General features: G+C 72.3%; 50 protein-coding genes, 1 other RNA gene and 4 pseudogenes (1 of these 55 running past the window's edge). 22 read left to right on the top strand and 33 right to left on the bottom strand.

All coding sequences use genetic code 11. The features are described from left to right. Positions 1–46: the 3' end of a 3-oxoacyl-ACP reductase gene (locus tag DY218_RS13475; RefSeq protein WP_128556228.1), read on the top strand. 905 nt of this gene lie to the left of the window's left edge; only the last 46 of its 951 coding nucleotides appear in the window; its start codon lies off the left edge, out of view; its stop codon occupies positions 44–46. Positions 47–196: 150 nt separating this feature from the next. Here the strand turns inward: DY218_RS13475 and DY218_RS34535 are convergent, their stop codons facing one another. Both DY218_RS34535 and DY218_RS13470 read right to left on the bottom strand, forming a co-directional pair. After that, positions 197–370, bottom strand: a complete 174-nt coding sequence (locus tag DY218_RS34535) for a hypothetical protein (protein WP_199566717.1) — start codon at positions 368–370, stop codon at positions 197–199. A 47-nt stretch (positions 371–417) separates the two neighbouring features. Then, on the bottom strand, positions 418–1,722 hold the full coding sequence (locus tag DY218_RS13470) for a hypothetical protein (protein WP_128556227.1): 1,305 nt from the start codon (positions 1,720–1,722) through the stop codon (positions 418–420). A gap of 286 nt (positions 1,723–2,008) precedes the next feature. On the opposite strand from DY218_RS13470, the gene DY218_RS13465 reads away from it, so the two are divergent. The 3 genes from DY218_RS13465 to DY218_RS13455 are packed head-to-tail and all read left to right on the top strand — an operon-like array spanning position 2,009 to position 4,912. Next, complete coding sequence (locus DY218_RS13465; protein WP_128556226.1) at positions 2,009–2,923, top strand: Nif3-like dinuclear metal center hexameric protein; 915 nt, start codon at positions 2,009–2,011, stop codon at positions 2,921–2,923. Continuing rightward, entirely contained in the window at positions 2,920–3,663 is a 744-nt protein-coding gene (locus DY218_RS34215) for a zinc ribbon domain-containing protein (RefSeq protein WP_199566722.1), read from the top strand. Before DY218_RS13465 ends, DY218_RS34215 begins: the two co-directional genes overlap by 4 nt. Before the next feature lie 16 nt (positions 3,664–3,679). After that, positions 3,680–4,912 (top strand): bifunctional RNase H/acid phosphatase, encoded by a 1,233-nt coding sequence (locus tag DY218_RS13455; RefSeq protein ID WP_128556224.1) that lies wholly within the window; start codon positions 3,680–3,682, stop codon positions 4,910–4,912. A gap of 50 nt (positions 4,913–4,962) precedes the next feature. Here the strand turns inward: DY218_RS13455 and eda are convergent, their stop codons facing one another. The 3 genes and pseudogenes from eda to yaaA all read right to left on the bottom strand — a co-directional run bounded on the left by eda (position 4,963) and on the right by yaaA (position 7,595). Next, a complete protein-coding gene (gene eda, locus DY218_RS13450) occupies positions 4,963–5,586 on the bottom strand; it encodes a bifunctional 4-hydroxy-2-oxoglutarate aldolase/2-dehydro-3-deoxy-phosphogluconate aldolase (RefSeq protein ID WP_128556223.1) in 624 nt (207 codons plus the stop codon). Between the two features lie 72 nt (positions 5,587–5,658). After that, positions 5,659–6,683 (bottom strand): annotated as a pseudogene (locus DY218_RS13445) (alpha/beta fold hydrolase). A 111-nt stretch (positions 6,684–6,794) separates the two neighbouring features. Next, the gene (yaaA, locus tag DY218_RS13440) at positions 6,795–7,595 is read right to left on the bottom strand and encodes a peroxide stress protein YaaA (protein ID WP_128556222.1); all 801 of its coding nucleotides are present in this window, start codon (positions 7,593–7,595) and stop codon (positions 6,795–6,797) included. Positions 7,596–7,729: 134 nt separating this feature from the next. Here yaaA and DY218_RS13435 point away from each other — a divergent pair, with 134 nt between their 5' ends. Continuing rightward, positions 7,730–9,169, top strand: a complete 1,440-nt coding sequence (locus tag DY218_RS13435; RefSeq protein WP_128556221.1) for an RNB domain-containing ribonuclease — start codon at positions 7,730–7,732, stop codon at positions 9,167–9,169. Here DY218_RS13435 and DY218_RS13430 read toward each other — a convergent pair. Both DY218_RS13430 and DY218_RS13425 read right to left on the bottom strand, forming a co-directional pair. Continuing rightward, complete coding sequence (locus tag DY218_RS13430; protein WP_128556220.1) at positions 9,120–9,806, bottom strand: hypothetical protein; 687 nt, start codon at positions 9,804–9,806, stop codon at positions 9,120–9,122. The genes DY218_RS13435 and DY218_RS13430 overlap by 50 nt on opposite strands. Then, a complete protein-coding gene (locus DY218_RS13425) occupies positions 9,807–10,577 on the bottom strand; it encodes a MerR family transcriptional regulator (protein WP_128556219.1) in 771 nt (256 codons plus the stop codon). 204 nt (positions 10,578–10,781) lie between these two features. On the opposite strand from DY218_RS13425, the gene rnpB reads away from it, so the two are divergent. After that, positions 10,782–11,193, top strand: an RNA gene (gene rnpB, locus DY218_RS13420) — RNase P RNA component class A. Positions 11,194–12,038: 845 nt separating this feature from the next. Here the strand turns inward: rnpB and DY218_RS13415 are convergent. The 3 genes and pseudogenes from DY218_RS13415 to DY218_RS13405 form a co-directional block, all read right to left on the bottom strand. Next, entirely contained in the window at positions 12,039–12,404 is a 366-nt protein-coding gene (locus DY218_RS13415) for a hypothetical protein (RefSeq protein WP_128556218.1), read from the bottom strand. A gap of 34 nt (positions 12,405–12,438) precedes the next feature. Continuing rightward, entirely contained in the window at positions 12,439–12,930 is a 492-nt protein-coding gene (locus DY218_RS13410; RefSeq protein WP_233521577.1) for a hypothetical protein, read from the bottom strand. A 223-nt stretch (positions 12,931–13,153) separates the two neighbouring features. Then, a pseudogene (locus tag DY218_RS13405) lies at positions 13,154–13,270 on the bottom strand (isocitrate lyase/phosphoenolpyruvate mutase family protein); the annotation flags it as partial. A gap of 262 nt (positions 13,271–13,532) precedes the next feature. On the opposite strand from DY218_RS13405, the gene DY218_RS13400 reads away from it, so the two are divergent. Further along, positions 13,533–14,468 carry an SMI1/KNR4 family protein gene (locus tag DY218_RS13400; RefSeq protein WP_233521576.1) on the top strand — a complete coding sequence of 312 codons (936 nt, stop codon included), beginning with the start codon at positions 13,533–13,535 and terminating at the stop codon, positions 14,466–14,468. Positions 14,469–15,032: 564 nt separating this feature from the next. Here the strand turns inward: DY218_RS13400 and DY218_RS13395 are convergent. The 4 genes and pseudogenes from DY218_RS13395 to DY218_RS35085 form a co-directional block, all read right to left on the bottom strand. Next, complete coding sequence (locus DY218_RS13395) at positions 15,033–15,668, bottom strand: class F sortase (RefSeq protein WP_128556216.1); 636 nt, start codon at positions 15,666–15,668, stop codon at positions 15,033–15,035. A gap of 93 nt (positions 15,669–15,761) precedes the next feature. Next, positions 15,762–16,223 (bottom strand): hypothetical protein, encoded by a 462-nt coding sequence (locus DY218_RS13390; protein WP_128556215.1) that lies wholly within the window; start codon positions 16,221–16,223, stop codon positions 15,762–15,764. Positions 16,224–16,382: 159 nt separating this feature from the next. Further along, the gene (locus tag DY218_RS35830; protein ID WP_233521583.1) at positions 16,383–16,772 is read right to left on the bottom strand and encodes a hypothetical protein; all 390 of its coding nucleotides are present in this window, start codon (positions 16,770–16,772) and stop codon (positions 16,383–16,385) included. Between the two features lie 42 nt (positions 16,773–16,814). Continuing rightward, positions 16,815–17,012, bottom strand: a pseudogene (locus DY218_RS35085) (histidine phosphatase family protein); the annotation flags it as partial. Between the two features lie 127 nt (positions 17,013–17,139). Between DY218_RS35085 and DY218_RS34525 the strand changes: the two are divergent. Next, positions 17,140–17,505, top strand: a complete 366-nt coding sequence (locus tag DY218_RS34525) for a DUF4186 domain-containing protein (protein ID WP_199566725.1) — start codon at positions 17,140–17,142, stop codon at positions 17,503–17,505. Positions 17,506–17,683: 178 nt separating this feature from the next. Beyond that, positions 17,684–18,487 carry a class I SAM-dependent methyltransferase gene (locus DY218_RS13375; protein ID WP_128556213.1) on the top strand — a complete coding sequence of 268 codons (804 nt, stop codon included), beginning with the start codon at positions 17,684–17,686 and terminating at the stop codon, positions 18,485–18,487. 57 nt (positions 18,488–18,544) lie between these two features. On the opposite strand, the gene DY218_RS13370 is transcribed toward DY218_RS13375, so the two are convergent. Beyond that, positions 18,545–18,844 carry a hypothetical protein gene (locus tag DY218_RS13370; RefSeq protein WP_128556212.1) on the bottom strand — a complete coding sequence of 100 codons (300 nt, stop codon included), beginning with the start codon at positions 18,842–18,844 and terminating at the stop codon, positions 18,545–18,547. A gap of 31 nt (positions 18,845–18,875) precedes the next feature. Between DY218_RS13370 and DY218_RS13365 the strand changes: the two genes are divergently transcribed. Next, on the top strand, positions 18,876–20,333 hold the full coding sequence (locus tag DY218_RS13365; RefSeq protein WP_325051996.1) for a PP2C family protein-serine/threonine phosphatase: 1,458 nt from the start codon (positions 18,876–18,878) through the stop codon (positions 20,331–20,333). 120 nt (positions 20,334–20,453) lie between these two features. Here the strand turns inward: DY218_RS13365 and DY218_RS13360 are convergent, their stop codons facing one another. Continuing rightward, positions 20,454–21,332 carry an alpha/beta fold hydrolase gene (locus DY218_RS13360; protein ID WP_128556211.1) on the bottom strand — a complete coding sequence of 293 codons (879 nt, stop codon included), beginning with the start codon at positions 21,330–21,332 and terminating at the stop codon, positions 20,454–20,456. A 135-nt stretch (positions 21,333–21,467) separates the two neighbouring features. Between DY218_RS13360 and DY218_RS35710 the strand changes: the two genes are divergently transcribed. Further along, positions 21,468–24,551: a helix-turn-helix transcriptional regulator gene (locus DY218_RS35710; RefSeq protein ID WP_325051995.1), complete on the top strand. Its 3,084-nt coding sequence runs from the start codon at positions 21,468–21,470 to the stop codon at positions 24,549–24,551. 129 nt (positions 24,552–24,680) lie between these two features. After that, positions 24,681–25,934: an MFS transporter gene (locus DY218_RS13350; RefSeq protein WP_233521575.1), complete on the top strand. Its 1,254-nt coding sequence runs from the start codon at positions 24,681–24,683 to the stop codon at positions 25,932–25,934. 27 nt (positions 25,935–25,961) lie between these two features. Here DY218_RS13350 and DY218_RS13345 read toward each other — a convergent pair whose 3' ends face one another. The 6 genes from DY218_RS13345 to DY218_RS13320 all read right to left on the bottom strand — a co-directional run bounded on the left by DY218_RS13345 (position 25,962) and on the right by DY218_RS13320 (position 32,914). Further along, entirely contained in the window at positions 25,962–26,801 is an 840-nt protein-coding gene (locus tag DY218_RS13345; protein WP_128556209.1) for an ABC transporter ATP-binding protein, read from the bottom strand. After that, entirely contained in the window at positions 26,798–27,868 is a 1,071-nt protein-coding gene (locus DY218_RS13340) for a FecCD family ABC transporter permease (protein ID WP_128556208.1), read from the bottom strand. The genes DY218_RS13345 and DY218_RS13340 overlap by 4 nt, the downstream gene beginning before the upstream one ends. Next, complete coding sequence (locus tag DY218_RS13335) at positions 27,865–28,908, bottom strand: FecCD family ABC transporter permease (RefSeq protein ID WP_128556207.1); 1,044 nt, start codon at positions 28,906–28,908, stop codon at positions 27,865–27,867. The genes DY218_RS13340 and DY218_RS13335 overlap by 4 nt, the downstream gene beginning before the upstream one ends. Continuing rightward, positions 28,905–29,942: an iron-siderophore ABC transporter substrate-binding protein gene (locus DY218_RS13330; RefSeq protein WP_128556206.1), complete on the bottom strand. Its 1,038-nt coding sequence runs from the start codon at positions 29,940–29,942 to the stop codon at positions 28,905–28,907. The genes DY218_RS13335 and DY218_RS13330 overlap by 4 nt, the downstream gene beginning before the upstream one ends. Before the next feature lie 238 nt (positions 29,943–30,180). After that, on the bottom strand, positions 30,181–30,951 hold the full coding sequence (locus DY218_RS13325) for a helix-turn-helix transcriptional regulator (protein WP_128556205.1): 771 nt from the start codon (positions 30,949–30,951) through the stop codon (positions 30,181–30,183). 22 nt (positions 30,952–30,973) lie between these two features. Continuing rightward, positions 30,974–32,914 carry a serine hydrolase domain-containing protein gene (locus tag DY218_RS13320; protein WP_128556204.1) on the bottom strand — a complete coding sequence of 647 codons (1,941 nt, stop codon included), beginning with the start codon at positions 32,912–32,914 and terminating at the stop codon, positions 30,974–30,976. 173 nt (positions 32,915–33,087) lie between these two features. Between DY218_RS13320 and DY218_RS13315 the strand changes: the two genes are divergently transcribed. Both DY218_RS13315 and DY218_RS13310 read left to right on the top strand, forming a co-directional pair. After that, positions 33,088–34,416, top strand: coding sequence for a sensor histidine kinase (locus tag DY218_RS13315; protein ID WP_233521574.1), 1,329 nt, complete (start codon positions 33,088–33,090; stop codon positions 34,414–34,416). Then, a complete protein-coding gene (locus tag DY218_RS13310) occupies positions 34,401–35,045 on the top strand; it encodes a response regulator transcription factor (protein WP_128556203.1) in 645 nt (214 codons plus the stop codon). The genes DY218_RS13315 and DY218_RS13310 overlap by 16 nt, the downstream gene beginning before the upstream one ends. Positions 35,046–35,246: 201 nt before the next feature. Here DY218_RS13310 and DY218_RS13305 read toward each other — a convergent pair whose 3' ends face one another. The 3 genes from DY218_RS13305 to DY218_RS13295 all read right to left on the bottom strand — a co-directional run bounded on the left by DY218_RS13305 (position 35,247) and on the right by DY218_RS13295 (position 38,143). Continuing rightward, positions 35,247–36,227 carry a DUF4436 family protein gene (locus tag DY218_RS13305; RefSeq protein ID WP_128556202.1) on the bottom strand — a complete coding sequence of 327 codons (981 nt, stop codon included), beginning with the start codon at positions 36,225–36,227 and terminating at the stop codon, positions 35,247–35,249. A 91-nt stretch (positions 36,228–36,318) separates the two neighbouring features. Then, positions 36,319–37,242 (bottom strand): PhzF family phenazine biosynthesis protein, encoded by a 924-nt coding sequence (locus DY218_RS13300; protein ID WP_128556201.1) that lies wholly within the window; start codon positions 37,240–37,242, stop codon positions 36,319–36,321. 133 nt (positions 37,243–37,375) lie between these two features. Continuing rightward, on the bottom strand, positions 37,376–38,143 hold the full coding sequence (locus DY218_RS13295; RefSeq protein ID WP_128556200.1) for an SDR family oxidoreductase: 768 nt from the start codon (positions 38,141–38,143) through the stop codon (positions 37,376–37,378). A 133-nt stretch (positions 38,144–38,276) separates the two neighbouring features. Here DY218_RS13295 and DY218_RS13290 point away from each other — a divergent pair, with 133 nt between their 5' ends. Continuing rightward, the gene (locus tag DY218_RS13290) at positions 38,277–39,914 is read left to right on the top strand and encodes an alkaline phosphatase D family protein (protein WP_128556199.1); all 1,638 of its coding nucleotides are present in this window, start codon (positions 38,277–38,279) and stop codon (positions 39,912–39,914) included. Positions 39,915–39,929: 15 nt separating this feature from the next. Here the strand turns inward: DY218_RS13290 and DY218_RS13285 are convergent, their stop codons facing one another. Then, positions 39,930–40,946 carry a Gfo/Idh/MocA family protein gene (locus DY218_RS13285; protein ID WP_128556198.1) on the bottom strand — a complete coding sequence of 339 codons (1,017 nt, stop codon included), beginning with the start codon at positions 40,944–40,946 and terminating at the stop codon, positions 39,930–39,932. Between the two features lie 244 nt (positions 40,947–41,190). Here DY218_RS13285 and DY218_RS13280 point away from each other — a divergent pair, with 244 nt between their 5' ends. Together DY218_RS13280 and DY218_RS13275 are read left to right on the top strand one after the other, a co-directional pair. After that, positions 41,191–42,390: a multidrug effflux MFS transporter gene (locus DY218_RS13280; protein WP_233521582.1), complete on the top strand. Its 1,200-nt coding sequence runs from the start codon at positions 41,191–41,193 to the stop codon at positions 42,388–42,390. Beyond that, entirely contained in the window at positions 42,345–43,487 is a 1,143-nt protein-coding gene (locus DY218_RS13275; protein WP_128556196.1) for a serine hydrolase domain-containing protein, read from the top strand. The genes DY218_RS13280 and DY218_RS13275 overlap by 46 nt, the downstream gene beginning before the upstream one ends. Positions 43,488–43,501: 14 nt before the next feature. Here the strand turns inward: DY218_RS13275 and DY218_RS13270 are convergent, their stop codons facing one another. Beyond that, entirely contained in the window at positions 43,502–44,821 is a 1,320-nt protein-coding gene (locus DY218_RS13270; RefSeq protein WP_128556195.1) for a hypothetical protein, read from the bottom strand. Between the two features lie 210 nt (positions 44,822–45,031). Between DY218_RS13270 and DY218_RS13265 the strand changes: the two genes are divergently transcribed. Continuing rightward, positions 45,032–46,024, top strand: a complete 993-nt coding sequence (locus DY218_RS13265) for a small ribosomal subunit Rsm22 family protein (protein WP_128556194.1) — start codon at positions 45,032–45,034, stop codon at positions 46,022–46,024. A 21-nt stretch (positions 46,025–46,045) separates the two neighbouring features. Here DY218_RS13265 and ddaH read toward each other — a convergent pair whose 3' ends face one another. Then, entirely contained in the window at positions 46,046–46,897 is an 852-nt protein-coding gene (gene ddaH, locus DY218_RS13260; protein ID WP_407703613.1) for a dimethylargininase, read from the bottom strand. 194 nt (positions 46,898–47,091) lie between these two features. On the opposite strand from ddaH, the gene DY218_RS13255 reads away from it, so the two are divergent. Continuing rightward, positions 47,092–47,724 carry a TetR/AcrR family transcriptional regulator gene (locus DY218_RS13255; protein ID WP_128556193.1) on the top strand — a complete coding sequence of 211 codons (633 nt, stop codon included), beginning with the start codon at positions 47,092–47,094 and terminating at the stop codon, positions 47,722–47,724. A gap of 15 nt (positions 47,725–47,739) precedes the next feature. On the opposite strand, the gene DY218_RS13250 is transcribed toward DY218_RS13255, so the two are convergent. Continuing rightward, entirely contained in the window at positions 47,740–48,579 is an 840-nt protein-coding gene (locus tag DY218_RS13250) for a glycerophosphodiester phosphodiesterase (RefSeq protein ID WP_128556192.1), read from the bottom strand. A 150-nt stretch (positions 48,580–48,729) separates the two neighbouring features. Between DY218_RS13250 and DY218_RS13245 the strand changes: the two genes are divergently transcribed. Next, positions 48,730–49,464, top strand: a complete 735-nt coding sequence (locus DY218_RS13245; protein ID WP_128556191.1) for a bifunctional DNA primase/polymerase — start codon at positions 48,730–48,732, stop codon at positions 49,462–49,464. Positions 49,465–49,511: 47 nt separating this feature from the next. Here the strand turns inward: DY218_RS13245 and DY218_RS13240 are convergent, their stop codons facing one another. The 4 genes and pseudogenes from DY218_RS13240 to DY218_RS13225 form a co-directional block, all read right to left on the bottom strand. Continuing rightward, the gene (locus DY218_RS13240) at positions 49,512–50,501 is read right to left on the bottom strand and encodes a hypothetical protein (RefSeq protein ID WP_128556190.1); all 990 of its coding nucleotides are present in this window, start codon (positions 50,499–50,501) and stop codon (positions 49,512–49,514) included. A gap of 119 nt (positions 50,502–50,620) precedes the next feature. Further along, on the bottom strand, positions 50,621–51,460 hold the full coding sequence (locus DY218_RS13235; protein WP_128556189.1) for a heme ABC transporter ATP-binding protein: 840 nt from the start codon (positions 51,458–51,460) through the stop codon (positions 50,621–50,623). Next, on the bottom strand, positions 51,451–52,581 hold the full coding sequence (locus DY218_RS13230; protein ID WP_128556303.1) for a FecCD family ABC transporter permease: 1,131 nt from the start codon (positions 52,579–52,581) through the stop codon (positions 51,451–51,453). The genes DY218_RS13235 and DY218_RS13230 overlap by 10 nt, the downstream gene beginning before the upstream one ends. A gap of 6 nt (positions 52,582–52,587) precedes the next feature. Beyond that, positions 52,588–53,610: pseudogene (locus tag DY218_RS13225) on the bottom strand (heme/hemin ABC transporter substrate-binding protein); the annotation flags it as partial. 175 nt (positions 53,611–53,785) lie between these two features. On the opposite strand from DY218_RS13225, the gene DY218_RS13220 reads away from it, so the two are divergent. Both DY218_RS13220 and DY218_RS13215 read left to right on the top strand, forming a co-directional pair. Continuing rightward, on the top strand, positions 53,786–55,234 hold the full coding sequence (locus DY218_RS13220; RefSeq protein WP_128556188.1) for an HtaA domain-containing protein: 1,449 nt from the start codon (positions 53,786–53,788) through the stop codon (positions 55,232–55,234). A 104-nt stretch (positions 55,235–55,338) separates the two neighbouring features. Beyond that, the coding region (locus DY218_RS13215; RefSeq protein WP_128556187.1) for an HtaA domain-containing protein at positions 55,339–56,705 on the top strand (1,367 nt) is incomplete at its 3' end.

The following is a 56,705-nucleotide window of genomic DNA, read 5'->3' as shown; positions in this document are numbered from 1 at the left end:
CGCGGCGGCCGAGGTGCTCGGACTGAAGCACGAGCCGCGGGGCTGAAGCCCGCTCCGCGGCTCCGATGCGCGCGACGGCCGGTGGTGGTGCGGCCGTCGCGACCGAGAACGGGCCCGTACCGCCGGTCACGCGGTACGGGCCCGAACTCCGTTCTTCTGTGAGGGAGTTGCCGCGGCGGTGCCGGGGTTCCCGGACTCAGGCGGCCCGGCTCCGACTCTCCTGCTCCTCCGCCCGGTCCTCCTCGGTACGCCGGTGCCGGCCGCGCGGGCCGTCGGCGGGAGCGGCGTCCTGGGCGGCGGCCGGGCCACGGTGTCTGCCCTGCCCGCCGGGTGTGTCCGGCTCGGCCGGTGTGGTGCTGTTCTCGGTCATGGATCGGTCACCCCGTAAGAAGATCGTCTGACAACAGGCCGGTGATTCTAACCGGCCGTCACCCGCTGGGTGAGGGGTGCCTGCTGCAGGGGAACGGGGCGTGTCGCACCGTCCGTCGCGGAGTCCGGGACTTCGTCCGCGACTGCTTCCCCGGACGCCGCGGAGTCCCCTGCCGCGCCCGCCTCACCCGCCGCCCCGGCCTGTCCCGCCGTCTCGCTCGATCCCGCCGCCACGGCCGCCCCCGCCGCAGCGTCTGTCCCGGCCGCACCGTCCGCCCTCGCCGCACCGTCCGCCCCCGGTGCCGTCACCGGCGGCGCCGCGATCGTGGCCACGCCGCAGAGCACCGCATCGGTGGCGTACGGCAGGCACAGCACACCGTCACGGGAGAACAGACCGGTGCCCGACAGCCAGCCCTGCGGGGCGGCGATCTGGTGCAACTGCCGCTGCGCGGGCCGCCACAGACCGATCCAGGCCCCCGCACCGCCGTCGATCCGGAAGGCCACCGCGCAGTTCTCCGGCAGCAGCGGCTGACCGCCCTGCACGGCGAACGGCGTGACCGCACAGTCCGGCAGCCGCAGGCTGTCCGGGAACCGGATCGGCAGGGTGCTGCCGAGCACACCCCAGCCGATGCGGTCGTGCCCCGCCGCGTCCGAACGCACCACGATCAGACCGCTGTCGGGGTCGGCGAGCAGCAGCCGGTCGTTGCTCTCCTCGGTGATCTGGAGCAGCGGCGACACCTCGCCGCCCCGCTCCAGATCGACCGCCACCGTCTTGGTGCGCCCGTCCAGCTCCTGGTCGAGCGCGAGCATCCGGCCGGTACGGTCCAGCCAGACGCCGCCGGTGCACTGCCCCGGGACCTCGGCCACGTACTCGGGCCCGAAGGCGCCGCCCGCCACCAGCCACACGGCCGTGGAGCGGGCGCCCGGCGCGAGTGCGTAGGCGCAGGAACCGCTGGGCGAGGGCGCGAGCAGCGTGAGCGACTCCGCCTCCACACAGCCGAGCTGCACCTCGCCGGTGCCGGGCCCGGTCGGATAGAGCAGCGAGAACTGATGGCGCACGCCCCCCGCGGGCGATGCGCCGGGCGAATCCGGCTCCGCGTCCGGGACGCCCGACGTGCGGTGCACCAGCACCCGCCCGTCGGCCATCGGCAGGACCTCGGTGCCCGGTTCCTCGGGCTGGTCGAGAGGGAGCGGTACGACGTAGGGCTCGGGACCGTCGAGCGTCCAGCGCTCGGGGCGCCAGGCGTCGCCGACCGGCGCGAGCCGCGCGGCGTAGGAGCCGTCCGCAGCGACAGTGAACTCCCGCCGTACGGCGCCGTCCGCCGCGGCACTTTCCATGGCACAGACCGTCATCGGGTGGTCACCTCCGGCGATGAAGCTAGTTTTCGTACGCGCTGCCGTCGCACCCGCTGCCGCGCACTTCACACATAAGGGTGGCGATGCTCCGGTTCGCCTGAGGGCCGTGGGGTGTCTGTGCTGCACCGCATCGGGCGTTTGCGCTGCACCCATCGTTTCTGCAGTCCGTAGGAGCCGGCCGCCGCCCGGCCCGGTGGCGGCACTCCTTCGCTCCCGCTCCAGCCGCTCACCGACCGGTGCATGCGCCTGGGGTGTGTCCGGAGAGCCAGGTAGCCTTTCCCCCGTGCCCAGCCTCAGTGAAGTAACCGCCGCGCTCGACGCCCTGTGGCCCCCGGAGCGGGCCGAGCAGTGGGACGCGGTGGGCACGGTCTGCGGCGATCCCGACGCCCCCGTCGCGCGCGTCCTGTTCGCCGTCGACCCCGTGCAGGAGATCGTCGACGAGGCCGTGTCGCTCGGCGCCGACCTCCTGGTGACCCACCACCCGCTCTATCTGCGCGGTACGACCACGGTCGCCGCATCGCACTTCAAGGGCCGCGCGGTGCACACCCTGATCAGGAACGACATCGCCCTGCACGTCGCCCACACCAATGCGGACACCGCCGACCCGGGAGTCTCCGACGCCCTCGCCGGCGCCCTCGACCTGCGCGTCGTCGGCCCCCTTGTGCCGGACCCCACCGACCCGGCGGGACGCCGCGGCCTCGGCCGGATCTGCGAGCTCGACCACCCGGTGCCGCTGCGCGAACTGGCCGCGCACGCCGCGAAGCGGCTGCCCGCCACCGCGCAGGGCATCCGCGCGGCCGGCGACCCGGACGCGAGCGTGCGCAGGATCGCGGTCAGCGGCGGCTCCGGCGACAGCCTCTTCGACGCCGTGCGGGCAGCGGGCGTGGACGCCTTCCTCACCGCCGATCTGCGCCACCACCCCGTCTCCGAGGCGACACAGCAGACTCCGCTCGGGCTGCTCGACGCGGCCCACTGGGCCACCGAATGGCCCTGGTGCGAGCTGGCCGCAGCCCAGCTCGACGAGATCTCCGACCGGCACGGCTGGGACCTCAGGGTCCATGTGTCGACGACGGTCACCGACCCCTGGACCGCCCACGCGGCGTCCGCCCACTCCGAGCCAGGCGCCGCGGACCACGCGGGCCCCTCGGGGGACCTGCACCCTTCCGCCATACACGATTCATCTGGAGCCCCCAACTGAACGCCGCGCCCGCCGACCAGATCCGACTTCTCGACGTCCAGGCCCTCGACGTACGGCTGCAGCAGCTGGCGCACCGGCGCAGCGCGCTGCCGGAGCACGCCGAGATCGACTCGCTCACCAAGGACCTCACCCAGCTGCGCGACCTGCTCGTCGCCGCCGGCACCGAGGAGAGCGACTGCGCCCGCGAGCAGACCAAGGCCGAGCAGGACGTCGACCAGGTGCGCCGGCGCGCGGCCCGCGACCAGCAGCGCCTGGACTCCGGCGCCATCACCTCGCCGAAGGACCTGGAGAACCTGCAGCGCGAGATCGCCTCCCTCGCCAAGCGCCAGGGCGACCTGGAGGACGTGGTGCTCGAGGTCATGGAGCGCCGCGAGTCCGCGCAGGAGCGCGTCGGCGAGCTCACCGAGCGGGTGTCCTCGGTCGAGGCGAAGATCGCGGACGCCACCGCCCGCCGTGACGCCGCCTTCGGCGAGATCGACGAGGAGGCCGGCTCGGTCACCAAGGAGCGCTCCGTGGTGGCCGGTTCGGTCCCCGCCGACCTCCTGAAGCTCTACGACAAGCTGCGCGAGCAGCAGGGCGGCATCGGCGCCGCCCGCCTCTTCCAGCGCCGCTGCGAGGGCTGCCGCCTGGAGCTCAACATCACCGAGCTGAACGAGGTCCGCGCGGCCGCCGCCGATACGGTTCTGCGCTGCGAGAACTGCCGCCGGATCCTGGTACGCACCTCCGAGTCCGGTCTCTAGTACCGGCCGGGCCGTCATGCGGACCTTCATCGTCGAGGCGGACGGCGGCTCCCGGGGCAATCCGGGGCCCGCCGGCTACGGTGCGGTGGTCCTCGACGCGGAGAGCGGCGAGACCCTGGCGGAGGTCGCCGAATACCTCGGCGTCGTGACCAACAACGTCGCGGAGTACCGCGGCCTGCTCGCCGGTCTGCGGGCCGCCCGTGACCTGGACCCGACCGCGTCGGTGACGGTCCGGATGGACTCCAAGCTGGTCGTCGAGCAGATGTCGGGCCGCTGGCGGATCAAGCACCCGGATCTGCAGCCGCTCGCCGCCGAGGCCGCCCGTGTGCTGCCGCCGGCGCAGGTGTCGTACGCCTGGATCCCGCGCGCCGAGAACAAGCACGCCGACCGGCTGGCCAACGAGGCGATGGACGCGGGCAGCCGCGGCGAGCAGTGGTCGCCGTCCGCGTCGACGGCGGATCTGGACGCACGGGCCGCGCGGAACGTCGCTCAGCAGGACGTCGCTCAGCGGAACGTCGCCGACACGGGACAAGCGCCGGGCGCGGCAGCATCCGTCCCGTCGCCCGAGTCCCGCGTACCCGCCGCCGTGAAGGCCCCCGTACCGGCCGCCGCGCCGCCGGATCTGGGGACGCCCACCACCTTCGTACTCCTGCGGCACGGCGAGACCGCGCTCACCCCGCAGAAGCGGTTCTCCGGCAGCGGCGGCGACGATCCCGCCCTCTCGGACGCGGGCCGCGAGCAGGCCGAGCGGGTCGCCGAAGCGCTGGCCGCCCGCGGCACCATCGAGGCGGTGGTCAGCTCACCGCTGGCCCGCTGCCGGCAGACCGCGGCCGCCGTCGCGGCCCGCACCGGACTCGACGTGGCGATCGAACAGGGCCTGCGCGAAACGGACTTCGGCGCCTGGGAGGGCCTCACCTTCGGGCAGGTCTCCGAGCTGTACGCCGACGACCTGTCCGCCTGGCTCGCCTCCCAGGACGCGGCGCCCACCGGTGGCGGGGAGTCCTTCGCGACCGTGGCGGGGCGGGTGGCCGAGGCCAGGGACCGGATCATCGAGCGGTACGCGGGCCGCACGGTGCTCGTCGTCTCGCACGTCACACCGGTCAAGACACTGGTACGGCTCGCCCTCGGAGCGCCGCCGGACGCGATGTTCCGGATGGACCTCTCGGCCGCGTCCCTGTCGGCGGTCGCGTACTACGCCGACGGGAACGCCGCGGTCCGCCTGCTCAACGACACCTCGCACCTGCGCTGAGCCCCGCCCGGAGATCGTCCCGCCCGGGCATCCCCGCCCTGGCCGCCGCCTCAGGGCCGCAGCGCGGCCGCCGCACGGGCCAGCGACTCGACCCGCGCCCAGTCGCGGTCCGCGACCGCCTGCGCCGGGAGCATCCAACTGCCGCCCACACAGCCGACGTTGGGCAGCGCAAGGTAGGAGGGCGCCGAGTCCGGGCCGATCCCGCCGGTCGGACAGAACCGGGCTGCGGGCAGCGGGCCGGCAAGGGACTTGAGGTACGCGGTGCCGCCCGCGGCCTCGGCGGGGAAGAACTTCATCTCCCGCACTCCGCGCTCGAGCAGGGCCACCACCTCGGAGGTGGTGGAGACGCCCGGCAGGAACGGCACCCCGGACGCCTTCATCGCGTCGAGCAGCCGGTCCGTCCAGCCGGGGCTGACCAGGAACCGGGCGCCGGCCGCGACGGAGTCCGTGACGTTCTCCGGGGAGATCACGGTGCCCGCGCCGACCACGGCGTCCGGCACCTCGGCGGCGACGGCGCGGATCGCGTCGAGCGCGGCGGGGGTGCGCAGGGTGACCTCGATCGCGGGCAGGCCGCCGGCGACCAGGGCGCGGGCGAGCGGGACGGCGTCGGACGCGTCCGCCACGACGACGACGGGGACGACGGGGGCCAGTTCGAGGACCGAGGGCGAAGTCATGGGAATCATCCTGCCGTGACCGCAGCATTATGCGCAAAGCGCGTTGCGCATAATGCAACCCACTGGCGCTACCTAGGTCGGCAGTGCGTCCAGCCACCCCGTCAGGAGCGCGTTCACCTCGTCGGGGCGTTCCTGCTGGATCCAGTGTCCGCAGCCGTCCAGGAGGTGCGACGAGACAAGGCCGGGCAGCGTCTTCGGATAGGCCTCGATCGCCTCCGAGAGCCATGTCGTGGAGGCGTCGAGGGAGCCGCCCGCGAAGAACGAAGGCTGGGTCGGCACCGCGCCGTCGAGCTCGGCGAGATCGCTCCAGTCGCGGTCCATCGAGCGATAGCGGTTCAGCGCCCCGGTCAGGCCGGTGCGCTCGAACTCGGCGGCGTAGACGTCCAGTTCGGCCTCGGTGAGCCAGCCGGCCGTACCCCGGACGGGAACCGTTCGCGCAGCGTCGCGCCCGCGGTGACGAAATGCGGATCGGGCGCCTGTGGCCCGGGCATGGTGTCCGCCGAGAGGGCCGCATAGAAGCCGGCCAGCCAGCCCCGCACATCGGGCTCGATCTCCCGCTCGGCCCGGCCCGGCTCCTGGAAGTACGAGACGTAGAACTCCTCCGGCCCGCCCATCCCGGCGAAGATCTCACCGGGACGCGGCCCGCCGTGCGGGCTGAACGGCACGCTGAGCAGCCCCACGGCACGGAACACATCGGGCCTCAGCAGCGCCGAGTCGGCCGCGATCGTCGACCCCCAGTCGTGCCCGACGACCACGGCCGTCCGCTCGCCGAGCGCGCACACCACGGCGACGTTGTCCTCCACCAGCTCCCGCATCCGGTACGCGGCCGGGTCCGCGGGCCGCGACGAACGGCCGTACCCGCGCACATCGACGGCGACCGCCCGATAGCCGGCCGCGGCGAGCGCGGGCAGCTGGCGGCGCCAGGAGTACCAGAACTCCGGGAAGCCGTGCAGGAGCAGCACCAGCGGTCCCGAGCCCTGCTCGACCAGGTGGATCCGGCCCGCAGGGGACGGGATCAGGCGGTGCCGCGCCCTGCCCGCAGCGGACGCGCCGGGGGCGCCGGATGTGGTGTCGTACGGCCGGTCCTGCTGCGTCATCGCATCTCCCTCGCTGCGTGCGTCCGTGCTCCGGAGCATGCGGCAGGTGCGGCGCGGCCCGCGAGAGATGTTGCCGGACCGGCAAACGGCGTCCGGCCGGCGGCCCGGGACTCAGTGGATCTCGGTCACCACGATGTCGAGCTGCCACGGGCGGCCCGCCTTGGCCGGCGGCTCGGCCTCCACCACATGACCGAGGTCGCGCAGCGCCGCCACGAGCTCCGCGGGCCCTGCGGGGCGCACGCCGCGCTGCAGCAGATCGCGTACCAGGCGGCCCTTCGTCGCCTTGTTGAAGTGGCTGACCACGGAACGCTTCTCGACCCCGTCGACCATCTGCGAGTGCAGCACCCGGACCGTCGCCGTCCGCTCGGCCGTCCGCCCCTTCGGCTTCCAGGCCGAGGCGTACGACGACGAACGCAGATCGAGGACGAGGCCGTCACCCGCCGCCTCGGGCAGCGCCTCGGCCATCGGGCCGCGCCAGTACGCGCCGAGCGCCCCGAGCCCGGGCAGCTTCACGCCCATCGAGCAGCGGTACGACGGGATCCGGTCGCCGATGCGCACGGCGCCCCACAGCCCGGAGAAGATCAACAGCGACTTGCCCGCCCGGCGCTTCGCGGCGCTGTCCAGGGTGGACAGGTCGAGTGCGTCGTACAGGACGCCCGTGTAGACGTCACCGGCCGGGCGGGTACCTGCGGTGCGCAGGGCCGCGTTCTTGGCGACCTCCCCGCGCAGGCCCTCGCTCAGACCGAGCACCTCGTGCGCCTTGTCCTCGTCGGCGGCGCACAGCTCCACCAGCTCGTCCAGGACGGCCGTGCGGTACGGAGTGAGCGCGGGCAGCGAGAGGGACTCCGGCTTGAGCGGGGCACCGCGGCCGGGCGCCGCCTTTCCCTCGGACGGCGGCAGCAGGACGAGCACCTTCGCCTCTTTCTACGAGTCCTTCTACGACTTCTGGTTCTGCCGAAGCCTAACCGGCCGCCGCGGCCGGGCACCCATGCCCCGTGGCTCCGGCCGACGGGCCGCGCGGCGCACCCGGCCCTACCCTCAGGACTGTGCCGCGTCGACCGATGCATGTGACCGCAGCAGCGCAGGAGCCCCTCGAGACCGCCCTGCGCGAACTGCGGGCCGGACTCGAACTGCCCGACACCTTCCCGCCGGACGTCCTCGAAGAGGCCAGGGAGGCGGCCGCCGATCCGCGGCTTCCCGGCGAGGACGCCACCGACATCCCGTTCTTCACCATCGACCCGGCCGGATCGATGGACCTGGACCAGGCGATGTTCCTGGAGCGGACCGCCACCGGCTACCGCGTCCGGTACGCCATCGCCGACGTCTCCGCGTACGTGCGCCCGGGCGGGCGCCTGGACACCGAGGCCCACGCGCGCGTGGTCACCCTCTACTGCCCCGACGGACGCATCCCGCTGCATCCACCGCTGCTCTCCGAGGACGCGGCCAGCCTGCTGCCGGACCGCACCCGGCCCGCCGTCCTGTGGACCATCGACCTGGACGCCGACGGACACCGCACGACGACCGACGTACGCCGCGCCCTGGTCCGCAGCCGGGCCCGGCTCGACTACGACTCGGTGCAGCGCGCCATCGACACCGGCACCGCGGAGGAGCCCCTGTCGCTCCTCGCGGAGATCGGCCGGCACCGCGAACGCATCGAGGCGGAACGCGGCGGCATCTCCCTGAACGTGCCGGAACAGGAGGTCGAGACCGCCGACGGCGGCTTCCGCCTCGCCTACCGCGCGCCCGTCACGGCCGAGGCGTGGAACGCACAGATCTCCCTGCTCACCGGCATGGCCGCTGCCGATCTGATGCTCCGCGGCGGCACCGGGATCCTGCGCACCCTGCCCGCCGCCCCGGACGGCGCGGTCGGCCGCCTGCGCCGCTCCGCCCGGGCCCTCGGCGTCGACTGGCCGCACCATGTCTCCTACGCGGACGTGGTGCGCTCACTCGACCCCACGGTGGGCCGGAACGCCGCCTTCCTGCAGGAGTGCACCACCCTGCTGCGCGGCGCCGGGTACACGGCGTTCCGCGGCGGCGACGTACCGGAGCCGCATCTGCATGCCGCGGTGGCCGCCCCGTACACGCACTGCACCGCCCCGCTGCGGCGGCTCGTCGACCGCTACGCCCTGGAGCTCTGCCTCGCCGCGGCCGCGGGCGGAGAGCCGCCCGCCTGGGTCCTCGAAGCGCTCGACGCGCTCCCCGGCGAGATGGCGGACGGCACCCGCCGGGCCAATGCCCTGGAGCGCGAGAGCATCGACCTGATCGAGGCGGCCCTCCTCGCGGACCGCGTCGGCGACCTCTTCGACGCGTACGTCATCGAGGTGCGCGACGGTGAACGCCCCGTCGGCACCGTGCACTTGGAGGAGCCCGCAGTGGTCGGTCGGATCGAGGGCGGCACCGCCCCGCTGCCGCTCGGCGAACGGCTGCGGGTGCGGCTCACGCAGGCTGCGCCGGGGGCGGCGAAGGTGCTGTTCGCTCCCGCCTGAGGGCGGCCACCAGGGCCTCGGGATCGTCGGCGTTGAACCGCACCGCGCGCGCGTGGCCGACGCGGCCCAGCGGCCGTACGAAGCGGACGGGCCCGGCGAGTTCGACCCGCACGGTGGTCTGGCCGCCGACGACCACGTCCAGGACGCCGTCGTCGTCCAGGGAGAGCGTCCCGCCGCCCGGGTAACGCCTCTCTACGCGCGCGTGGACCACGGACTCGGCTCGGATCCGTACGTCGAAGAGCGCACCGTTGCGGACGCGCAACGAGCCGTCGGCGCCCACCACATGGGGACGGGACACACAGGACGCGTGCAGCGCGACGACCTGCACCACGGTGTACACGTCCACCACGAGCAGGATCGCGTGCACCACGGGCCAGGGGACCAGGACGGCGAGCGCGACGGTCTCGACGACGGCGACGAACAGCAGTCCGTAGAGCATCGCGGTCTGCGGGGCGGTGTACCCGGCGGCGTGGTCGCCCGGGCCCACACCGTCCCTGCGCCGTGCGACCCACAGCAGCAGGCTGCGCAGCGCGGCGGCCTCGTGCCGGACGACGCGGCGCAGGACGGCCGTACGCCGGCCGCTGGGCGGCGGGGGCGGAGGCGGAGGCGAGGCCGGCGGGGGACTCTGCGCGTGCATTCACAACTCCCGGGATCGGCGGACGAGATCGGCCATCAGCCGCCGTACGACCTCGGCCTGGGCCGGTGCGAAGTCACCGAGCAGGGCCTGACCGAAGGGGTGGCCGTCCGCGGGCGGCCCGGAGCCCATCAGGCGCAGCAGGGTGTCCGGCACCGCGGCGGAGAACTCGGCGGCCAGCGGGGCGATCCGCGGGTCGTCCACGCGCGCGTCGGCGAGCTCGTCGAGGGCCGCGTACAACTCGGCCGTCCGGGCCGCGAGTTCGGGGTCGTCGGCCAGCGGCCGCAGGGCGTCCAGGAAGGCGTCGCGCTGCTCGTCGTCCACCAGGGAGTCGACCAGGGCGAGGTGCCCTCGGTCCTTGCGGGCGGTCGGCGAGTCGCTCGGGGCGATGGCACGCAACAGCTCCGCGAGCCCCGGCGAGACCGGACCCTCGGGCGGGAGGCCGCCGTCCCGGACCTGTTCGAGCAGACCGGCGAGACGCTCGCGCCGACTGTGGATCTCGGCCTCCTGTCGCGCCAGATCCCGGTCCAACTCGACGAGCACTTCGGTGAGTTCGCGTCCCTCGTCGTCAGCGAGCACGTCCCGGATCTCGGCGAGCGCGAGACCGAGTTCGGTCAGCCGCCTGATCCGGGCCAGCTCGACGGCGTGCCGCACGCCGTAGGCGCGGTAGCCGTTGGGCCGGCGCTCGGGCTCGGGCAGCAGCCCGAGGTGGTGGTAGTGCCGGACGGCCCGCGGGGTGACCCCGGCGAGGGCGGCGATCTCTCCGATCCGCATGAGCCCAGTAGAAACCTTGACGCTACGACAAGGTCAAGGGGCGGCCGCTGGGGCGACCGGCTGGTGAGTGTCCTGCCCCGCCCGCCCCTACCTCCCCGAAGGCCTCGAGGACCGGGACCATGGCATGCTGACGCTCGAACTGCACGGCCGCGGCCTTCGTGCTCCGGCCCTGCTCGCGACGGGTAGCATGGTCGCCACGGCGGACGAGCCGGCCGGACGGCCGCGGCGCCGATCTCCGGATCGACGTCGAGGAACGTCCGGGCTCCACAGGGCAGGGTGGTGGGTAACGCCCACCCGGGGTGACCCGCGGGAAAGTGCCACAGAAAACAGACCGCCGGGGACCGTACGCGTACGGATCCCGGTAAGGGTGAAACGGTGGTGTAAGAGACCACCAGCGCCTGGGGTGACCCAGGCGGCTAGGTAAACCCCACCCGGAGCAAGGTCAAGAGGGACCCTCGAGAGAGGATCCTGCGCGGACGACCGAGGGCTGCCCGCCCGAGTCCGCGGGTAGACCGCACGAGGCCGACAGCAATGCCGGTCCCAGATGGATGGCCGTCTCCTCCCGGGCCGCAAGACCCCGGAGCGACAGAACCCGGCGTACAGGCCGACTCGTCCGCCATTATGGCCCTGACCTGGGGTTTTCCTCGGGTCAGGGTCGTTTTGCGTTGCGTAAGGTGTCCCGCTGTGACCTGCGGTTTCCCGGGAGCGCCCGGGCGTTTGTGCAATGGATGTGCAACGGGACGGGTTGGCTTGTGAGGGTACGAGCCGGAGTGTGCGCGGGTTCGAACCCTGGACGGGGCGCACGGAACGTGGGAACGTGCGACGGCGGGCGCGGAGTTGGCAGCGACCACTTGCCATCGACTCGGGCGCCCGCCGCCTCGGAGTACCCCAGTGCCGTCAGGGTCCATCGGGCCTCGGCGCTGGAGCTGGCGGCCGCTCACGACCCCGCGCTGGCGCGCAGTGCAAAGTGGACGAGTATGTCGAAGCGCGCCTGAGCGAAACACCCCCAGGTGGGTGGGGACATGGGGAACGGTATCGGATGGATGTGCGGCCGCGTTGGCTTATGCATGTCGAGCGCCGCGCCGCCGAGGGAGGCTCGTCGTTCTGGCCGGCGTTATAGCGGAATACATGCGCGAAGGCCTGCCGCGGGGGGGGGGGGGAAGTTGGTGTGCCAGATGTTGTTGTGGACTCACGCGCATACCGTCCTCGGCTCCTCCTGGGCCGGTGACTGCGGGGAGGGAGGAAGAGCGCTGTCCGGACGCTTCTTGGTGGATCATCCCGCGTGGGCGGGGAGGATCTGTGCTTCCTTGGGTGCGCGGCGGGTGATGACGGAACGCCTCGTCGGCGGCCAGTGGTTCTCGCGGATGGCGGCGTCGACGGTTCCGGCCGCGTCCGCAGGCCTTGGTCGCCGATCTCCCGTCGCGGTGCGGGAGACCGGCGAGGCCGGCCGGTGCCGAAGGCTCAGCGCTTTGTTGAGTCGCCGAGTTGCTTGATCTTCTCGAACGGGTAGATGCCCACGGTCGCCACCACCAGGCCGTACAGCGCGAAGGCTGCGAGGCCCCAGGTCGAGACGGACTTGCCGCCGCCGCTCAGTAGGACGCTGCCGATGGGTACGAGCGGTGCGAAACCGAGCGCGGATGCGCCGGTGCACCAGAAGGCCACCAGGTCGTTCGCCCGTTTCCGCAGAGCGGGGTCGTACTTGACCTCGGCCGGGACTTCGTAGCCGTGCGACCGGTCACAGACCTTGCCGCGATATCCCGTGCGGGCCGCCAGCGCACCGGCCAGGCCCAGCAGGAAGAAACAGCCGAAGATGAACAGGTAGGCCATACGCGCCTCTTGTGCTGGTCGGGCCTGGACGACCTCAGCGGATGTACTTGATGATGAAGGCGATCACCATGTTAACGGCCTTGTCCTTGACCCAGCCCGGCAGGAACTTCCAGACGACGCCGCCGATCTCGCCGCCGAGGCAGCCGATGATGGCGTTGCGGACGTAGGTCTTCTTGCTGGAGGCCTTTCCGGCCGCGATGTCGCTGAGTACCGAGGTCGGGATGCTGCCCAGTGCGCCCTTGGCGCACCAGGATGCCGCGGCTATGGCTGCGGCCGCGATCGGGAAGGCGCGGGTCTGGACGTCGCCGGAGGCGTTCTCGCTCATGCCCTGCTCGATCTCGGCCATGGCATCCTTGCCCATGCCCTGCTCGATGAACTGGCGCTGTTCGGCGGTCAGTTCCTGGGACTGGGCCGGTGCCGCGGCGGCCGTCGTCGTGGCCTTGGCCCGGATGTCGTCGGCGGCCGATGCACTGGGCGCTACGACGGCGAGCAGGGCCACACTGGTGATGCCGGCTATCGAGGCCATGGCAGTGCGGCGCGTAGTAATCGTGAACACGGTGGTTCCCCCTGTGTTGGTCGCTCGCCCCACCCGGTGTGGGAGCGAGTGCGGCCACGCCTGGTCAGGGCGGTGGCTCGCACAGACCTTCACATCCCCGCGGGCAGCCGGTGAAGCGAATCCACGTATGACAAGGATCATGGAAAACGCGGAGAACCCGCCGCTCCGATCAGGCATCTGACAGCAGTACGGCGCCGATGCGTCGGAAACGGTCGAGGTCGTGCTTGACGGGGTGGGCCGTGGTGTTCACCGCAACGGTGACCGAGGCGATCCCTGCTGTGAGGAGGCCGTAGGTGTCCAGGTCGCGCACGAAGTGGCCATTGCGGAGCGTCACCGGCTTCGCGCCAGCCGAAGGTCCGCTGTGCCTCTGCGTGATGCGCGAGCCGATGCTGTCCTTGGCGGCTAACTGTGCTGTCCCTGGACGTTGGTGACAGCACACCTAGATCCTGCGTCGCTGTAATTGCGGTGCCGGGCTTCATGGAATCGGCGGGGGTGTTAGCTCAGTCACTGAACCCTGAGCCACGGCGCCCGTGCGCATACGGTGTGGCGCTGGAGCGAAAGAGGAGAAGATTTTGGCCGTTGAGGTGCCTGCGGAAATGCAGCAACGCTGCGCTGAACTGGGCCAGGGTGTCACATATGCCCTGAAGATACTGGTTCGGCAGCTGGAGGACGATCCGCTGTTGGGCCGCCCGACGGGCACTCCATCCGTGTACGAGACCGACATTGACGGGGAGACGTTCGAGGACTGCCCCGCCCTCCGCATCACGTACACCGTCGGCTCGCCGGAGCTCGAGGAGGGATTGCTACGGATCGTGGCCGTCGAGGCGGGGCAGATGTCCGCGCCCTCTGAAGTTCCTGAGGGCCAAGCACAAGCATCGGACCCTCGAGCGGAGCACCTGCATGTGCGGCAGGTGACCGCAGCGTGGAGGCGGATCGAGTCTTGGCTGCGCATGCATGCACCCGACTCGCACGCCCTGTTGGAAGGAGGCGCTTCCGAGGGCGAGATCCGCGCCCTGGAAGAAGCCCTCGGGGCTGAGGTCCCCGCGCCGCTCCAGGCCTTGTGGCGCCTGTGCGCGGGCGTTCACAGCAGTCGTCACTCCGCCTTCATGCTAGGCAGGCGCGCTTTGATGAGCCTCAGTTCCGTCCTGCAGGTGCACCGAACGGAGATGGATTTTCAGCGACAGGAGGATGAGCGCCAGCCACGCGGCGACGACGAGTTCACGTTCTGGCGGCCTGGCTGGATCCCCGTCCTTTCTTTCCGGGCCGATGACTTCAGCTCGGGGCTGTACTTGGACACAGCGACTGGCCTGCTCTGCTACTGGAGCCGGTTCGCGGAGCGCTGGCCCAAGTACGAATCGTTGACGGCGTATCTGGAAGAAATGGCGGACGCTCTGGAGACACCTGGCCTGATCGAAGCGCCTAAACCGGGGCTGATTGACGGTTCATTGGTATGGGGCCCGCCGACCAATCCTGATCAGCGGGCCCTCTGGGTGCCCTTCGCCGGGTGAGGCCAGGGGCGCGGGAGCGGTTCTGGAGACCTGCCCCGCACCCCGCGGCAGTTAGTTGATCCTCTTCCAGGAGCAGGTGGCTCCCTGTCCCCAGGCGCAGTGCTCATAGCCCGGGTTGCTCACCCAGAACTTGTCACCGTCGAGCATCCGCCAGGCAGGGGCGGGGAACTTGTGGAATGCGCCCTGATTCTGGGTGTGGCTGCGGAGATGTGAAGATGCGCAGCCATCGGGGCGTGTGCGCCTTGCCTTCCCAGGTGGGCCAGTGCCTGGCAAGTGCTTCGCAGAGGAGACACGCGACGACGGCGAGGGCGAGCACGGGGACAAGCCGTGGCACCGAACTGGATTCGGAGCGGCCCCAGCAGAGGGCGGCGGCGAGGAGGCCGGGCACGAACCAGCAGGCGAGCGGCCGCGTTCGCGGTGAGTCGGGCATGGCACTTCCTGCTCGTCGGAGCCTCGTACTGAGGACTCGGCGCCTGACCTGTCCTTCGGGATGGCTCCGGTCGCGCGGACCGGCCTCGTGACTGCACGCACCGATGTGCACTCCGTCGGCGGCCGGTGGGTGGGTCATGTGGGGGCCGTGGTGAGGTGGGCGGTGACGACCACGTTGCCGTTGTACTGGCGGCGTTTCTTGTCGTAGCCGCCGCCGCAGGTGATGAGGCGGAGTTCGGGGCGGTCGGTGTCGGCGTAGACCTTGTCGTCGGGGAAGTCGTCGGCGTCGTAGACGTCGACGCTCGTGGTGCGGAAGTGGGCGGTCGTGCCGTCGGCGCGGGGGACGGCGATGGGTGTGCCCGGGGTGAGGGCGCCCAGGTTGTAGAAGACGGCGGGGCCGCCGGGGACGTCGACGTGCCCGGCGATGATCGCGGTGCCGCGGGTGCCCGGGGCCGGTCCGTCGGCCCACCAGCCGGCCGTGTCCGGCTCGTCCTCGGGTGGGGACGCCAGGCGGCCCGACTGCTCGATGCCGAGGTCGGTCAACGGCGCGTCGACGCCGATCGCGGGGACGACGACCCGTAGCGGCCGGGAGGCGGCGAGCGGGCTGGCGGTCGTTCCTGCCGGCTGCTGGGCGGTCTGCCCCGCGGCAGCAGTGGGCTGCGGTGGGCCGCCGATCGGCTCGGCGCTGGTGAAGGCGAAGGCGACGACGGCCAGTGCCGTGACGAGGACCCCTTCGACGTAGCCGACCCTGCCGCTCGTACGGTGTGCCACGGCAGCCTCCTGCGGATCGTCAGGACGTCGGGTGTGCTGCCCGGGCCGGGGTCGGGGCCGTCCCGGGCAGCACACCTGCGTGTACGACTCCGGTCAGCGCCGGTGGTCTGCCGTACGGCGGCGCAGGGCGAACCCGGCGGCGGCCGCGACGGCGAGGCCGCCCGCTCCGGCCAGGGCCGGGATTCCGGCGGGGTCGCTGCTGGTGGAGCCCGTCCCGGTGTGCATGGCGCCACTGGGCTTGTGCGTGGGGCTCTGGCTGTCGGGCGATGTGGGCTCGGCGGCCTGGTCGCCGCAGACCCGCTGGGCCTCGGAGGCGGCGGAGTTCGCCTTCTCCTTCAGTTGGTCGACGTTGTCCCGCTGGGACTGGTCGGGGTTCCCCCCGCCGTCGACGATCTTCTGGTAGTCGGCGAGGGCCGCCTTGTAGGCGGACTCCGCCTCCATCGCGGCGGCGGTGGCGGGGTCGCACTCGGTGTCGGCGGCCGACGCCAGGGGCGCGGCGAACAGGAGTGCCGTGCTGGCGAGGGCGGTGCCGGTGGCTATCTTCAACGAACGCATCAGGTCATTCCTCCGTGCGGGACGCGGCCGCGGCGCACCGTGTGCCGCTCTACGGGAACCGCTCTCTCCTCGAGGCAAACCGGTACGGCGACCGGCCGCAGCGCACGGCCGGCCGACACGGCCCGCCGCCGCTGCCCGTTCCAGCCGCCTCTTGGCTGCTCACAGGGGCGGGTTGGCGCGAAAGGGTGAACATGCGGCCACTGCGCCGAACAGGGCACCGAGGCTCCCACCGTCACCGGACCCGCCCCACCCTCGCTGCACCGCAACGGCCTTGATCACCAATGGGGTTGACCGGACCGGAAGGCGGGCAAGGCGTGGCAGCGGGCGGCAGGGTTGCGAGTTCCGTACCCGCGACGTCGGGTGTGCCTCCGCGAGTTCGAGGAGCCTGTTGTACTTGGCGACGCGTTCGCCGCGGGCCGGTGCGCCGGACTTGAGCCTTGATGAGCGCCGCCCGGCCGCCGAGTTGCCGACCTTCCTGTCGATGCCCTCGTCGCCGAGGCCGGTTGCGTAACCAGCTGCCGCCAGACGGGACTTGAGCCTCGCGTACACATCCGCTACACCTCCGCGCCGGCGCGCACCGCCTCCGGCAGGCTCGGCGCGGACCTGGCTCTTGCGGCGGCCGGTGAGGGCTCCGTACCGGCGCTCGTTCAGGCGCCAGGTGCGACGGACCGGGATCCACTGCCGGTCCAGCTCACCGAGCAGCAGATCGGCACTGCGGATGGAGCGGCCCAGCACCGACGTGTGCACCACATCGGGCAGCAGGCCGGTCCCGGCCAGTAACCCCCCTCGCCACCACCGCCCGCGCGGCCCGGCAGCGGTGGCCTTGCGGCGTACGCTGGACAGGGCGCCGTGGGCCTGCGGGCAGCCGGCGCGACGCCCGCGGGCAGGGCTGCAGAGCGAAAGGACGAGCGGAGCCGTGGAGCAGGACCGGCTGGATGCCGTACTGGCACGGATCGCCAGGATCCCCTTCCGCGCCAGGTTCCACCTCCGCCCGCCGGAGCGCGAGTACGTCGCCGTCCGCGGCATGGACGCCGTCCGGCGGCACGCTCGTGAGCTCATCGACACCCGCCTCGGCCCGGCCCACCCGGCGAAGGACGGCAGGCAGACGCCGTGGGGAGGCCATCCCGTCTTCCGGGGCCAGCACGCCACGGCGACCTGCTGTCGCACCTGCCTGCAGATCAACCACGGGATCCCCAAGGGACACCCGCTCAGCGAGCGGCAGCGGGCGTACGTCGTCGACCTGCTGTGCCGCTGGATCGAGAACGAGTGCCGGGCGCCGTGAACGCCGTGCGGGGTTCCACGGACACGCCCTGGCAGGCTCCCGCGAGGTCCTGTGCAGCTCACCGGCCTGTTTCGGGCTGAGGCGAAGAAAGTTCCCGCGGCGGGCCGTGGCGCGCTAGTTTCCGGCTGTGGTGTCGGCGTACGTACGGGGAACGGCATCGTCGGAAGGGGCCGGGGACATGAGTGCAGGCACGTCGGACGAGTACCTCTACGACAGCGGCAGTGACCTCGGTCAGGAGCAGCTCGACTGCCTCGCAGGGCTGCTCGACCACCTGACCATGGAGAATCTCGGGCCGCTGATCCGTCCCGGAGACCGCTGCCTGGAGATCGGCGCGGGAAAGGGCACCGTCGCCCGGGCGATGCTGGAGCGCGCCGGCCCGTCGGGTCGCGTCGTGGCGATCGACCTGGACACCAGCCGGATGGAGCCGGTACCGGGGATCGAGCTGCGGAAGCACGACATCATCGAGGGTGTTCCGGAAGGTGGTCCCTTCGACGTCATTCATGCGCGCCTCGTCCTGATGCATCTGTCGCGGCGCCGGGAGATCGTCTCTGCCCTGGTCGACGCGTTGGCTCCCGGGGGCCGGCTGGTGATCGGCGAGTTCCTCGGCCCGCCCTTGGAGGTGGTGGAGTCGCCGAGCCCTGCCGATACCGAGCTGTTCCACCGGGTCGTGGACACCGCCTTCGAGGAGGTCAGCCGGATCGGTGCGCTCTCGACCACCTGGGCGGCGGAGGTCGACGCCTGTCTGCGGCAGGAGGGCCTGACCGCGGTCGAGAGCCGGCGCTACGGGCAGACGACGGCAGGCGGCACGGCCGGCTGCATCCTCTTCCGCAACTACATCCGCCAGCTGGAGCCGCTCATGCTCGCCGCCGGTCTCTCCGAGGCCGAACTGCACCGGTACTACCGCCTGATGGGCGATCCGGCGTTCCGGGTCTGGTTCTTCGACCTGATGGTGACGACGGGGCGGCGGCGGGCGGGCGGCTGACCGTGCGGTGCAGGAATTCCCCACCGGCGCAGGTGCAGGCGCAGGTGCACGTGCACGTCAGGAGGCCAGCTGCGTGGCCGCGAGCGCCGCGGCGGTGAACATCGAGATGTGCACGGCCGCGCTGAGCCAGTATTTGAGGAGGACCAGGGGGACGCCGGCCGTGGCGATCACGACCAGCGTGTCGACGGTCCTACCGGCCGCTGCTGCGAGATGCGCACCGTCGTCTCCGTAGTAGTGACCGTCTTGCGCGACGCTGGTCACCGCGAAGAAGGCGAAGGGCGCACCGCAGACGAAGAGGACGGCGGCAAGCGTACGGTCCGTCCTGCGTGCCCTCGCCGTTCTGGTGAATACGTGCATACCCGATGGACGGCCAGGGGCGCACGGGCGGTTGCGGTTGCAGGCGGCGCGTGCCGCCGTCCTCCGCATCGCGCAGTCGGGCCGGATCGCGCTGCTCGTCCTCAACGGCTGCGCCGTCGGCTTCGCCGTCAAGACCTGGGCCGGACCGGACGCCGTCGCTTCGACCACCGAGGAGTCCGTCGAGGGCCGTGCGGAGGCGGGCGACCTCGCTGAAGTGAGACCGTGTCAGGACCAGCGAGCGAGGAGAGTCCTGGTGGCGCAGCGCAACCTGACCGTCGAGGAGCTGATGGAGGCCATCGAGCAGGCACCGCCGGTCGATACGGTCGCGGTCGTCGCCCGCCTCCTGGCGGAGCAGCTCGACGCACGCGACGTCTGCTTCCTCACCACCGAACTCGGTGGTGAGACGCTCTGGCGCTTCCCTGCGCGCCGGCCCAAGCGTGACGACCGGCAGAACCCGATCCAGGCGGTCGACAACATCTACGACACGGTGATGCGCGAGCAGAAGCTCCACGTCACAGCCTCTCCACCCGACGAGGGCCGGCCGACGGGGCAGCGCGTGGTCGCGCCCGTCACCGTCCGGGGCGACGCCATCGGCGTACTGGAGCTGATCACTCCGGACCGGCCGAGCCCTGTCGAGCAGCACCGGATCGAGCAGGCGGCACACGCCCTGGCCTATGTCGTCACGGCCAACCGCCGCTTCACGGACCTGTACGAACGGGGCCGCCGCAGCGCAAGGCCCACCCTGGCTGCCGAGATCCAGCAGAACCTGCTGCCGGACGCGCTCACCTTCGAGGCCGGGCAGGTCACGGTCGCCGGCGGACTCGAGCCCGCGGGCGACATCGCGGGGGACACGTTCGACTACAGCCTCGACGAGCACACCCTGCACGTCTCCATCACGGACGCGATGGGGCACAACGAACCGGCAGCACTCCTGGCCACGCTCGCCGTGGGCGCCCTGCGCCAGACCCGCCGGGCCGGCGCCTCGCTGGTGGAACAGGCACATGCCGCCCACGAGGCGGTGCTCGAGCACGGCTTCGACGGCAGCGTCACGGGTCAGCTCCTGCGCGTCGACCTGCGGACCGGACGAGCGCTGCTGGTCAACGCGGGACACCCCTGGCCGCTACGGCTGCGCGACGGACGGGTGGCGGAGGTCGAACTCGATGTGGACCTGCCGTTCGGCACATCGTGCCCCGGTCGGTACCGCACACAGGAGCTGGATCTGCAGCCCGGCGACCGGCTGGTGCTCCTCACCGACGGAATGATCGAACGCAACACCACGAGCTTCGATCTGCCCACCGTCATCGCCCGCGACGCCCACCTCCATGCCCGCGAAGCGACCCGCTACATGACCCGGGACCTGCGGAAGGCCACCCATGGCCATCTGCTGGACGACGCCACGGTCGTCTGCCTCGACTGGCACGGCCCCGGATCCAGTCGACGCACCAGCGTCGCCGGAGCCCACCCTGTCGGGCCGCCCCAGTCGTCCTGAAGGGACCCGAACCGTCGGGCGGTGCCGCGGACGGCTGACCGGCACGCGTCCGGTAAGGATCCAGCCGGTACCGATTCAGCCGGTACCGATTCAGCCAGTACGGATTCAGCCGGTACGGATTCAGTTCGGCTCGGTGTGCTCGGTGTGCTCGGTGTGCTCGGTGAGGGACGTCAGGGCCAGCGGCCACAGAGCCGGCGGGGGCTGTTCGTGGCCGGCGCCCGGGAGGGGTACGAGGCGGGCGTCCGGGATCTCCGCGGCCAGCAACCGGCCGTGCTCGATGGGCAGCAGCGGGTCCGTGGTGCCGTGCAGGACCAGGGTGGGGGCGGTGATCCGGGCGAGGCGGATCTCGGCGGGCGGGGTGTCTTCGAGGAGGAAGTGGTTGGTCATGGAGGCGGCCATGTCGCGGGTGCGGTCGACCTCCTCGGTGGCGAGGCGGCGGACTCGGGGTTCGTCGAAGCCGAGTGAGCCCGCGTAGGGGCGTTCGGCCTCGACGCGGTACGTCACCACCGCGTCCCGGTCGGCCCAGTCCGGTTCGGGGGCCGGGTCGGTGAAGGTCGCCATGACGGCCGGGGCGGGTGGGGGCAGTTCCTCGCTGTGCGCCGTCGGCACCGCGGGGGAGGTGGAGGCGAGGCAGAGGGTGCGTACCCGGTCGGGGTGGTCGAGGGCGAGGCGCTGGGCGATGCCGCCGCCGAGGGAAAGGCCCACCAGATGTGCGCGGGGCACGCCCAGGGCGTCCAGGATGCGCAGCGGGTCGGTGGTCAAGTCCCCGCCGCTGTACGAGGGTCGGCCGGCCGCCGAGCCGGTGGAGCGGCCCGTGTCGCGGTGGTCGTAGCGCAGCACATGGCGCCCGGCCGCGGCGAGCCGGGCGCAGAAGTCGGTCGCCCACCACACCATCGACTGTCCGCCACCGGCGATCAGGAGCACGGTCGGGTCGGCCGCGGAGCCGAAGGACTCCACACAGAGCCGTGCCCCGCCGGCGTCGATGAATTGTTCCGCCATGGGCGTGCACACTACGGCGCGGACCGGTTGCGGCACAGAGGTCGCGCTGTCGGCCTTCGCGGCGGTACGTGCCGCGTGCCGCCGTCGCCGGGCGGCCCGTGACCCGGCCGGATGCGGCATGCGATGCTCGGCAGCGTGCGCAGCAGTCAGCCAGGATCCGAGGACGCAGGCCCCCGTCACAACAGCCCCGGCCAGGTGGTGGGTTCGGGCCTGGTGACGCCGGCCCATGTGAGCCCCGTGCTCGTGGGCCGCAGCGCCGAGCTGGCCGCTCTGGACGAGGCGCTGGCGCGGGTGGACGCCGGGGAGCCGCATGCGCTGTTCCTGGGCGGTGAGGCCGGCGTCGGAAAGACCCGGCTCATCGAGGAGTTCCTCGGCCGGGCCGCCGCCGACGGGGCCGTGGTCGCCCTCGGCGGCTGTGTCGAGACCGGCGCCGACGCCCTGCCGTACCATCCCTTCTCGACCGCACTGCGCTCGCTGCGCCGCCGGCTCGGTACGGAGCTGGATGCGGCCGTGGCCGGACAGGAGGGCGAGCTCGCCCGGCTGCTGCCCGAGCTCGGCGCGATGGATACGGGCCGCCCCGAGACCGACAGCCGTGCCCGGCTCTTCGAGCTGACCGCCCGGCTTCTCGAACGCCTCGCCACGGACCGGACCGTCGTCCTCGCCCTGGAGGATCTGCACTGGGCCGACCGCTCCACCCGTGAACTGCTCAGTTATCTGCTGCGCGCCCTCGGCGGCGGCCGGCTGCTCGTCCTCGCCACCTACCGCGCCGACGATCTGCACCGGCGCCATCCGCTGCGCCCCGCCCTCGCCGAGTACGAGCGGCTGCGCACCGTGACCCGTATCGAACTGCCCCGATTCGACCGGACCGAGGTGCGCCGGCAGCTCACCGCCATTCGCGGTGACGCGCCGTCCGAGGCGCTGCTCGACCGGGTCTTCGAACGCTCCGGCGGCAATGCGTTCTTCGTCGAGGAGCTGGCCGGCAGCATGGCCGACGGCGCACCGGGCGGGATCAGCGACTCCCTGCGCGACCTGCTCCTGGTGCGCACCGAGGCACTGCCGGATGAGGTGCAGCGGGTGGTGCGGATCGCGGCCGAGGGCGGATCCGTGGTCGAATTCCGGCTGCTCGCCGCCGTCACCGGCCTGGACGAGGACGAGTTGATCGCCACGCTGCGCACCGCGGTCGGGGCGGCCGTCCTGCAACCCTCCGACGAGGGCGAGGCATACCGCTTCCGGCACGCCCTGATGCGCGAGGCGGTCGCCGGCGACCTGCTGCCCGGCGAGCGCTCCCGACTCAGCCGCCGCTACGCCGAGGCGCTGGAGTCCGACCCCGCTCTCGTACGGTCCGAATCGCGGGCCGGGCGTCTGGCCGGCTATTGGTACGACGCACGGGATCCGGCCAGAGCACTGCCCGCCGTGATCGCCGCGGCGGTCGCCGCGCGCGGCCGGCACGCCTTCGCCGAACAGCACCGACTCCTCGAGTGGGCGCTCGAACTGTGGGACGACACCCCCGAGGAGGTGCGCCGCCGGACCATGCGGCAAGGCATCGAGGACCGACTCGTCCCGGCCGTGTCCCCGGCCCCGGCAGGGGACTTCGTGGACCTGCTCGCCGCGATCACCGTCGCCGGGCGGCTCTCCGGGGAGCAGGAGCGCGCGCTCGCCCTCTGCAAGCGGGCCCTGCGCGTACTGGCGGACGCGCCCGCCGAGGCCCAGGACCCGCTGCGTACGGCCTGGTTCTGGACCGAGCGCTATCTGCTGGTGCGTGAACTCGCCCGCTCCGACGGCTGGGACGAGATCACGCACGCCCTGAAGCTCGTGGAGAAGCTGCCGCCGTCCGTGGTGCACGCCGAGATCCTGACGCATGCGGCGCACTGGTACGCGGTGCACCGGCCCGGGCCGAAGGCCGTCGAGACCGCCGAACAGGCCGTGGAGCTCTGCCGGGTGACGGGCGCGGAGGTCACCGCCCTGGCCGTGCGGCTCACCCTGGCCTGGCTGATCATCCACGAGGGCGACGTCGAGAAGGGACTCGAGCAGGCCCGCGCCGTGTGCGCCCTCGAACTGCAGCCGGGCAACGCCCGGGTCCTGCTGCACGGCCACGGCAATCTGGCGACCGCACTGCACGGAATCGGCCGCTACGCCGAGGCCGTCGAGGTCGCCGTGCGGGGCAGCGAACTGGCCGACCGGCACGGCCTGCCGGACGCCGCCTCCTTCATCGACGCCAATCTCGCCGAGTCCCTCATCCGGCTCGGCCGCCTGCCGGACGCCGCCGAGGTGCTCGCACGGGCCGGCCGCCGCCGCGGCGCGAGCATCCGCACCCACGGTCAGATCGCCGGACAGCTGGCCGAACTCGCCCTGGTCCGCGGCGAGTTCGACGACGCGCGGCGCCATGTGTCCGCGTCCGACGAGTGGAGCCTCGGCCGCTCCCCGGAACCCCAGCACTCCCTGGCCATGGCCCGTGTCGCGCTCGCCCTCTCGGCCGCCGACGGCCGGATCCTGGACGCTCGCGCCCTCTTCGACGCGGCCGTCGGCGAGGGCATCGCACCCGGCCACCAGCGCTACGGCTGGCCGCTGCTGTACGAGGCCGCGGCGGCGGAGGCGCGGGCCGGCGCCGGCGCGGTGGCCGAGCCGGGGCGTGCGGAGGCGGTGCGGCGGATCCGTGCGGCGATGCAGGGCCAGCCGCGGTTCGCGCCGGTCTGGGAAGCCCAATTCCTCATGACCGAGGCCGAGTTGAGCACCGTGGAAGGGCGCCACGACCCGGTCGACGCCTGGACACGGGCCGTCGAGGCCACCGAGCGTCAGGAGGATCCGGTCCTGTCGGCCACCGCCCGGCTGCGGCTGGCCGAGGCGCTGATCACCCGCGGCGCCGCCGGGGCGCGCGAGGCGGCCGGTGAACTGCTGCGCCGGGCACGGGCGGTGGCACGCGAACTCGGCGCGGTGCCGCTCGACACGGAGATCGGCACCCTCGCGGGCCGTGCGCGGATCCCGCTGGAGCGGAGCGGCGGGGAGCCGGCCCCCGCGCAGGCGCTCGGTCTCACCGCACGGGAGCGGGACGTGCTGCGGCTCGTCGCTGCCGGGCGCAGCAACCGGGCCATCGCCGAGGAGCTGTTCATCTCGCCGAAGACGGCGAGCGTGCATGTCTCCAACATCCTGGCCAAGCTGGGTGCTTCGGGCCGGGGCGAGGCCGCGGCCGTCGCACACCGCCTCGGCGTACTCGATGCGTGAACCCCGCTGGGACACGTGCCGTGAACATCTGAGGGGCATCCCGGGGCGTGCGAATTCCCTTTGACCGGGAGGCGGCGGCGCTGCAGAGTGTCGCCGGGTCCGGACCAACTGCACAGGGGAGGGCGACGCGTGGGTGGCTCGAGGACGGCCGGCGGTCTGCGTACCGAAGAGTGCGGCCGGTCCCGACCACCGCTGTGGACACGGGACTTCAGGCTGTTCTTCGCCGCCCGCACCACTTCCCTGCTCGGCGACGCGATGCTGCCCGTCGCCGTCACCGCGGCGGTGCTCAGGGCCGGATTCGGGACGAGCGGCGTGGGTTACGCGCTGGCCGCCCTCGTCGGACCCTTCGCCGCGCTGATCATCTTCGGCGGTGTGCTGTCCGACCGCTTCGGCGCCCGGCGCCTGATGGTCGTCTCCGATGCGGCCCGCCTCGGCTCCCAGCTCGTACTCGCGCTGCTCTTCGTGCTCGGGGCCCCGCAGCTCTGGCAGATCCTGGTCCTCCTCGCCCTGATCGGGGCGGGCGGTGCGGTCTTCCAGCCAGGCGTCGCCAGCATCATTCCGCGCATCGCGCACGATGTGCAGAAGGCGAACGCCACGCTGCGCATCGCGGAGTCCGTCACCGTCGTCATCGGCCCGTCCCTCGCCGGGCTGCTCCTGGTGGTCTCCGCACCGGCCACGGTGGTCGCACTCGACGCCCTGACCTATGCGGTCAGCGGGGCCTGTCTGCTGGCGCTCCGCTCGGTCCCGATGGGCGCCGTGCCGCGGCAGGTCGTGACCTCGTTCCGGGCCGATCTCGTCGAGGGATGGCGGGAGTTCCGGTCGAGGACGTGGCTGTGGAGCGTCATCGTCGTCTTCATGCTCTGGCAGCTGGCCGGCGCGGGACCCACCCTCACTCTCGGCAACAGCACCCTCGTCACGGACTACGGGGAATCGGTCTTCGGCCTGGTCATGTCGGCCCTGGGGGTGGGCAGCGTGCTGGGTGGGATCGTCGCGATCCGGCTGCGCCCGCGCCGTCCGCTGCGGGCCGGAGCCGTCGCCATGACCCTGTGGGCGGGCATGCCGCTGTCCGTCGCGCTCGCGCTGCCCGCGCCGGCGGTCGCCGCCTGCTATGCGGTCAGCGGCGTCGGCATGGCGTTCTGGAGCGTCATGTTCCACACCAGTGTGCAGACCCATGTCCCGCAGGACGTGCTCGGCCGGGTCCATGCGTACGACGCGGCCGGCTCGCTGGTCATGAAGCCGGTGGGCCAGGCGGTCGCCGGACCGCTCGCCGTCGTCGTGGGCACGGTGCCGCTGCTGAGCGTGGCCGCCGTACTGGCCCTCGTCACCTGTGCCCTCCTGCTCGCGATCCCGTCCGTACGAGGCCTCGGCCGGGCCGAGCGCTGAGACCTGCCGAGCGCTGGGGCGCCCGGCTCAACCGCTCCCGGCGGGGCTCCCGGCAGGGACGTCCGCCGCCGCCGAGTGGTGGCGGCCGATCGGAAGCACCAGGGGTTTGCCGGAGACCGGGTCGTCGATGACGCGGCTCTCCATGCCGTACACGGACCGTACGGTCTCCTCGGTCATCACCTCGCCGGTGGTGCCCGCGGCGTGCAGCCGTCCGGCGGCGAGCGCGACGAGCCGGTCCGCGTACCGCGCCGCCAGGTTGAGGTCGTGCAGGACCATCACGATCGTCGTCCCGCGGGTGCGGTTCAGATCGGTCAGCAGGTCGAGCACCTCGATCTGGTGGCTGATGTCGAGGAACGTGGTGGGCTCGTCGAGCAGCAGCAGGTCCGTCTGCTGAGCGAGGGCCATCGCGATCCACACACGCTGACGCTGGCCGCCGGAGAGCTCGTCGACCGAGCGGTCCGCGAGGTCGGTGGTCCTGGTGGCCTCCAGGGCCGCCGCGACCGCCGCGTCGTCCTTCTGCGTCCAGCGGGAGAAGGCGCGTTGGTGCGGATGGCGGCCCCGGCCGACCAGATCGAGGACGGTGATGCCCTCGGGGGTCACCGGCGACTGGGGCAACAGGCCGAGCGTACGGGCGAGTTCCTTGGCCGGGATCCGGTGCACCTGCTTGCCGTCCAGGACGACCCGCCCCGTACGAGGGGTGAGCAGCCGGGACATCGAGCGCAACAGGGTCGACTTTCCGCAGGCGTTGGCGCCGACGATCACCGTGATCCGTCCGGCCGCAAGGGTCAGATCGAGGCCCTCGATGACGTCACGGTCGCCGTAGCCGAGCGTGAGGTCCTCGGTGGACAGGGAGTGGGACGCGGTCACAGCGAGCCTCCGGCCCGGTTGGTACGGACGATCAGGTAGACGAGGTAGGGCGCGCCGAGCACGCCGGTGACGATGCCCACCGGGAAGCGGGTGCCGAAGGCGTACTGCCCGGTGAAGTCGGCACACAGCACGAGCAGCGCCCCGACGAGGCCGGCGGGCACCAGGAGCGAGCCGCCGGTGCCCACGAGCCGGGCGGCGATCGGCCCGGACAGGAACGCGACGAACGCGATCGGCCCCGCTGCCGCCGTGGCGAAGGCGATCAGACCTACCGCCGCGACGATCACCACGAGGCGGGTGCGTTCGACCCGGACGCCGAGCGCCGAGGCCGTGTCGTCGCCCAGGCTCAGCGCGCTGAGATTGCGGGCCTGGTGCAGCAGCACCGGACCGAGCACGAGCAGGGCGAAGCCGGCGGGCGCCGTCTCCTGCCAGGTGGTGCCGTTGAGGGATCCGGTGAGCCAGCGCATCGCCTCCTGCAGATCCCATTCGCCGGCCTGCGACAGGACGTACGAGGTGACGCTGTCGAGCAGGGCGGCGATGCCGATGCCGATGAGGATGAGCCGGGTGCCCGCCACGCCATCGCGGAACGCCAGGGTGTACACGAGCAGCGCCACCGCGAGCGCCGCGACGATCGCCACGACCGACACCTCGGTGCCGCCGAGCGAGAACATCACGATGGCGATCGCGGCCGCCGCGCCGGCCCCGGAAGTGATGCCGATGACGTCCGGGCTCGCCAGCGGATTGCGGAGCATGGTCTGGAAGGTGACACCGGCGATGCCGAAGCTGAAGCCCGCGGCCACGGCGAGCACCGCCCGCGGCAGTCGGAGGGTGCCGACGGTGAAGGAGGCGCCGGGCACGTCCTCGCCGAGGACGACCCGCAGTACGTCGCCCGCCGGGTAGAACGTGTGCCCGGCCATCAGGGACAGGACGAAAGCGGCGGCGACGAGCAGCAGGATCGCCGACGCCACGATCCGCCGCCGGTACGCACCGCGTACCCGCGCGCGGGTGACGGCCCGCAGCGTCGGCGGGGCCGGCACGGCGGACTGGTCTTCCAGGACCGGGGCGTTCACAGGGACCTGACCTTCTGCCGGCGGACGACATGGATGAAGAAGGGGGCGCCGACGATCGCGGTGACGATCCCGACGTCGATCTCGGCCGGCCGCGCCACGATCCGGCCGATCACGTCGGCGGCGGTGAGCAGGGCGGCTCCGCCGACCGCGGCGAACGGCAGCAGCCAGCGGTGGTCGACCCCGATCAGGAGCCGGCAGGCGTGCGGGACGACGAGCCCGACGAATCCGATCGGCCCGGCGACCGCCGTGGAGGCGCCGCACAGCACCACCGCGCCGAGCGCCGCGACCGCCCGCACCAGGGCCACCCGCTCACCCAGTCCGGCGGCCATGTCGTCGCCGAGCGCAAGGGAGTTGAGGGCGCGTGCGGACGCCAGGCAGAGCACGGCTCCGACGGCGAGGAACGGCAGCACGCTGCCGAGTTGCGCGTACGAGGTGCCGCCGACGCCGCCGATCTGCCACAGCCGGAAGGTGCCGGAGATGTCGGTGCGCGGCAGCACCACGGCGCTGACGAGGGACGCGAGCGCGGCCGAGATGGCCGCGCCGGCGAGCGCCAGCTTCAGCGGCGTGGCACCGCCCCGGCCGAGCGAGCCGACGGCGTAGACGAATCCCGCGCTCACGGCCGCCCCGGCCATCGCCACCCAGATGTACCCGGACGCCGAGGCGAGGCCGAAGTACGCGATGCCGGTGACGACGGCGAGCGAGGCGCCCATGTTGACGCCGAGGATGCCCGGGTCGGCGAGCGGATTGCGGGTCACGCCCTGCATCACGGCACCGGACAGGGCGAGCGCGGCGCCCACCACGACGGCCAGCAGGGTGCGCGGCACGCGCTTGGCGACCGCGGCCTCCTCCAGGGTGTTCTCCGCCCCGCCGAGTGCCGAGAACACGTCGGCCCAGGCGACATCGCGGGAGCCGAGCGCGAGCGAGGCCGTCATGACCGCGCAGAGGACGGCGAGGAGGACGAGCAGCCAGACCACCCGCACATGGGCCGGACGCCGCACAGGGGCGGCGTCCGGCACGTGCGGGGTTGCGGTGACGGTCATTCCGCCTTGTCCGCGGCCTCGGCGAGCGCCTTCACGTAGTCGTCGAGGACGTACGGGATGGAGAGCGGAGTCGGGTTGGCGGCGGTGGCCAGCGGGCTGCTGCCCGGCAGCAGGTAGATGGAGTCCTGCTTGACGGCGGACAGCTTCGAGGTGAGCGGGTCGCTCTTGAGCGCCTTCAGGAGCTTGCCCTTGTCGTCGCCGTAGCCGGTGACGATGTCGACGTCGTCGAAGGCGTCGATGTGCTCGGCGCTCTTGGTCAGGACGAACTTCTTGGTCGACCTGGACGGTCCGGAGACGCTGGCCGGGATCTTCATGCCGAGGTCGGTGAAGAACTGGGTGCGGGTGTCGTGGGTGGTGTAGAAGCCGACCTCGCTGACGTCCTTGGAGGAGACGTGCGTCATGAACATCGCCGACTTCCCCTTCAGCTGGGGGTACTTGGCGACGGTCTTGTCGATCCGCCCTTCGAGCTTCCCGATCAGCTCGTCGCCCTCGTCGGCCAGGCCGATGGCCTTGCTGTTCATACGGATGATGTCGCGCCACGGGGTCGCCCAGGCCGCCTCGGGATAGGCGACCACCGGGGCGATCTGGCTGAGCGTCTCGTAGTCCTGCTTGGTGAGTCCGGAGTACGAGGCGAGGATGACGTCCGGCTTGGTGTCGGCAACGGCCTCGAAGTCGATGCCGTCGGTCTCGTCGAACAGTACCGGGGTCTTGGCGCCGAGCTTCTTGAGCCGGTCCTCGGTCCAGGGCAGTACGCCGTTGTCGTTGTCGTCGCCGAAATTGGCCTTGGCCATGCCGACGGGGACCACGCCGAGTGCGAGCGGCACCTCGTCGTTGGCCCAGTTCACCGTCGCGACGCGCTTGGGCTTCTCGGGGACGGTGGTGGTTCCGAGCGCGTGCTTGATCGTCACGGGGAAGCTGCCGGAGGCGCCGGCGGTCTTGGCACCGGACTTGTCGTCGTCCTGGCTGCCGCAGGCGGTGAGGCCGAACAGAAGGGCTGCCGCGAGGGCGAGCACGCGAAGGCGGGGTGTTCTCATCGACCCGGGTTTCACTCTCGGTCCGGGGTGCCGTCGCGCTCGCCCGCGGACCACGGGGCGGGCCGGGTCCGGGGCATGCGGGCAGAGCACCACAGGTGTGCTGGGGGAGTTAGGTAAGGCTTACCTGTGCAGCGTAGGGATCCGTCGTCCGGGATTCAATCGAGCCTTTTCGACAGACGGTGTAGCGATCGGGACATCGGTGCGCTCGCCGATGCGTACGGCTCTCTCTCCCTCCGAATCAGGGAGCCCGGAACCTGCCGGGAGTCGTGCCGGTCGTCCGCCGGAAGGCCGCCCCGAAGGCGCTCGCCGAGCGGTAGCCGACCGCCTCCGCCACCACGTCCACCTCGTGCCCACGGGACAGCAGTTGTACGGCGTGCTGGGCGCGGACCGAGGCGACCCAGCGGGCGAAGCTGGTGCCGGTCTCGGTCCGGAACGCCCGGGTCAGGGTGCGTGCGCTGCAGCCGAGCGCGCCGGCCCAGCCGGTGAGCGTCCGCTGGTCGGAGGGGTCGGTCCGGACGGCGTCCACGATCGGCCGCAGCAGTGGCGAGGTGGGCAGCTGCACCAGCAGCGCCCGCGGCGAGGGCTGCAGCACATCGAGCACCATCGCCTCGGTCACGGCCCGGGAGGACGCCGGCAGCTGCTCCTCGTCGAGCCGTTCGAGCAGGAGGCGCAGCAGCGGCGTGATCGCCACGGCCACCGGTTCGTCGGGCAGTGCCGACCGCGTGCCGTGCCGGAAGAAGTGGGCACGGTACGTGGTGCCCGCGACCGCGGACCCGGAGTGCAGCCGGCCCGCGGGCATCCACAGTCCGAGAGCCGGGGTGATGCACCACACCTGGGAGCCGACCACGGCCGTGGACGCCCCGGTCTCGTTCCACAGCAGTTCGTGCCACGGGTGCGAGTGCTCGTTCCAGGTGAGGTCGGTGACCACCGCCTCCTCGTACCCCTTGATCACGAAGGAGACGTCCACCTCGCCGGCCGCGAGCGCCGGCAGTTCCCTGGTGACCCGCATACACCTCAGGCTAACCGGCACCTCAGACCGGCCAGAGAAGCCGGTACGAGGCACACAGGCCGAGGAAGAGCAGCGCGGCCAGGGTGAGGCAGGTGTAGTGCAGCCGGCCCGTGAGGTGCCACCAGCGGCGGCGCCAGGCCAGCACCGAGCAGACCAGCATCGCGGCCGTCGTGGCGAGCGCGACCGTGGTCAGTGCCGGCACCAGGGTCAGCAGCGGGGAGTCGCCCAGCATGATCGTCTCGTTCATGGCGTTGCCGTCGGAGATCAGCAGGACGAAGCAGGCGACCGCCGCGGTGACCAGTGCCCCCGTGGTCCAGCCGATGACGCTCGCGGTGCGGGCCCCGGCGGGGCGGCCCTGCGCACGGCGGCGCACCAGGCCGGCGACGGGCAGTGCGAGCACGGTCAGGACCAGCACCGCGAGACAGCCGATCAGCACCCGCTGATGCAGTACGGGCGACTCGTACCAGGGCAGTCGCTGGTACGCCACGGACGGGTCGGAGGCGATGCTCAACCGGCCGTCACGGAAGGCGATCCGGTCCTGGCCGCCCTTCTCCCGGAACAGTCCGGGCCGCACCTGCACCCAGTGCTGCTCGACGACGTCCGGGTCGCTCGACAGCGGACCCTCGGTGGTCAGGGTGGCGTCCTCGCCGGCGGTCACCCGCACCGAGCCGGTGAGCGCGCTCGCCCGGGACAGGTCGGAGGAACTGGTGCGGCTCGCGCGGTAGTCACCGGCGTACTGGTTCACGTCGGCGGTGGACGCCGACCGCTCGGCACCGCCCGTGGCGCGGGCACCGTGGTGGTCGGCGAACAGCTCCGCGACCTGGCGTCCGGCGTGGAAGGCGCGGCCGTCCTCGCCGTCGCCGTTGTAGACCACGTACACCCCGGCCCTGCGCTCCGGAATCAGGGCGAGGTTCCCGTGGAAGCCCGGCAGGTCGCCGTCCTTGACCAGCATGCGCTGCCCGCCGCGGACGCGTTCCTCGAGCAGGTAGCCGAGGCCGGGCAGCCGCTTGTCGTTGCCGAACTGGCGCTTCAGGAGGGCGGCGTCGGAGCCGGGGCGCAGTACGCGGCCGCCGTCGGACAGCAGCGCGTTCAGCAGCCGCCCCATGTCGGTGGCCGTGCTGACGGCGCCCGCACCGGTCGGGGACCAGGCGCCGTACTGGCCGCGTGCGGTGGCCTGTCCGTCGCCGTCCGGACGGTGGCCGCGGGCCAGGCCCGCCTCGATCCTCCGCGGGTGTGGCTGGGCGAAACTGGTGCGGTCCATGCCCAGCGGCCGCAGGATCGCGCGGTCCACGTAATCGGCGAACGGGATCCCCGAGACGGTCTCGACGAGATGGCCGGCGAGCGCCACACCGTAGTTGTCGTAGCTGGCGGTCTCGCCGGGCGGGCGCACCCGGCGAGGCTGGTTCTCGGCGAGGCTCTCGCCCAGCGAAGTCCCGGTCTCCGGGTGCGCGGTGGAGAGACCGACGACGGTGTTGTCGAAGCCGGCCGTGTGCGTCAGGAGATCGCGTACGGTCACGGGGTGGCCCGGATGACTGTCTCTGATCTGGAAGTCCTTCAGATAGCGGTTGACGTCGGAGGAGAGGTCGAGCCGGCCCTTCTCCACCTGCTGCAGCACGGCGACGGCCGTGAACACCTTGGCGTCGGACGCCAGGAAGAAGCCGGTGCGTTCCGGGTCCACCTTGGTGCCCGCATCCGCGTCCGCGAGTCCGTAGCCCTTGGCGTACACCTGCTTGCCGTCCTCGACCACCACCACGGAGGCGCCCGGGATCCGGTAGTCGGCGAGCTGGCGCCGTACGAGCCGGTCGAGCGCGGCGGGCAGGGAACCGGCCGCGCGTGCTGCTTCCGCTTGCTTCTCCCGTTCCGCCGCCCCGGCGGTGCCTGCCGTACCTACCGTGCCGATGGCGGCGAGCAGCGCGAGGAGGAGCGCCTGCAGCGCGGCGGTGAGTCGCTGTCGATTCGTCATGGATACGAGTCAAGGCCGGGCGGGCACCGCGCAGAATGGCCCTTGGTGGTGTCCATGGGGGACCTGGCTACACCCCCGCAGAGGGCACAGAGGTGCCGTGCCCGATGCGGCGTGACCAGGCAGACTCATGCCCCGACGGCTGCGGGACGCCGTCCGACGAGGGGAATGGGACGATGAATCTCGGTACAGGCACGGACCCCGGCACAGGGCCGGGCGCGGACCCGGGCACGGACATGGGCACAGGCATCAGCACGCGCACCGCATTGGGCAACCGCCTGCGCTCCGTGGTCGCCGGTCTGCCCGTGGTGGCCGTCGCCCTTGCGGAGCTCGTCCTGTGCACCTTGTTCCTCACCGGGGTGGCACTGCTCGGCGTCGGCCTCGGCCTGCTGCTCGTCCCGCTGCTCGCCGTGGCTCTGCGCGCCACGGTGAACGTCTCGCGCCGTACGGCCGGCAGATGGTCCGGGACCCGGATCCCCGAGCCGTACCTGCCGGCCCCCGACCACGAACCGGGCCTCAAGGGCCGGTGGCAGCGCACCCATTGGGTGCTCACCGACCCCGCGACCTGGCGCGACCTCGGCTGGGCCCTGGTGAATCCGGTGGTCGGGGCGGTCCTCGCGCTGCTGCCGCTCTCGCTGGTGCTCGGCGGGCTCGGCGGAATGCTGATGCCGGCGATGTACCGGCCCGTCATCGACGCGAACGGCGGTGCGAACTGGTACCTGTTCGTCCGCGTCACCGACCTCACCACCGCCTGGCTCGCCGCCGGCGTCGGCCTGCTCGGGCTGCTCGCGGGCCTCGCGGTCGGACCCTGGACGCTGCGCGCCCACGCCGCGCTCGCCCGCAAGCTGCTCGCCCCCACCCGGACGGCACAGCGGATGCAGCACCTCACCGAGACCCGCAGCGAGGCGGTGCACAGCTCGGCCGCCGAACTGCGCCGCATCGAGCGCGATCTGCACGACGGCGCCCAGGCGCGGCTCGTCGCGCTGGGCATGAACCTCGGCGTCGCCGAGCAGCTCCTCAAGAAGGACCCGGAGGCCGTCGGCGCGATCCTGGCCGACACCCGCAAGGCCTCGGCCACCGCGCTGACCGAGCTGCGCGACCTGATCCGCGGCATCCACCCGCCGGTGCTCGCCGACCGCGGTCTGGCGGACGCGGTCCGCGCCCTCGCCCTCGACAGCCCGCTCGAGGTCACGGTCAACGCCGAACTGCCGGGCCGGCCCGAGGCGCCGGTCGAGTCCGCGGTCTACTTCGCCGTGTCGGAGACCCTCACCAATGCCGCCAAGCACGCTGCCCCGGACACCGTGATCGTCGATCTCTGGTATGCGGAGGGCGCGTTGCGCGGCCGGGTCACCGACGACGGGCGGGGTGGCGCGGACGCGAGTCGCGGCAGCGGGATCCGGGGTGTCCAGCGCCGGCTGGCCGGGTTCGACGGTCTGCTCTCCGTCGACAGTCCGGACGGCGGGCCGACCATCGTGACGATGGAGGTGCCGTGCGAGTTGTCCTAGCCGAAGACCTGTTCCTGCTGCGGGACGGCCTGGTGCGGCTCCTGGAGTCGTACGACTTCGAGGTGGTCGCGGCGGTGGACAACGGCCCCTCGCTGCTGCAGGCCCTCGTCGAGCACCGTCCGGACGTCGCGGTGGTCGACGTACGGCTGCCGCCGACCTTCACCGACGAGGGGCTGCAGGCCGCCCTGGAGGCGCGGCGCCAGGTGCCGGGGTTGCCGGTGCTGGTGCTTTCGCAGTACGTCGAGCAGCTCTACGCGCGGGAGTTGCTGGCCGACGGGAGTGGCGGGATCGGGTATCTGCTCAAGGACCGGGTGTTCGATCCCGATCAGTTCGTGGACGCGGTGCGGAGAGTCGCCGGGGGCGGGACGGCGATGGATCCCGATGTCGTCGCGCGGCTGTTCGCGAAGGATGTGCATCAGCACGGGGCGATGGGGAGGCTCACGCCGCGGGAGAGGGAAGTGCTGGCGCTGATGGCCGAGGGGCGGTCGAATGCGGCGATCGCGCAGCGGCTGGTGGTCACGGAGCGGGCGGTGATCAAGCACACGTCGAACTTGTTCGCGAAGCTGGGGTTGTCGCCGTCCGACGACGACAATCGGCGGGTGTTGGCGGTTCTTGCGTACCTCCGCTGAGCGCGACGCTCGCCTATGTGACAAGCCCGTCCGGCGTTTGAGGACGTCTTTTGGGCCGCAGCCCTGCTGGCTATTCCAGCCCGTCCGGCGTTTGAGGACATCTCTTGGCCGCGGGCCTGCTGACGCGCGCGTCAAAAGATGTCCTCAAACGCCGGACGGGCTGAAGAGTGCCCTCGCGGGCTGAAGAATGCCTGGACGGGCTCAAGCACCCGGAGGGCGACGTGGACGCATTCCACGGGGGACTCGGCGAGGCCGGCGTGGGGCAGGGGAAGACGTAGGGCCCTGTGGGGCCTCGGGCACCGGCCCACCCACATGGTGCTCGACGAGCACCCCGTGCAGGACGAGGCGGGTCAGGCTGAGGGCGATCAGGGCCTCCGCCCAGTAGAAGGCCGCGTAGTCCAGGATGCAGCCGTTGGGCGGGCTGCCCGGGGCCGCGTTGCGCAGGCCGACCAGGGCGAACAGGCTCGCCGCCATCCAGCCGAGCGCGCCCCAGACCAGACCGCGCCGCTGCCGTACCACCAGCCAGCAGGCGACCACCACGGCCAGCGCCACCGCCCACATCGCCACGATCATGAACCAGGCGAGGATGAAGGTGCTGCGCGAGCGCCGCACCGAGCTCTCCACCGCGGCGACCTGCTGGGTGTACGTCGTCTCGTCGGGGTCGACGGCGAAGGCCGGGTCGAGGTCGCGCAGGTGCAGGGTCACCGGCACCTGTTCGCGGCCGACCATGGCCGCGACCGCCAGGTCCGTGCGGTAGCGGTCGAACGGGTAGTCCGAGGCCGTGCCCTCGCTCAGCGGCAGCGTGATGCTCTTGCGCCAGGCGGCCGTGTCGGCGCGGATGACGAGCTCTTCGTGGTCGGGGGAGTCGGTGGCCACGGTGATGTCCTTGGCGGGGACGCCGTTGGAGTCGCCGTACCGGCCGCGGGCGGCCAGCGTCAGGTCCAGGGTGACCGTCCGTGAGTCCGGGTCGGTGCGCTGTACGTCGGCGGAGAGCTCGACCCGGTCGCGTACGCCGGAGCCCGCGCCCACCGTGACCGGCTGCTGCCGGGTGTCGCGCTCGTTCAGATACAGCACGATCCCGCCGGCGCACACCGCGAGCAGCAGCAGAAGCCCCACGGCCCCGCGCGACCAGGCGGCGCGATTGACGGGGACGGGTGAGCCGCGGCCGGGACGCAAGGGCATGCCAGGATCCTCGGCCACCGGGCCCACCCCCGCCACGCCCGCTGCTCCGCTTGCGGTAACGGCGGCCCGTCCCGCCCGGCCGCCTCCCGTGTCAGTCGAGCGCGGTGGCCGCCCCGCTCACCCGCACCCGGGGGTCGCCCGCCCGCAGGGTGACGGTGAGGCGGCCGGGACGGCCGAGGTCCTCGCCCTGGTGGAGGGTCAGCTCCGACTCCTCGGCGGTGTGCCCGAGTTCGCGCAGATACGCGCCGAAGGCGGCCGCGGCCGCGCCCGTCGCGGGGTCCTCGACGACGCCGCCGATCGGGAACGGGTCGCGTACGTGGAAGACGGACTGCGAGGCGCGCCAGACGAGCTGCAGGGTGGTGAGGCCGAGCCGCTGCATCAGGGCTTCGAGGCGGGCGAAGTCGTAGTCCAGATCAGCCAGCCGCTGCCGGGTGGCGGCGGCCAGCACCAAGTGGGAGGCGCCGGCGTAGGCGATCCGCGGTTCGAGGGCCGGGTCGAGATCGTCCGGGGCCCAGTCGAGCGCCGCCAGTGCCTCGGCGAGGTCGTCGGGCGCGACGTCCCGCACCGAGGGCTCCACGCTGGTCAGGGTGGCGCGCAGCTCCCCGTCCACCTCGGCGACGGTGACCGGGACGGGCCCGGCCTGGGTGGCGAACAGGAAGTCGCCGGGCCCGGATCCGTGCTCGGCCAGGGCGACGGCCGTGGCGACCGTGGCGTGCCCGCAGAAGGAGACCTCCGCCTTGGGGCTGAAGAACCGCAGGGTGTACGAGCGGCCGGGCTCGCCCCCGAGCTCCGCGGGCGGCGGGGTGAGGAACGCGCTCTCGCTGTAACCGAGTTCGGCCGCGATGGCGAGCATCCGGCCGTCGTCGAGCCGGGCGGCGTCGAGCACCACGCCCGCGCCGTTGCCCCCGGCCGGATCGGAGCTGAAGGCGGTGTAGCGCAGCACCTCCGCGTCGGCGGGCGCAGGGGAGGGGGCGGGCTGCTGAGCGGCCGCGTGGCCGGCGGAGGAGGCATTCATGCTGCCGAGAACCGCCCGGAGGCCCGAACGATTCCCGTTCGGCCGGGTCCGGTCGAACGCCGGCCCGGGGCGGGTCCGGAGCTCCGCACGCGGCAGCGCCTTCGAGCCACGGCCCGCCCCCGGGCCGCTCGCTTCAGCCCCGACCGATGAACGGCATGTTCGTGGCGAGGACGGTGGCGAACTGGACGTTGGCCTCGAGCGGCAGGTCCGCCATGTGCCGCACGGTGCGCGCGACATCGGCGACGTCCATCGTCGGTTCCACGGCGGTCTCGCCGTTCGCCTGCAGGATGCCGGTCTGCATCCGCTCGGTCATGGCGGTCGCGGCGTTGCCGATGTCGATCTGGCTGCAGGCGATGCGGTACGGGCGGCCGTCCAGCGAGAGGGACTTGGTGAGGCCCGTCATGGCGTGCTTGGTGGCCGTGTAGGGCGCGGAGTTCGGGCGGGGCGCGTGTGCGGAGATCGAACCGTTGTTGATGATCCGCCCGCCCGGCGGCGACTGCTGCCTGAACTGCCGGAAGGCCGCCTGGGCGCACAGGAACGCGCCGTTCAGGTTGGTGTCCACGACATGCCGCCAGGCGTCGTACGGGAGCTCGTCGAAGGGCACGCCGCCGGGGCCGAACGTCCCCGCGTTGTTGAACAGCAGGTCGATCCGCCCGAACCGCTCCCGCGCGGCCGCGAACAGCGCCTGCACGGAGTCGGGGTCGGTCACATCGGTGGGCGCGGCCAGTGATCTGTCCGCCGCGTCCCGGTCCGCGGCCCGCACCGTCTCCTCCAGGCGCTCCGCCCGGCGTCCCGCGAGCGCCACCGACCAGCCGTGTCCGAGCAGTTCGACGGCGACGGCCCGGCCGATCCCGGAGCCCGCTCCGGTGACCACGGCTACTGGTGTACGTACGTCGTTCATGGCCCGGCAGCGTACGGGACGGCCGGGCACACAGCGATCATCTGTCCGCCATCCGGGTGTTGTGTACGCGTCAGGCTCGCGCCTTTCCCCGCCACTGCAATGCAGCTGACAACAGCCGTCAGGGGAGGGGCAGATGACCACCGCAGCACCGGGCACCCGGCACAGCGACGAAGAACTGCGCGCGGCCGCACGACACTTGGGTCGCCGCCGATTCCTCACCGTCACCGGCGCGGCCGCAGCGCTCGCCTTCGCCACCAACCTTCCGGGCACCGCGCAGGCGGCCGAGCTCGACGCCGGCCGCATCGCCGACGACCCGTTCACCCTCGGTGTCGCATCCGGCGACCCCGCGCCGGACTCCGCGCTCCTGTGGACCAGGCTCGCACCGAAGCCCTTCGAGCCGGACGGCGGACTGCCCGCCGCCCGCGTCACCGTGGAGTGGGAGGTCGCCCGCGACGAGCGCTTCCGGCGGATCGTACGGCGCGGACGCGCCACCGCACACCCCGAGTTCGGCCACTCCGTGCACGTCGACGCGCGGGGCCTCGACCCGGACCGGGTGTACCACTACCGCTTCCGCACCGGCAGTTGGGTCAGCCCGGTGGGCCGCACCCGCACCGCGCCCGCCACCGGCGCCCGCCCCGGCGAGCTGCGTCTCGCGGCGGTCTCCTGCCAGGCGTACCACGACGGGTACTTCACCGCGTACAAGCACCTCGCCGACGAGGACCTCGACGTCGTCTTCCACCTCGGCGACTACCTCTACGAGTACGCCGTGGACGCGGTCGGCGGCGCCCGCCAGTACACCGACCGCACGCTGCCCGCGCACTTCGACCGCGAGACCATGACGCTCGACGACTACCGGATGCGCTACGGCCTCTACAAGAGCGACCCGGATCTGCGGGCCGCGCACGCCGCCCACCCCTTCGTCGTCACCTGGGACGACCACGAGACCGAGAACAACTACGCCGACGACATCCCCGAGAACGACGTACCGCCCGAGGAGTTCCTGCTGCGCCGGGCCGCCGCCTACCGCGCGTACTGGGAGAACCAGCCGCTGCGCCTCCCGCAGCGGCCCCAAGGCCCCGACATGCAGCTCTACCGGCGGCTCCGGTTCGGCCGGCTCGCCCAGTTCGACGTGCTCGACACTCGGCAGTACCGCTCCGACCAGGCCTACGGCGACACGGCGCACGTACCGGGCCCCGAGTCCCAGGACCCGGCGCGGACCATCACGGGCGCCACCCAGGAACGCTGGCTGATCGACGGCTGGCGCACCTCCCGCGCACTGTGGAACGTGGTGCCCCAGCAGGTCGTGCTCTCCGAGCGGCGGCTCGACCTGAACGCCGAGGCGAAGGTCAGCATGGACGCCTGGGACGGCTACTCGGCCTCCCGCGAGCGCGTCCTGGCCGGCGCCCGCTCGGCCGGCGTCGAGAACCTCATGGTGCTCACCGGAGACGTGCACGTCGGCTACGCCTTCGACATCAAGGAGGACTTCGCCGACCAGGACTCCCGCACCCTCGGCACCGAGATCGTCGCCACGTCCATCGCCAGCGGCAAGGACGGCGCCGAGCGGCCCGACACCTGGGAGACCTATATGAAGGCCAACCCGCACCTGAAGTTCTACGACGGGCGGCGCGGCTATGTGGCGGTGACGCTCGGTACCGAGCAGGCGCGGGCCGACTTCCGTACGGTCCCGGCGGTGACCACCCCCGGAGCGCCGATCAGCACCGCGGCCTCCTTCGTGACCGAGGCCGGCGATCCGGGCCTGAAGCCGGCCTGAGGGACGGCCGGTCCCTCACTCCCCGGGATAGCGGACGCCGATGCGGTCACGCACCGCGTCGAGCGTCCGCATCACCGCGAGCGTGCCGTCCAGCGGGACCAGCGACGACTCGCTCCGGCCCGCCCTGAGGCAGCGCATCACCTCGGCCGCCTCGTGCCGCAGGGTGTCCCGCGGCCCCTGCGCCTCGAAGACCTCCGGATCCCGGCCCGGGCGGTGCAGCACGAAACGGCCCGGGCTGAAGAAGCCGTCCGGCAGATCGATCCGCCCCCGCGTACCGGTCACCGAACCGCCGACACCGGTCGCCCCGGTCAGCGAGCAGTGCAGCACCGCCTGCGCGCCGCCGCCGAAGGAGAACAGCATCCCCGTCTGCAGATCGACGCCCTCGTCGGAGAGCACCGCACGCGCCGTGACCTCCGCCGGTTCCCCGAGGAAGAGCTGCGCGAACGACACCGGATACACCCCGAGATCGAGCAGCGCACCGCCGCCCTGCGCGGGATCGCGCAGCCGGTGCGAGGGCGGGAACGGCCCGGCAAGCCCGAAGTCCGCCTGCACGGTGCGCACTTCACCGATCGCGCCGTCCGCGACCAGGGCCAGCGCCTGCCGGATCAGCGGGTTGCAGTACATCCACATGGCCTCCATCAGGAAGACGCCGCGCTCCCGGGCGAGCGCGACCAGCTCGCCCGCCTCCCGCGCGTTCACCGTGAAGGCCTTCTCGCACAGCACCGGCCGGCCCGCCTCCAGACAGAGCCCCGCCGCCTCGCGGTGCGCCGAGTGCGGGGTGGCGACGTACACCACATCCACGCCGTCGTCCGCGGCGAGCGACGCCCAGTCGCCGTACGCCCGCCCGATGCCGAAGCGGTCCGCGAAGGCCTTCGCGGACGCCTCGCTGCGGGAGGCGACCGCGACCACCTCGGCGTCCGACGGCATGTCGAGCAGGTCGGAGGTGAACCGCGCGGCCATCGACCCGGTCGCCAGAATCCCCCACCGCACGCGCTCCACCGCCGCACCGTGCTCCGCACCGCGTCCCGTCATCCCGATCCCCGCCCGTCCCGATAAATGGTCTCGACCACAACCCGCAAGCTGAGAGCATAGGGAGCGACGTGACGATCCGGGAGGGGAAGCAGCAGTGGCGGCGGTAGGCAGAGGTTCCACCGGGAGCACGCCGGAGCAGGCACACACACCATCCCTTCCCGAGCCACCTCTCGCAGAGCCACCCCTCGAAGCGGCTGTCGCGGGCACCAGGCGCCCCTCGGTCCCCGGCCGCACCACCGGACTCCTGGTCACCCTGGTACTCGGCGGGCTCACCGCCGTACCGCCGCTGTCCATGGACATGTACCTGGCCGCCCTGCCCCAGGTCGGCGACGCGCTCTCGGCGCCCGCCGCGACCGTCCAGCTCACCCTCACCGCCTGCCTCGCCGGCATGGCGCTCGGCCAGCTCGTGGTCGGACCGATGAGCGACAAATGGGGCCGGCGGCGGCCGCTGCTCGTCGGCCTGCTGATCTACATAGCCGCGACCGCGATCTGCGCCTTCGCCCCCACCGTCGAACTCCTCATCGCCTTCCGCCTGTTGCAGGGCCTCGCGGGCGCGGCCGGCATCGTGATCGCCCGCGCCGTGGTCCGCGACCTGTACGACGGCGTGGCGATGGCCCGGTTCTTCTCCACCCTGATGCTGATCTCCGGCGTGGCTCCCATCGTGGCGCCCGTGATCGGCGGACAGGTCCTGCGCATCACCGACTGGCGGGGCATCTTCGTCGTCCTCACCGCGATCGGGGTGCTGCTCACCTTCATGGTCTGGCGCCGGCTCCCGGAGACCCTGCCGCCCGAGCGGCGGCACAGCGGCGGCGTCGGCCAGGCCCTGCGCACCATGCGCGGACTCCTCGCCGACCGGGCCTTCACCGGCTATCTGCTCGCGGGCGGCTTCGCCTTCGCGACGCTCTTCTCGTACGTCTCCGCCTCGCCGTTCGTCGTCCAGGAGATCTACGGCGCATCGCCCCAGATGTTCAGCATCCTCTTCGGCGTCAACTCGATCGGCCTGATCACCGTCGGACAGATCAACGGCCGGCTCCTGATCGGCCGGGTCAGCCTCGACAAGGCGCTCGGCGCGGGCCTCGCCGTCACCACGCTCGCCGCCGTCTCGCTGCTCCTGATGACCGGCGGAGTCTTCGGCGAGGTCGGTCTGTTCCCGGTGGCCACCGGCCTGTTCGTGCTGATGTCCTCGATGGGCCTCGCCATGCCGAACACCAACGCGCTGGCCCTGATGCGCACCCCGCACGCCGCGGGCTCCGCCTCCGCGCTGCTCGGCACCTCCCAGTTCCTGATCGGCGCCATCGCCTCGCCCCTGGTGGGCGTCGCCGGTGAGCACACCGCCGTACCGATGGCCGTCGTCCAGCTGTCCTGCGCCCTGGTCGCCGTCGGCTGTTTCGTGGGACTGTGCCGTCCCTGGCAGGCACCGCGCACGGAGGGAGCGGAGCACTGAGCCAAGGACGGCTGCGCCCCGGCCCCCCGGAGCGGGCCGGGCTCGACCCCGAGGAACTGCGGCTGCTCGTCCGCGAGGTGCGTGCCCTGACCGAGGGCTGGTGCGCGGGCGCGGTCGTCGTCGCGGGACGCGGCCCGCTGCTCGCCGTGCACGAGGCGGCCGGCTGGGCGGTGCGGTACGCGGACGGCGGGCGGGAGCTGCCCGTGGAGCGCCGGGTGCCGATGGCGCTCGGCACGCCCTTCGACCTCGCCTCCCTGACCAAGCTCTTCACCTCGGTCGCGGTCGTCCAGCAGATCGAGCGCGGCACCCTCGGCATCGACACCCTGGTCGGCGCGTATCTGCCCGAGTTCACGGCGGCCGCAGAGCACGGCATCACCGTGCGCCAGCTGCTCACCCACACCTCGGGCCTGCGCCCCGAACTCCCGCTGTACGAGCTGCCGGACGACACCGCGCGGTTCGCCGCACTGCGCCGCGAGGAGCCGATCGCCGAGCCGGGCGGCAGGTATCTCTACTCGGATCTCAACATGCTGCTCGCCCAGCACCTGGTCGAGCGGATCACCGGCCGCCGCCTGGACGTCCTGATCCGCGAGGGCATCACCCGGCCGCTCGGCATGACCCAGACCGGCTTCGGACCCTGCCCGTTCGCCGCGGCCACCGAGGACCAGCGCCGGCCGCTCGCCAAACTCGACCGGGGCATGGTCCGCGGCCGCGTGCACGACGAGAACGCCCATGCGCTCGGCGGCGTCGCCGGGCACGCCGGTCTGTTCTCCACCGGCCATGATCTGGCGGTGTTCTGCCGGGCCCTGCTCGGCGGCGGCGCGTACGGTCAGGCGCGCATCCTCGGGCCGGACTTCGTCGATCTGATGCTGCGCGATCCGGGACTCGGCTTCCGGATCGACCAGCCGTGGTTCATGGGCGAGCTGGCGGGCCGTGGTGCGGCCGGCCACACCGGATTCACCGGGACGAGCCTGGTGCTCGACCGGGCCACCGACACCTTCCTGGTCCTGCTCGCCACCACGGTGCACCCGCGCCGCCGGCCCCCGGACAGCGCGCCCCGCGCGGCCGCCGCGACGCGACTGAGCCGCTCGGTGCGCTGACCGGCCGGTGGCGCTCAGCGCGCCCGGCGATACCCGAGCAGATGGGGTACGTCCTTGCCGTCGGTGTACTGGAAGAGGCCGATGCCCGCGAGATCGAAGGCGGGCAGCCGCAGACTGGCGGAGAGCGCCTGCGGTTCACCCGTCGACAGGCGCACCTCGACCGGACTGCCGCCGCCCTTCAGGGCGTCCTGCGGACTGCGGGCCCCGGTCGCCCCGTACGCCAGGCCCTCGTCGGTGACCGTGGTCAGGGCGAGTGGCTTGGCGCCGTCCTCCTCCTCGAAGCACTGACCGCTCTTGTCCTCCAGGTCGAAGGCGAGGTTCCCGGCGACGAGATAGCGGCCCCCGGCCGACATCGTGGCGTCCGGGTAGCGGCCCGGCACGATCGCGGGCTTGCGGCACTCGACCGTGGCGACCGTCTTGCCGTTCTCCGCGTCGTGCACCGCCCACACGTCCTGCTTGCCCGCGCCCTTGGTGCCGCGCTTCTTGTCCCATTTGGCCAGGACGTAGTCGCCGACCGTGGTGGTGACGGTGCCGGAGCCCGCGTCGGTCCCCTTCGGCGCCGTCTTGCGCGCGTGCCAGCCGCCCCGTACCCAGAACTCCCCGGCGCCGCTGACCAGGACGCCGTGCTCGGTGTATCCGACGACCTCGGTGAGGCGCTTGCAGTTCTTGCAGCCCTTCGGGTACTTCAGGTCCTTCGACTCGACGTTCGACACCCGGCCGGTCACCGGGTCGACGACGGCGGCGCGGGTGGTGCCCTTGCCGATCAGAATGCCGGGGCCCGCGCCGGACACCGAGGGGGACACCGGCCACGGCAGCTCGATGCGCTGCCGGGAGCCGTCCCGTGCGTCATAGACATCGAGGGAGATCAGCCGGTCGGCCTCGGTCAGCGGGTCCTCGGCGAGCTTGCCGTACGACCAGGTGACGAAGTACTCGCGGTCGTCCTTGGTGAGGGAGAGCAGATGCGGGAACTCGCCGGGCTTGTCGCTCAGCGGACGCCAGGCGTCGCTGCGCCAGCGCGGCTTGCCGGTGGCCGCGTCCACCGTCCTGATCCGGAACCGCGTCTCGTCCGCACGCTCCAGGAAGGCGATCCGGCCGAGCGAACCGGCCAGCGCGTACTCGGAGGTGAGGCCGGTGATCTCCCAGCCCTTGGAGGTGTCGTACGCGGCCGGCACATCGAGCTTGGTCGCCGGGCCCTGGCTCTTCTTGTCCGGTTTCTTGGCCTTGTCGTCCTTCTTGTCGTCGTCCTTGCCGCCACCACAGGTCGCGAGCAGAAGCAGCAGTGCGAGAACGACGACACCCGCGACGAGTGCCGTTCGCACGATCTTCTGTCCCACTGATCCCCCCGTGCGCGAAAGTCCGGCGTGCCGGCGGCCGTGGCGGCCGCGGACGATCGTCAGCGTAGCAACGCCCCGTGCGCCCGCAGCAGTTCCCCGGTGTCACCGTTCGGCACCAGGTGGGTCGGCCTCCGGTGACCACGCGGTGACCGACGGGAAACGCTTCCGCTTTCGGTCCTGGCCTCCTGCGCCCGCCAGTACGCTTTCCCGGTGAACGCCCCGCTGACCCCGGCGGACGCCCTGCGCGCCGCCCTCTCCGAACTGCTCGACGGACTCCCGCCGAGCCAGGCGGCCCGCGCCGTCGACCGGCTGATCGCCAACTACCGGGGCCGCACCCCGACCGACGCCCCGGTGCTCCGCGACCGCTCCGACGTCGCCGCGTACGCCGCGTACCGGATGCCCGCGACCTTCGAGGCCGTACGGTCCGCCCTGGCCGCCCTCGCCGCGGCGCTGCCGGCCGACTGGTCGCCGGCGAGCCACACGGACATCGGCGGCGGCACCGGCGCGGCCACCTGGGCGGTCGGCGCGACCTGGCCCGAGCCGCGGCCCGTCACGGTCCTCGACTGGGCGGAGCCGGCCCTGGACCTGGGCAGGGAACTCGCCGCCGGCCTGGGCGTCCTGGACGGCGCGAGCTGGCAGCGCGCCCGTATCGGTGAAGCGCTCGAGGTCGAGCGCACCGCCCTCGTCACGATCTCCTATGTGCTCGGCGAACTGGCCGACGACGACCGGCGCAGTGTCGTGGAGAGTGCCGCGCAAGCCGCCACCGATGCGGTCGTCGTCGTGGAACCGGGTACTCCGGACGGCTACGCCCGCATCATCGAGGCCCGCGACCAGCTGCTCGCCGCGGGCCTGCGCATCGCCGCCCCCTGCCCGCACAGCGCGGCCTGCCCGATCGAGCCGGGCACCGACTGGTGCCACTTCTCGGCCCGGGTCAGCCGCTCCTCGCTGCACCGCCGGGTCAAGGGCGGCTCCCTGCCGTACGAGGACGAGAAGTTCAGCTACGTGGCGGCGGTACGCCCCGACGCGGTGCCCGCGCCGTCCCGGATCACCCGCAAGCCGCAGATCCGCAAGGGCCAGGTGCTGCTCGACCTGTGCACCGCTGAGGACGGACTGCGCCGCGAGACGGTCACCAAACGGCACGGTCCGCTGTACAAGGCGGCGCGCGACGCGGAGTGGGGCGACCCCTGGCCGCCCCACGACTGACCGGCCGCACACCCGGCAGTCTCAGGTCCGCAGCTCCTGGGTGCAGCACTTCACGCTGCCGCCGCCCTTGAGCAGTTCGCCCAGATCCATCCCGACCGGCTCGAACCCGCGCTCCCGCAGCGGCCCGAAGAGACCGGTCGCACTCTGCGGGAGCAGTACGTGCCGGCCGTCGGAGACCGCGTTCAGGCCGAACGCGGTCGCGTCCGCCTCGGTGGCGATCAGTGCGTCGGGAAAGAGCCGCCGCAGCACCTCGCGGCTGCCGGGGGAGAAGGCGCCCGGGTAGTACATGACCTCGTCACGGGCGTCGTCGAGCACCGCGAGCGCGGTGTCCAGGTGGTAGTAGCGGGGATCGACCAGATCGAGGCCGAGCACCGGCCGGCCGAAGAACTCCTGGGCCTCCCCGTGCGACAGCGGGCTGGCGCGGAAGCCGCGGCCGGCCAGGATCCACGAGGCGGTGACGGCGAAGTCGCCCTCGCCCTCGTTGATGTGGTCCGGCTCGGCGATCCGCCCGAAGCCCCGGGCGCGGAACCAGTCGAGATGCTCGGCGGCCTCGGCGGAGCGCTCCGGGTGGGCGAAGCGGGCGCCGAGCACCCGGCCGCCGATCACCGTGGCGCCGTTCGCCGCGAAGACCATGTCCGGGAGACCGGGGCGCGGGGTGAGCTCCTCGACGGTGTGTCCGAGCGCCCGGTAGCGGTCCCTGAGGTCCTCCCACTGGGCGACGGCGAGCGGTACGTCGACGGGCTTGGCCGGATCCATCCAGGGGTTGATGGAGTACGTGACGCGGAAGTGCGCGGGTGGGCACATCAGATAGCGCCGGGGTGTGGCGCTGCGGTCCGGCCGCGGAGGTGGGGCGGCCGTGGCGTGACGAGGCAAAGAGGGCTCCTCACGGTTGTCGGGTCCTGTGGTGCCCATGGTCCGCCCTGGCGCGCTGCGGCGCCCGGTGGCGAACGGGTTGTTTTCCGGCCGATCTGCCGCCGTTCGCGGGAAGTTGACCGATGCTCGTGCCCTGGTCCAGGACGGGATGCAAGACGATACGTCTCGCCTCATTCCGCTGCTACATTCGGACCATGGCCACCCGGACGACCACCCCCGACGCCTCGCGCCGCAGCGAACGCTCGCGCCGCGCGATCTACGAAGCGGCCCTCTCCCTGATCGGCGAGGTCGGCTACCGCCGTACGACCATCGAGGCCATCGCCGCCCGCGCCGGTGTGGGCAAGCAGACGATCTACCGCTGGTGGTCCTCCAAGGCCGAGGTGCTGCTCGAGGCGTTCCTGGACGTGGGGGAGCAGGCGAACGAGGCGGCCGCCGCCCCGCCGGGCGTCGAGCGCTTCGACGGACTGCCCAACAGCGGCGACCTGGAGGCCGACCTCAAGTTCGTCCTGCGCGCCACGGTCGACGAGCTCCTCGACCCGAAGTACGACCTGCCGGCCCGGGCCCTCGCGGCGGAGGGCGTGGTGGACCGCGAGCTCGGACGCCAGGTGGTCGAGCGCCTCCTCGAACCCTCCCTGCAGCTCTACGTCCAGCGCCTCGAGGCCGCCCAGGAGGCGGGCGAGCTGCGCGCCGACCTCGATCCGCGCATCGCGCTCGAACTCTTCGTCTCGCCGCTGGCCCAGCGCTGGCTGCAGAGCTCGGGCCCGCTCAGCCACGCGTACGCCGACTCCCTGGTCGAGTACGCCCTGTACGGACTCGCTCCGCGCTGACCCTCGGGTGGCGTGTCAGCCGCGGGCCGGCTCGCGCACCGGGGTGCGCCACATCAGGCCGGGCGTATTCGTGATCACGCCGTTGCAGCCGAGGCGCAGCACCCGGTCCCGCTGTCGGGGCGTGTTCACGGTGTGCGCCCAGATCCGCGGGATGCCCGATCGGACGGCCCGTACGAGATCGCCGTTGCGGGCCTTGTGGTCCACGTCGAGCACGTCCACGAAACGGCGCCACTTCTTCGGCTCGTCGTGCCGCATCTGCTTCGCCGACCGCCACAGCTGGGCGATCAGGCCGAGCTCGTGAGCCCGCTCGGTGACCGCGGGCCGGTTGGAGTTGACCAGGACCGAGCGGACCAGGCCGCGTCCGCGCAGCATCCTCGCGAGCGTCTCCAGACTGTCCGGGTCCTTCGCCTCGAGCATCAGGACGACCCGTCCCCCGAAGCGGTCGAGGACCTCGGCGATCGTCGGCGGCCGCTCCGGCCGCCAGGACCCCTTCAGTTCCGGGTCGGGCCTGAGCCGTACCTTGCGCCAGTCCGCGGCGGTCAGGTCACGGACCCGCCCCTTGCTCGTGGTCGTACGGTCGAGGGTCGCGTCGTGCATCGCGACCAGCGTGCCGTCGCGCAGTATCCGGGTGTCCACGTCGAGCACCTGCGCGGTGCCCCGCTCCAGGGCGGCGACCAGGCCGGACATGCTGTTCTCCGGCACTTCGAGGGCGCCGCCGCGATGCGCCGTGTAGACGACCGGACGCAGCGCGTCCACGGTGTGCGGGCCGCTGCCCCACTCCAGCGGGGTCAGCGTGCCGCCCTGTGCCGCGAGCGCGAAGGCGAGAAGCAGCGCGGGCGTCGAGGTGGTCACCATGGCGAACAAGGTAGGGGGACGAATCGGAACTTTTCCGACATCGACACCCGGTGCTGTGCATCACGCCAGGTGCCCCGACCGGGGACTGCCGCCACCCGGGGCTCAGGATGGTGGCACCATGGACGGCACGACACCGAGGTGAGGGGTTAGATGGGCGCAGGGTTCGGCCGCAACGGCGGCGGGCAGAGCAGGATCTCCCAGTGGCTCCGTGCCCGGCGTCCGGGACCCACCGCTGTCGAGGACGACCGCGAGGCGCTCCTGGTCGCGGCGGCGGACGCCGGACTGCCACTCGCACCGGCCGCGCATCCCGCCGGCTACCGATGTTCGTGCGAACGCATCGGCTGTCCCACCCCGGCCCGGCACCCGCTCTCCTTCGCCTGGCAGACCCAGTCCACCACCGACCGCTCCCAGCTCGAGCGCTGGGCGCGCAACCAGCCGGACGCCAACTTCATCACCGCGACCGGCATGGTCCACGACGTACTGGACGTCCCGCTCGAGGCGGGCCGCAGCGCCCTTCAGGAGCTGCTCGCCGCCGGCATCGAGGTCGGCCCCGTCGCCGACTCGGGCGGCGAGCGCATGCTCTTCTTCACCGCGACCCGGGGCACTCCCGAGGACGAGGACGAGTGGTGGCCCTGCGAGCTCGACTGCCACCCCGAGACCATGGACGAGCATCCGGGCCTGCGCTGGCACTGCCGTGGCTCGTACGTACTGGTGCCGCCCGCGCGACTGCCCGGTGAGCTCGGCGTCTCCTGGATCCGCGGTCTCGAGCACCCGCTGCCCGATCCGCTCACCCTGCTCGAGCCGCTGACCGACGCCTGCGCCCGGTACATCGACGCGCACCAGAGCCCCGAGGACGAGACCGCGGCCTGGCCGTCCCGCCGCTGAGCGTCCTGCGGAGCCCGGGGCCCGGTGGGCTACTCGCCCTTGGGCGGCTACTCGCCCTTCGCCCCCGTCAGCCCCTGGATCCGGCTGAGCACCTCGACCGCACTGTCCGACGCGCCCTTCGCAGGCACCTGCGCCGCCTGGTTGGACACCCGCTCCAGGGTGACCGAGGTCTTCGCCTCACCGGTGAGCAGGGCCTTCACCTCGGGGTCCAGCTTGAGCGTCATGCCGCGTGCGGCGGTCTGCCGCTCGAAGTGCCGGCTCGCGTAGAACATCAGCGCCCCGCCGTCCTTCGTACGCAGCCCGACGGGAGCGAAGTCGCCGCCCGTCGCGGGCTGGTCGATGTACTGGGTGGCGAGCCCCGGGCGTTTGGCGTTCTTCTTGCGGATGTCCCGCCAGCCCGTGGTGTGGCTGCCCGGGGCGAAGGACTCGCCGCCCTTGTCCAGGAAGTCGGTGTAGCCCCGGCTGATCCGGTCGGGGCGGATCGCCAGCTTCGGGTCGTCCGCGGGCACCGGCTCCGCCCAGCCGTCCGCGTCCGTCTTGAACTCGGGCACCTCGTCCGGCGAGAGCAGCGTCAAGTACGAGGCCTCCCACAGCTGTTCGGCGCCGCCGCGGGTGAAGACCAGGACCCAGCGGGTGTCCCGGCGCGGATCGTCGTCCCGGTCCCGGTTGCTGTCGGTGTCGGCGACGAACCAGCGGGGCCAGCCCGCCTGTTTGGGGATCACGAACTTGGCGTCGGTCAGTTCGAGGGGTGAGTGGTTGGGATTGCCGTCCGGGTTGTTCGCCTGCTTCGCCTTCAGGCCCGACTGGTTGATGGCGCTCAGCGGTCCGGCGACCCGGGCCGCGTCCAGCGACGGGTCGAAGGATTTGTCCGCCTTGTTGTAGGCGGCGGTGAAGTCCTTGAGTGCGCGGGCCGCTTCGGCCTTCGTCGCCGACGGGACGATCTCCCGCTCCCCGTGCACCGTCACGCACCCGCCGGCGGTCAGGGCCAGCACCGTCACCGATGCCACCGCCGCCACCGCCCGACTCACCCTGCTCATGGCTCGCCTTCTAGTCCTGGGGCCTCTGACGGACGGAACCCTACCGGGCACGGCCGCGGGCCGTGTCGCGAAGGTCCCCGGCACGATCCCGGCGCGGGCGCCCGCGCCGGGATCGCCGTTCAGGCGGGCCGCTTGGGGAAGACCAGGACCGCACCGGTGCGCGGATGCGGCAGCACCTCCACCGGCTGCCGGTAGACCCGGCTGAGGAGTTGCTCATCGAACACCTCGGCCGGGGGCCCCTCCGCGGCCACCGCGCCGTCGTGCAGCACCGTCACCCGGTCCGCGTACGCGGCGGCAAGTCCGAGGTCGTGCAGGACGACCACGACGGCGTCCCCCGCGGCGGCCCGCTCCCGGCAGACCCGGAGCACCAGCTCCTGGTGGCGCAGGTCGAGGGCCGCGGTCGGCTCGTCGAGCAGGATCAGCGGGGTTCGCTGGGCGAGCACCCGGGCGAGCGAGACCCGGGCCCGCTCGCCGCCGGACAGCGCGGAGAAGGGGCGTGAGGTGAATGCCGCTGTCTCGGTGGCCTCCAGGGCGGCGGCCACCGCGGCGTCGTCCTCGTCCTCGAGCGGCGTACCGGCCCACGGGGCGCGGCCCATCCGCACCACGTCCTCGACCGGGAACGGGAAGGACAGCTGCGCCGACTGCGGCAACACGGCCCGGTGCAGGGCGAGTTCGGCGGCCGGCCAGTCGTCCGCCGGGCGGCCCCTGAGCCGTACCGTCCCGGTGTCCGCCGCCAGATCCGCGGCGAGCGCGGCGAGCAGCGTGGACTTGCCCGCGCCGTTCGGGCCGACCAGGGCGAGCACCTCGCCGGCCCGTGCGGCGACACGCACCCCGGACAGTACGTCCCGGCCGCCGAGCCGTATCCCCAAGTCCTCGGTCTCCGCGAGGACTTCACCGGGCTCGACGGGAGCGGGCAGCACTCGGCCGCGGGACGGGAACAGGGACTTGATCACGCCCAGCCTCCTTGCTTGCGGCGGGTCCTGCGCAGCAGGAAGAAGAAGAACGGGCTGCCCACCAGGGCGGTCAGCACACCGAGCGGCAGCTCCGCGGGCGCCGCCACCGTACGCGCCGTCAGATCCGCCACCACCAGGACCAGCGCCCCGCCGATCGCGCTGCCCGGCACCAGGAAGCGGTGCCCGGGACCGGCCGCCATCCGCAGCAGATGCGGCACGAGCAGACCGACGAAGGACACGATCCCGGCGACCGCCACGGCCGCCGCGGTGAGCAGCGCGACGACCAGGATCAGCACGACCCGCAGCCGCTCGACGTCCACACCCAGGTGCCGCGCGGGCCGTTCACCGAGCGCCAGCAGGTCCAGGCGGCGAGAGTGGAAGGGTGCGATCAGCAGGCCGGCGAGCGCGCACGGCAGCACCGCGAGCACCTTCGGCCAGGTCGCCTGGGACAGCGAGCCGAGCTGCCAGAAGGTGATCTGGGTGACCTGGGCGTTGTCCGCGACGAACAGGAACAGGCCGATCAGGGCGCCCGCGAAGGCGTTCAGGGCGATACCGGTCAGGATCAGCGTGACGACCTCGGTACGGCCGCCGGACCGGGCGAGCGAGTACACCACGAGCACGGTGATCAGACCCGCGACGAAAGCGCAGAACGTCACCGTCCAGTTGCCGAAGAAGTTCAGGCCGAGCGCGATGGCGGCGACCGCGCCGACCGCCGCGCCCGAGGAGATCCCGATCACGCCCGGCTCGGCCAGCGGATTGCCGAACACGCCCTGCATCAGGGCGCCCGCACAGCCGAGCGAGGCCCCGACCAGTACGGCCAGGGTGACCCGGGGCAGCCGTACGTTCCACAGCACGCTCTCGCCGACCCGGCCGAGCGACTCGCCGCCGAGCCCGATCCGGTGCTGCACGGAGGCCAGCACGTCCCCGAGCGGAATCCCGTACGAGCCGATCCCGGCGGAGAGCAGACAGCCGAGCACGAGCGCCGCGACGAGCAGCACGGTGAGGACGTACGGAGTGCCGCGCCGCCGGGCGCCGCGCGGCCGTGGCGGCTCCTTCTCCGAACCGGCCCCGGTCGGTGGCGATTTGACCGTGCTGTCCGCCGCGGTGGACGTGGACGACGGGGACAACGTCACTTCGCCCCCCCCGCCGTACAGCTGCTCCACGAGCGAGGCGAGCACCTGGTCGGTGCGCGGCCCGTAGTTGAGCAGGACGCCGTCGTCGATGGAGACCACCCGCTTCTCCATACCGGCCGGGGTCTGGGCGACCCCCGGGATCTCGACCAGGCCGTCCACGCCGTCGACCGACTCGAGTCCCTTGCTCATCACCAGGATCGCGTCCGGCGCCGCCTTGGCGAGCGCCTCGCTGGTGATCGCGGTGAAGTCCTTCTTCAGTCCGGACTCCTTGCCCGCGTCGACCGCACCGGCCGCCTCCAGGAGCGAACTCGCCCCGGACTCCCGGCCGCCCAGCAGATACACGGAGGCCGAGCCGCGCAGATACAGGAAGGCGACCCGGGGCCGCTCCGCGTGCTCGGGGATGTCCTTCTGCACGTCGGCGATGCGCTTCTCGGTGCGCTCGGTGAGCTCCTCGCCGGCCGCGTCCACCCCCAGGGCCTCGGCGACCCTGCTGATCCGGGTGCTCACATCGTCCAGGGACTTGGCCGGTTCGACGACGACCAGCGGGATGCCCGCGTCGCGTATCTGCTGGATCGCCTCGACGGGGCCCGTGCTGGTGTCCGCGAGGACGACGGTGGGCCGCAGCGAGAGCACGCCCTCGGCGGACACGTCGTGCGCCCGGGTCACCAGCGGAAGCTTCTTCGCCTGCTCGAAGGTGGCGGTGATGTCGCGGGCCACCACGTCCTTGCCGAGCCCGAGGGTGTACACGATCTCGCTGAGGCTGCCGGTCAGCGGGACGATCCGGTCGGTGGACTTCACCGTGACCCGCTTGCCGTCGGCCGACTTCACGGTCACGGGCAGCTTCGGCTTCGGGGTCTTCGCCAGCGGCTCCACCCGGTCCGCAGGTGCCGCGGTCTTCTTCTGCTGCGCGGACCCGGGCGACGAATCGCCTCCCGCGGAGCCGCCGCACCCGGCGAGGGCGAGGCAGAGGGCGGCGATCAGGGCGATCAGCCCTCGGGTGCCGGCCCGGCGTGAGGAGCGCAGCGCAGCCACTCGATTCCACCGTCCTGTGTGTGCTGTTGAAGGTGTGCCGTCGAAGTCTGGGGCGCCGGTGGTGCGTTCGACCGTCCGTCGCTTCCCGTGGGTGGAGGGGTTCCGCCCGACCGGACCTTAGCTTAGGTTAGCCTTACCTGCGTGACCAGGCCTGAAGGAGGCAACGATGGTGTCCGTCAGAGCCGTGCGCGTGAGCGTCGCGGCAGTGTTCGCGGTCCTCACGGCCGCTCTGCTCCCGGCGCCGGCGGCCCATGCCGCGGACCGTACGGTGCAGGGCGGGCGACTCGACTGGGGCATCAAATCGTCCTTCCAGAGCTATGTCACCGGGCCCATAGCCAAGGGGAGTTGGATGCTGACGGGCGGCGCGGCCACCGCCGGCGGCAGCCAGTTCCGCTTCCACTCCGCCAAGGGCTCGTACGACCCCGGGAGTGGCGCCTTCAGCGCGGGCTACACCGGCGGTGTGCACTTCGTCGGGCACAAGAAGGGCGGCGGATATGAGCTGGATCTCACCGTGAGCCGCCCCACTGTCCGTATCTCCGGTGGCTCGGGCACGCTGTACGCCGACATGGTCAGCAAGGAGAAGGGCACCGGCAAGGTGACCAACACCGCCCAGGTACCGCTCGCCTCGCTCAATCTCTCCGGTGTGAACATGAAGGGCGGTTCGGGCCCGATCGCCCTCACGAACATCCCCGCCACGCTCACCTCCCAGGGCGCCGAGGCGTTCGCCGGCTACTACACCGCGGGCACCGCACTCGACCCGGTCAGCCTCACCGCCGACCTCGCGGCGGACGCCTCCGAGAAGCCCGCGGCGGGCGACAAGGGCAGGACCGGCCAGGACAAGGACAAGGACAAGAAGGACAAGAAGCCCGCCACCAAGGACAAGGCCGGCCGGATCGAGGACGCCGCGGTCGACTGGGGCGTGCGCCGCACCTTCCGCGAGTACGTCTCCGGCTCCATCGCCAAGGGCGAGTGGAAGCTCGCCGCCGGCGCGCAGGACGGCGGCGCGATCTTCCGCTTCCCCGAGGGCAAGGGGACGTACGACGCCGAAGAGGGCGCCCTGGACGCGAAGTTCGCCGGATCCGTCCGCTTCACCGGCAAGCACGGGCTCGACCTCGGGCTCGACAAGGTGGCCGCCCGGGTGAAGGACGGCAAGGGCACGCTCTACGCGGACGTGGACAGCAAGGACTTCGAGAAGAAGCAGGCCCCGCTCGTCACCTTCGCCGCCAAGGACCTCAAGGCGAAGGACGGCCTGATCGCCCTCACCGAAGTACCCGCGAAGCTCACCGCCGACGGCGCGAAGGCCTTCGGCGGCATGTACAAGGCGGGCACCGCCATGGACCCGGTGTCCCTCGCCGTCGCGCTCGACGCCGACGCGAAGCTGCCCGTCCTGCCCGACCTCGGCTCCTCCGCCACGCCCACCGCGAAGGCGAAGAAGGCCGACCCCAAGACCGAGAACGCCGCCGCCTCCTCGGAGTCCGACTCGTTCCCGACGGTGCCCGTCGCCGTCGGAGCGGCCGTACTCCTCGCGGCAGCGGCCGCCCTGTTCGTCGTACGAGGACGCCGTACCCGCACCGCGGACGGCACCGAATCCGACGCGACACCCGGCTCCTCATAGCCGGCGGACACCGGAAGCCCCACGCTCCGGATCCCCCCACGCACAGCACCATCCACCTGTCGTGAACCGCCACCCGGCGGCCACCCACCAAGGAGACCCAACCCATGGCAGCCCTCCGCCGCCCTTCCGCTCTCGCCGCAGCCGCGGCGACGGTCGTGGCCATCGGCGCCACCGCGCTCACCCTGCCCGCGATCGCCGCCGACGGCGCCGCCCCGAAGGCCGCACCGATCGAACTCGAGGACGGCACCCTCGACTGGGGCCTGAAGGAGTCGTTCCGTAAGTACGTCACCGGGATCGCGGGCGGCGAGATAACCGCGACCGACGGTGCCGAACAGGCCGCGGACAACGGCATCTTCACCTTCTCCGACGGCACCGGCACCTACGACACCGGCACCCACGCCGTCGAGACGGCCTTCAAGGGCAAGGTCTCCTTCGTCTCCAAGCTGCACGGCTTCGACATCGGCATCACCGACGTCAAGGTCTCCACCGAGGGCACCGGCGGCGCCATCGAGGCCGACGTCACCCTCAACGGCGAGACCCAGAACGACATCGCGCTCGCCGAGCTCGACCTCACCGACGTCAAGCCCGGCCAGGGCGAGGGCGGCGCGATGACCTTCGAGGACATCCCGGCCACCCTCACCGCGGACGGCGCCAAGGCCTTCAACGGCATGTACGAGGAGGGCACCGAGCTCGACCCCGCCACCCTCACCGTCACGGCCGGCGACCCGTCCGGCGAGCCGGGCCCCGACCCGACGGACGACCCGGGCGACCCGACCGGTGATCCCACGGACGGCCCCACCACGGACCCGACCGGCGACCCCACCTCGGACCCCACCGGCAAGCCCACCACCGAGCCCACCGGTGACGCCTCCGACGCCCCCGCGGGCGACGCCGTCGACGGCACCCTCACCTGGGGCCTCAAGGAGTCCTTCCGCAAGTACATCTCCACCGGCGGCGAGGTGAAGACCGCGGGCGGCGCCAAGAAGGCCGGCGACGACGGCTACACCTTCCCGTACGAAGAGGCCGAGGTGGACGCGGAGGCCAAGACCGTCGACGCCTCCTTCGGCGGCAGCGTGCAGTTCCTGTACAAGGCGCACGGCATCGACATGAAGTTCGGTGACATCCGGGTGGAGGCGCAGGGCGCCAAGGGCACCGTCGTCCTCGACGTCACCACCCCCGAAGGCACCAACGACGACGTCGAGTTCGCCACCCTCGACCTGTCCAAGGCCTCATACGCGGTCAAGGACGACGTGCTGCATCTGAAGAAGGTCCCGGCGGCCTTCACCGCGGACGGCGCCGAGCAGTTCGCCAACGAGACCACCGGGTCCATGTACAAGGAGGGCGACCCGATCGACCCGGTCGACGTGGCGCTCGCCCTGTCCGAGGACGCCGAGCTGCCGGGCGGCGGCTCCGGCGGCTCCGGCGGCGGCTCGGGCTCCGGCGGCGCCGGCACCACGGGCGGAGCGGGCAC

Source organism: Streptomyces triticagri, assembly GCF_003429565.1.
GTDB lineage: Bacteria > Actinomycetota > Actinomycetes > Streptomycetales > Streptomycetaceae > Streptomyces > Streptomyces triticagri.
Note: the sequence above shows the minus strand (reverse complement) of the source record. Positions and strands in the feature narration are given on the sequence as shown.

What these genes read in the sequence shown, in the direction of transcription:
- DY218_RS13415 (WP_128556218.1), bottom strand. Translation starts at nt 12,404, where the DNA reads ATGGCCTACCTGTTCATCTTCGGCTGTTTCTTCCTGCTGGGCCTGGCC.
- DY218_RS13410 (WP_233521577.1), bottom strand. Translation starts at nt 12,930, where the DNA reads ATGGCCTCGATAGCCGGCATCACCAGTGTGGCCCTGCTCGCCGTCGTA.
- DY218_RS13285 (WP_128556198.1), bottom strand. Translation starts at nt 40,946, where the DNA reads ATGACGGGACGCGGTGCGGAGCACGGTGCGGCGGTGGAGCGCGTGCGG.
- DY218_RS13325 (WP_128556205.1), bottom strand. Translation starts at nt 30,951, where the DNA reads ATGCGGGTCACCAGGGAACTGCCGGCGCTCGCGGCCGGCGAGGTGGAC.
- DY218_RS13315 (WP_233521574.1), top strand. Translation starts at nt 33,088, where the DNA reads ATGAATCTCGGTACAGGCACGGACCCCGGCACAGGGCCGGGCGCGGAC.
- DY218_RS13320 (WP_128556204.1), bottom strand. Translation starts at nt 32,914, where the DNA reads ATGACGAATCGACAGCGACTCACCGCCGCGCTGCAGGCGCTCCTCCTC.
- DY218_RS13220 (WP_128556188.1), top strand. Translation starts at nt 53,786, where the DNA reads ATGGTGTCCGTCAGAGCCGTGCGCGTGAGCGTCGCGGCAGTGTTCGCG.
- DY218_RS13335 (WP_128556207.1), bottom strand. Translation starts at nt 28,908, where the DNA reads ATGACCGTCACCGCAACCCCGCACGTGCCGGACGCCGCCCCTGTGCGG.
- DY218_RS13255 (WP_128556193.1), top strand. Translation starts at nt 47,092, where the DNA reads ATGGCCACCCGGACGACCACCCCCGACGCCTCGCGCCGCAGCGAACGC.
- DY218_RS13305 (WP_128556202.1), bottom strand. Translation starts at nt 36,227, where the DNA reads ATGCCCTTGCGTCCCGGCCGCGGCTCACCCGTCCCCGTCAATCGCGCC.
- DY218_RS13470 (WP_128556227.1), bottom strand. Translation starts at nt 1,722, where the DNA reads ATGACGGTCTGTGCCATGGAAAGTGCCGCGGCGGACGGCGCCGTACGG.
- eda (WP_128556223.1), bottom strand. Translation starts at nt 5,586, where the DNA reads ATGACTTCGCCCTCGGTCCTCGAACTGGCCCCCGTCGTCCCCGTCGTC.
- DY218_RS13375 (WP_128556213.1), top strand. Translation starts at nt 17,684, where the DNA reads ATGAGTGCAGGCACGTCGGACGAGTACCTCTACGACAGCGGCAGTGAC.
- DY218_RS13245 (WP_128556191.1), top strand. Translation starts at nt 48,730, where the DNA reads ATGGGCGCAGGGTTCGGCCGCAACGGCGGCGGGCAGAGCAGGATCTCC.
- DY218_RS13360 (WP_128556211.1), bottom strand. Translation starts at nt 21,332, where the DNA reads ATGGCGGAACAATTCATCGACGCCGGCGGGGCACGGCTCTGTGTGGAG.
- DY218_RS13240 (WP_128556190.1), bottom strand. Translation starts at nt 50,501, where the DNA reads ATGAGCAGGGTGAGTCGGGCGGTGGCGGCGGTGGCATCGGTGACGGTG.
- DY218_RS13300 (WP_128556201.1), bottom strand. Translation starts at nt 37,242, where the DNA reads ATGAATGCCTCCTCCGCCGGCCACGCGGCCGCTCAGCAGCCCGCCCCC.
- DY218_RS13330 (WP_128556206.1), bottom strand. Translation starts at nt 29,942, where the DNA reads ATGAGAACACCCCGCCTTCGCGTGCTCGCCCTCGCGGCAGCCCTTCTG.
- DY218_RS13295 (WP_128556200.1), bottom strand. Translation starts at nt 38,143, where the DNA reads ATGAACGACGTACGTACACCAGTAGCCGTGGTCACCGGAGCGGGCTCC.
- DY218_RS13425 (WP_128556219.1), bottom strand. Translation starts at nt 10,577, where the DNA reads ATGCGGATCGGAGAGATCGCCGCCCTCGCCGGGGTCACCCCGCGGGCC.
- DY218_RS13455 (WP_128556224.1), top strand. Translation starts at nt 3,680, where the DNA reads ATGCGGACCTTCATCGTCGAGGCGGACGGCGGCTCCCGGGGCAATCCG.
- DY218_RS13390 (WP_128556215.1), bottom strand. Translation starts at nt 16,223, where the DNA reads ATGCGTTCGTTGAAGATAGCCACCGGCACCGCCCTCGCCAGCACGGCA.
- DY218_RS13290 (WP_128556199.1), top strand. Translation starts at nt 38,277, where the DNA reads ATGACCACCGCAGCACCGGGCACCCGGCACAGCGACGAAGAACTGCGC.
- DY218_RS13430 (WP_128556220.1), bottom strand. Translation starts at nt 9,806, where the DNA reads ATGCACGCGCAGAGTCCCCCGCCGGCCTCGCCTCCGCCTCCGCCCCCG.
- DY218_RS13250 (WP_128556192.1), bottom strand. Translation starts at nt 48,579, where the DNA reads ATGGTGACCACCTCGACGCCCGCGCTGCTTCTCGCCTTCGCGCTCGCG.
- DY218_RS13370 (WP_128556212.1), bottom strand. Translation starts at nt 18,844, where the DNA reads ATGCACGTATTCACCAGAACGGCGAGGGCACGCAGGACGGACCGTACG.
- DY218_RS34535 (WP_199566717.1), bottom strand. Translation starts at nt 370, where the DNA reads ATGACCGAGAACAGCACCACACCGGCCGAGCCGGACACACCCGGCGGG.